The organism is Flavobacterium algoris (assembly GCF_048158525.1).
Classification (GTDB): domain Bacteria; phylum Bacteroidota; class Bacteroidia; order Flavobacteriales; family Flavobacteriaceae; genus Flavobacterium; species Flavobacterium algoris.
Window position 1 is genome coordinate 1 of record NZ_JBLNKT010000018.1, and the last position, 57671, is coordinate 57671.

Consider the following 57671-nt stretch of genomic DNA (forward strand, 5'->3'; position numbering starts at 1 on the left):
TATAATTAAAATGAGAACCTATAAAACAAAAAACAGTAGTAAACCGGAGCTTACTACTGTTTAAAAATTGTACTTTTATTTTTTATTAATCCTGTATCGTTTTTTCAGGACTAGACATTACCTTAGTTTTTCAAGCGTAATTTTCTGCTGCTCGGGAAGTGATTCCAGGTATTTGTCAATAGCAATGCTGTTAGTATCAGTGGATTTACTTATACGATTTTATTATTAATTAAAGGGAAATCACTTGGTGTAAAATTAGTATTTGCTGTTTTAATTTGGTTCCGAATGAAATTTTATTTTACCAATAGATCCTGTTGCCGTTGGGATTAATTCAAAAATAGAGGTAGGAGCAAGCATCGGTTCTATTCGATGGGAAACATATATAATGGTCATTTTAGTTTCTTGCATTAAGACATTGATGAGTTGTATTACCAAGGCTACATTTTCATCATCTAAACCTTCTACTGGCTCATCTAGAATGACTAATGGCGGGTGTTTGAGAACAGCACGAACAATCATAGCTACTCTTTGCTGACCAATAGAAAGTTGGTGGAACGTTTTCTTTTTTAGATGACTCATCTGTATTACATCAAGCCATTGGTCTACAATTTGTTTTTGTAATGTAGTTGGTTCAGTATACAATCCGATAGAATCAAAAAATCCCGATAGAATCATTTGCTCTAAACTATGATTCTTTTTAAATAGATTCGTCATTGCTGTTGAGAAAATACCAATTTGTTTTTTGATTTCCCAAATACTTTCGCCACTTCCTTTTTTTCTTCCAAAAAGGTATAATTCTTGTCCGTATCCTTTTGGATTATCTCCTGTAATCATGGATAAGAGCGTACTTTTTCCAGAGCCGTTTGGACCAATAAGTTGCCAAAATTCGCCTTGTTTGATGGTCCATGAAATAGTGTCTACAATTTTTCTTTCGTCATAACTTACGGAAACCCTATTCATTTTTATCAGGATACTTTCTTTGTAATCAAAAGATTCTAAAGGTTTTGGAATTAAAGTAGTTGAGATTTTTTTTTGATCTGTTTCAGTGGTTTTAATGTTATTTAAAACAAAAGAATTATCAATTATATGGGCTTTGTTTCGAATAAAAGGAAGTAAATCAGCAGTACGATTGACCAGTTGAATGATGCGAACCGAAGCTGATAATTTTTCCAGTGAATCGAGTAAAGTCACTCGTGAGGATTGGTCTAAATGATCAAAGGGATTGTCAAAAATGATATAATCCGGATTTTGATTGATGCAATAGCGTAAAAATTCCTTTTTTTGTTCGCCAGAGGAAAAAGTGCGTAATTTTCGGTTTGATTCTGGAGCTGCTTCAACAGTATCATATTGGTATTCTTTTTCGATGAATTTTTCAATAGCAATATCAGAAAAAAGCATTCCTTTCAGTTCATTAAAAGCAGTTAATTCTCCCTTGGCTTCTCCTGAAATCAAGGTTTCAATAAAGTCCTTTTTGTTTACCTGATTCGATAAAAGAATATCCCAATGTGTGTTTTTAAGCATTTTAAAATATGTAAATTGATGTGCTAAGCTGCATTAGCAAAATTAAACGTATACTTTTTTAAACACAAGTTTTACAGCTTTTATATAACACTAGTTTAGCATAATTCAAATCTATATGGAAGGTTTTTTTTAATTTTCCAAGAGCTAAAAATGGAATTATGGCTCATTACTATTCTTTATTTATTACAAATTGCATCAATAAGTCAGTTTGTTGTTCATTTCCTAATGTGAAAACATGTTTGTTAAATTCTACAAAACCATTTTTAGTATAGAATCTAAGCGCTCTGTGATTCTCTTCCCAGACACCAAGCCAAATGTGATCTACGCCAGTTTGTTGTGCAATTTCTTTTACTTTGTCAATCAATAATTGACCTACATTTTTTCCGTGAAAAGCTTGTGAAACATAAATACGATGCACTTCCAAAGCATTTTTATTTATCGTTTCAGTTTGGGCATCGCCAAAATTTATTTTTAAATATCCAAGGATTTCGTTGTTTGCAGTTGCGAGATAAAACTGGGAATTTGCATTGTTTAATTCAGCAGTTAATTGTTCAGAATTAAAACTATCTTTTACATAATTAGCAATATTTTCAGGGGTGTTTACAGCAGCAAAAGTTTCTATAAAAGTTTGGGTGCTTATTTTTTGTATTGCTTCAAGATCGGATAGTGTGGCTTTTCTAATTTCTATTGTATTCATAATAGTGAAAGGTCTTTTGGATTCTTTTAAAACTCAAAAATAATAAATAATTTTGGTAACAATTTTCATTTTCTATTATACTATTCAAGAAATCAATTCATAGATTCTAACTTTGTTGTTTTCAATTTGTACTTTTGAAACAATTAATAAAAGAACTTGAAAGAGTATAGTATATGAAAATTGTTATATCGCCTGCTAAATCGTTAAATTTTGAAAAAGAGTTGCCCACTCCGCTTCACACGGAACCCCATTTTTTAAAAGAATCTAGACAAGTTCATAAAGTTTTAAAAGAAAAAAAGCCTGCTCAGTTGTCTGATTTAATGAGTATTTCGGATAAACTCGCTGATTTAAACTGGAAACGAAACCAAGAATGGAAAACACCTTTTACACCCGGAAATGCCCGTCCTGCAGTTTTTACTTTTGACGGAGATGTATATACTGGATTAGATGCTTATTCGATTCCGATAGAAAAATTAGAAACGTTGCAAGATAGTTTGAGAATATTATCTGGTTTGTATGGATTATTGAAACCATTGGATTTGATACAAGCCTATCGATTAGAAATGGGAACAAAATTACCCATTGGCGAAAGCAAAAATTTATATGAATTTTGGAAAGCAACCGTTACAAAAGCATTGAATAAAGAGCTTAAAAAAGGAGAATTGTTTATCAATTTAGCCAGTACCGAATATTTTTCAGTGATTGATGTCAAAGCGTTAAAAGTTCCTGTAATCACACCAGAATTCAAAGATTATAAAAATGGAAAACTTAAAATTATCAGTTTCTTTGCCAAGAAAGCGAGAGGAATGATGGTGCGTTATATCATTGATACCAATGGAAAAACAATTGATGATTTAAAAGGATTTAATTATGAAGGCTATCAATTTGATGCTAATTTATCAAAAGGAAATCATTTGGTATTCACTCGATAATAGCACCCCAATAAAATAAAAAAATGCCGATTCCATTATGAAATCGGCATTTTTTTATTTATTATTAATGCATCGCATCTGCAGGATTAATTTTGTTTTTCCCTTTTTTAATTAAAAAGATTATAGGAATACAACATAAAAACATGATTCCGAGGTAAAGAAAAATATCCATATAAGATAAAACGGTACTTTGTTTCATAACGGAATAATCAATCACTTGATACGCTTTTTTCAGAGATTCATTACTGGTAAATCCTTTGGACATGAAACCCTTCTGCAATATCATTACACGTTGTTGCACTTCTAATCTGCTTCCGTCTAAATGCGAAACTAAATTTACTCTATGTTCCTGACTGAATCTAGTGATGAAAGTGGTGATGATAGCAATTCCAAAAGAACCTCCTAATTGTCGCATCATTCCGGTAAAAGCAGCACCTTCACCAATATTTTTCCCTTTTAGGGTTGAAAGCGATAAAGTTGTTATAGGCACAAAAAGTAATCCTAATCCAATTCCTCTTAAAATTAGTGACCAATATAAATGCTCAACTCCAGTATCCGGAGTCATGTTATTGTGCATCATCAGCGTAAAGAAAAAGAAAATTAAAAAACCTATACCCACCATATAACCTTGGGGAACACCTCGTTGAATTAATTTACCAATAATTGGCATCATAATAGCGGTGGTGATGGAACCAGGAATAAGTAATAAACCAGCGTCAGTAGCAGTCCATCCTAAAATGGATTGTGTGTAAATTGGAATAATTAAAGTGGAACCATAAAGTCCAAACCCTAAAATGAAACACATTACGGTTCCAATTCGGAGATTTCCGTCTTTTAAAACGCTCAAGTTTACAATAGGGTGTTTATAGGTTAACTCTCTCCATATAAACAAAATCAAGCCAAAAACGGATACAACGCTCAAAAATACAATTACTTTATCATTGAACCAGTCATCTTGTTGTCCATGTTCTAAAACAAATTGTAATGAACCAATGAAAGCGGTCAAAAGGAAAATTCCCAACCAATCCACCTGTTTTGCTTTTAGTTTTTCACCAAATTTAGGACTTCTTACAAAGCTAAATGCTAGAATAGTAGCAATAATACCAAGTGGGATATTGATGTAAAATATATAAGGCCAAGAAAAATTATCAACAAGATAACCTCCTAATGGCGGACCCAAAGTAGGTCCTACAATTACGCCCATTCCATAAATAGCCTGAGCCATTCCACGTTTTGCGACAGGATAACTCTCGGTTATAATAGTTTGTGCTGTAACTAATAATGCGCCCCCACCAAGTCCTTGAATAAAGCGAAAAATGATAAGTTCCCATATATTACTGGCATTACCACACAAAAAGGAGGAAACTGTAAATATAATAATAGAGACCACAAAGTAATTTCGTCTTCCAAATTGTTGGGAAAGCCAGCTCGTCATTGGTATTACAATAACATTTGCGATAGCATAAGCAGTAATAACCCAAGCAACATCATTTAATGTTGCCCCAAGACTACCTCTCATGTTCGTTAATGCTACATTGACAATTGTGGTGTCTACAATTTCAAGCAGTGCACATAGTACTGCTGTAATCGTAATCAGAACGCGCCTGTAGCCATATTCTACTAAATCATCTTCTACTCTTGCTTGTGCCATTTTAGTTTACATGTACATCAACATCAACATTCATTCCTGGTCGTAATAATTTTATTTTTTCAACATCATTAGTGGTGTTTAAACTGATTTTAACAGGTAATCTTTGAATGGTTTTTACAAAGTTACCAGTAGCATTATCCGGAGGTAGTATAGAAAAACGAGAACCGGTAGCAGGAGAAAATGAAGTTAATGTACCTTCAAAATCATAATCGGGATAAGCATCTACTTTGATAGTTACTTTTTGCCCAATAATCATTTTGTTCAATTGTGTTTCTTTGAAATTAGCAATTACCCAAGCATTAGAATTATTTATAATATAAAACAAGGACTGTCCCGGTTGAACCAATTGTCCCGGTTGAATATCAATTTTTGAAACCTGACCATCTATAGCTGCGGTTATTACAGTGTAAGATAAATTCAGATTTGCAGCATCTAGCATCGCTTTTGCTCTTTTGATATTGGCAGCAGCCACTTCAGTTTGTTTATCGGAAACTTTTGACTTAGCTACAATAACTGATTTTTGATACGAACTTGCTTTTTCTTGTTGTTGCAAAATACGAATTTGACTTTCCGCTTCTTGTTTTGCTGCTAAAGCTTGCTCATATTGTTGTTTAGTGATCGAATGATTTTTATATAAATTTTCATAACGATTGTAATCACTGGTGATTCTGCCTAATCTAATTTTTGCAGTTTCAATATTTCCTCCTGCTGATTGTACATTAGCATCAGAAACAGAAATGTTTGCCAAAGCACTTCCAATATCTGCTTTTGAAACTTCAAAATTTCCTTCTGCAGCCAGTAAGGCAGCACTTGCTTCATCGATTTTTAATTGGTAATCTCTCTTGTCGATTGTAAAAAGTGTATCCCCTTTTTTTACAAAATCATTGTCTTTAATGTATACTTTATCTACATATCCAGAAACTTTAGGGATAATTGGATTCATGTTTTTCTCGATTTGAGCATCATCAGTCTGCTCATGTGATAACGAGTGCATGTATTTATAAGTTCCATAAGTTCCGCCTAATACGATCAAAGCCACTAGGATAATAATAAATTTTTTATTTGTTTTTTTCTTTTCCATGTGATTGCTGATTATATTTTTGAAAGATTGAATGATTGTGATAATTGTCCGGTAACAGAAAGTAATTCGTAGTATTTCTGTATAATATTTGCTTTAGCTAATGCTTTATTAATTTTTGATCCCAATTGTTCTACATCAGCTTCTAATAAATCATTAGTATCCGAAAGTCCGTTGTCGTACTTGTCTTTTATGATTCTGTAATTTTCTGTAGATTGTTCTACAGCTTGAATATAAACTTCATTTTGTTTCAATGCTAATTCGTAGTCTTCTATCGCTTTTTGAACTTGCATTTTGATATAATCAGTAAGTACAGCTTGCGAATTTTGTACTTCTAATGATTTGCTCTCGGCTAGTTTTACCATAGTTCCGTTTTTAAGGATAGAGCTGATATCATAAGAAATTCCAACACCAAAATTCATTGCGTTTTGAACCGTCACTACATTTTTTAAGTCTAATGCCGTATAACCGCCAATAAGGGAAATAGCAGGATAATAGGCACTTTTTGCCATTTTGATATTAGCCTTGCTTGCTTTTTCCTGAAATCGAATCGCTTCTAAATCTTTACGATTTTGTAATGCGGGCTCATCATTAGTTGGGATGTTGTCCATTTGAAAATTAGCAAAATCACTTTCTCTAATTTCTAATTTAGTTTCAACCGGTAATTTTAAAAGGGTAACCAAATAAAAATTTACAATATTCAAATTGTTATTTTCTTCGTCTATTGACAATTGAATTTTTGAAACTTGCAATTGTGATTTTAGTAAATCATTTCTAGGAATTACACCGTTTTTTTCTAAATCGCTAAAATCAACGACACGTTGTTGTGCACTTTTTTGATTTTCTTTCAGCAGTTCAATGGTTTTTTGCGATTTGTATAAATTAGCGTAGCTATTGATAACTTTCATAGCAATTTCTTCCTTTGTTTGCGAAGCTGTTGCATTTTCAGCCTGATACAAATTCTCAGAAACTTTTATACTGTTTTGAATTTTAAAACCCGCAAAAACCGGTACGTTTGCATTTACCTGACCAATCATCAATTGATCTACAACTGGCATTGGCTCAGAGCTGCTACTTTTATTAACTTTTAGGTTTATAGAAGCTTTTGCTAATCTTTGATATTGTCCTGAAACTTTTAAATCAGGATATTGACTGTTTTTTACCGATTGTAATTCGTACTTTTTAGTAGCCACTTTGGTATTGGCTAAACTAATTTCATTACTTTTTAACCAAGCCATATGAATGGCTTCATCGAGAGTAAGACTCGTTTTTTCTTGAGCTTCTACTGAAGAAATTCCTATAAAGAAAATCCCAAAGAGCATTAATTGACTAACTTTCATATATTAGAAGGGCTTTTATAGTTTGTTGGATGTGCTTTGTCAAATTGGTTTTTATGTAATTATTATATAAGTCTTCGGTTTTCAAATTTAGTAAATTTTCAAAGAACGGTTTGTTCATGTGAAAATGAAAAAAAGTTCCCAGTATTGTAGGTGTTATTAGCGGAATTATAATGTCTTTTCTAAAAACACCCTTTGATTGCCCTTCTTTGATTATGGCTTCAAGGGATTTTAGATTTCCTTTTTTTAATTCGGTAAAGGAATCAAAATTCAAATCTCGTTTATTTGTAGCAAATTCAAAATGTAAAATTCTATAAATTCCCTTATTACAATTGATTCTATTGATATACACCTCAATTAACTTATTGATTTTTTCAATAGGCTCGAGGTTTTCCTGCATTAAGGATTCTAATTGGAATTTTAAATCGGAAGTTCTGTATAAAATTAGGGATTCGAGCAAACGTTCTTTGGATCCAAAATAATAGGAAACCATAGCAATATTTATTTTTGCTTCTTTGGAGATGTTTCTGATGGAAGTACCGTCAAAACCTTTTTCTGCAAATAGTGTTTCGGCGACCTCCAGTATTTTGATTTGTTTTTCGTTAAAATCAGTAGTCAATCCCATACTTTTTAAATATGAGGCAAAATTAAACAACTGTTTAAATTAAACGCTTGTTTAATTTATTTTTAACATAATATTAACATAATAAAATTGATTTTATTATGTTAAAAATGGGTCGAAAAAGAAATTTCAGTGAAATATGAACCTAAAAAAGTTTAAAAATATGAATATTGCCCTTCTTCCAAAATTGTGAATATCTATTTTAGGAATGATGATTTTTTTTACCTCTAAAATCTATCTTTGACATCCTTAAAAAAAAAGAGATGAGCACAATTTGGTATGAATGCAAAGTAAAATATAGAAAAACAGATGAAACTGGCGGACAAAAGATTACGACAGAACCATATTTGGTAGACGCGTTATCCTACACGGAAGCCGAAAGCAGAATCAATGAAGAAATGTCGGCGTATATCAGTGAAGAATTTAAAATCACGAATATAAAAGTGGCTAATTATGCCGAGATTCATCCTTTTGAAAATGCAGATCGCTGGTTTCGATCTAAAGTTTCATTATTGGCGTATGACGAAGAAAGTGGTAAAGAACGCAAGTCAAATATGTATTTATTAGTGCAAGCTAATGATGTAAAAGAGGCGTATGATAACACCACCAGTGTAATGAAAGGTACGATGGGCGACTATACCATACCTGCTATTTCGGAATCTCCTATTATGGATGTTTTTCCTTATTTTAGTGGGGAAGAAGGAGAATTGGAACAATTAGAACGTTTCAACGCGCTCAAAGGTTCTAAACCGGAAGCTGCAGTAGAAGTAGTGGATCACATGGAATTTGAAACGGCTCCTGAAGAAGCTGTAGTTTAAGATAAGTTATTTTAAAAAAAAATTACCGCAAATTCGCATAGTATAGAAACAGTTGCTAACTGTTTTTATCTGCGAACTTGCGTTTTTTTAATTGTAACCCTAAGTTTTTTATAATCTCAATTAGTCCTGTTTCACTAAGACTTTCTCGTATGCCTTTCTGGAACTTCCTCTAAAATATACTTCACCACAGTACGTATAACCAGACTTTTCAAAAATTTTCATCATGGCGATGTTGTCAAAATTAGTGTCTGCTTTTACGCTGTAAATGTTATTGCTTACCGCAAAATCTTCTATGTATTTGAGAATCATTTTAGCCAAGCCTTTACCCAAATACTTTTCAGAAATAGCTACTCTGTGCAATACTACAAAATCACCATTCGTTAGCCAGTTTCCTTCAATTTTTTCATAAGCAGGTTCGTCATTGATTAGTATCGCACTATAACCGATGATGGTTTCTCCTGCAACCAAAACAAATCCTTGTCCTTTTTCAATATCTTTTTGTACGATTTCTGGATTTGGATAGCCGTCTTGCCATTGGGTACTGCCGTCTTCTTTTCTTCGTTGTATAGCTTGTTGTAAAATTTCCCATATTGGAGCTATTTCAGACAGTTCCGCTTTTCTAAAGTGATAATTCATTATTGTAATTTAAGTTTTTTCGGTTAATGAGTGTGCTCTGAAAGTACAAAACAAATTTTAAATTTTGTACAATCTGTATTATAGAATGTATTTTTTTTTAGAAGAATATGTTGCTGAGTAGAAGTGTTTGTTGTTTATGCTGCTATTGCTAGCGCGAGCGTCCCGCTCGTGAACACTAACAAAAATAACTATAAATTTGTAATAGGCACGAGCGGGACGCTCGCGCTAGCGAGGGAAAATATCTATCCAATTGACAACGGTTGCCGTTATATAATGTGGTAAAGTCTGGTCCCGAATTACATAGCCTTCTTTCATTTTGACGTGTTTTTAATATAAAAATAACGATTTTAATGACTTGTTTGTGTATTTAAATTTAAGATGATGAAAGTCAGAGACTTTAGGACATTTTAGTTTTCTTATCAAGTTTATGAAATTGCGCAAAGTCAGAGACATTTGCGCAGCACTCCCCGATAACGTTATGTACTCTTCGAAGAGCTGGGGGGGGGGGGGTGAGAGTCCCGATCGTGAACACTAACTAAAAGTAAATAACTATAAATTTGTAATAGGCACGAGCGGGTGTACTCTTCGAAGAGCGGATTTAGTATTTGCAGATATAACCGTCAGCCTCTTTGCTAACCATCTCCAGATTTAAAATTTCATGGCTCGGTGAATTTTCTATATCATACACTCTATAAAGTTTATATTTCTGTTTGTCTTGACTGTAAACATTATGTTCATGAGAAGAAATGAAGAATGATCTTGAATTGATGTCGTCTATTCTTCTAGTTGTAGTTTTCACTTCAATAAAAATCTCATTGTTATTTTCGTCTAAAGATGTGATATCGTAACCATATGTTGCTGATTCTAAGGCTACATGTTTTGGATAATCAGTATGGTTTAATCCTAAAGATTTTAATTTTTCTTTTTCAGTTTCCATAATGAAAATTTCACCTTTATTTCCGATTTCGGCTAATCTTTCAGCTTGTTTTGCTCTTTGTTCTGGAGTGAGTGGTTTAATAATTGGTCTTAACTCTGTACTTTCACTTGAAAGACCTCCCATTAGGAAAATTACTTGAGAAACGACAGAATCAATTTTAGAATTCTCTATAATGTTAAAATTGTTTGGCCATATTCTTGCCATAATCTGTGAACTCCTAGCATTTTCTCTAATGAGTTTATACCATTCAGAGCTAGTCACATTTTCTCCTCCAGAGTATGCTAAAAATTCAAAATTAAAAAGTTCCATATAGTTTTCTCTAAATTTTGTATCATTTGAAATACAATTTGAGAGTGATATTCCTAGATTTCGAAGTTGACTTTCAAGCCTTATCCTTTCTTCTTTGTTTTTACTATGCCCCGAAGCTCTACCAAAATAAAAACCAACATTTAAGCAAGTTTCAATTGGATCAAAAACAAAACTTACTTGAGCTGCGTATTGCTTATTTTTCCCGCCTTTAAAAATCCCCGCCCACATTCTTTTGAATCTAGTACCACCAATTGCAATATCATTACCAGTAACGACACTTGTTTCAAAAGGACCATATGTATCTGAATACTTCTTAGAAAAATATTGAGCTAGTTCTTTGAGCTTTTTTTTGATTTCGTCTAATTGCTCTTTCTCAGTTTGGCTTGCTTTAGATAAAAGTTGATTATCTGAGTAAGTACGTTTACTTAATTCGTTTACGAGAAGTAAATCACTTTTTGTTATTTCTTTCATTTAAGTATGGTTCTGTAAAATTGCTTACAACTTGTATATGTGTATGATAAAATCATACTTAACACCCCATATTTGGGTTGCTTTGTCTGACAAACGTCATCTTTTTTGCTTTTACTAATATATAAAAATTACCTTACAAATAATTTAATGTTTTTATAAAGTATTTCAACAAAAAAACGGCGTTTAAATGAACTTTAAACGCCGTTTGATATTTATAGAAAAATAGTTGTTTATCGAATCGCTTTTATAAACTCTTCAATTTTTCCTGTTCCGTTTTCAGTTAAATGCGTAATAAAAGCACTTCCTATAATCGCTCCTTTGGCAAATTGTGTGGCTTGGTTGAAGGTTTCTGCATTGTTGATTCCAAATCCGATTACTTGAGGATTTTTTAAATTCATGTCGGCAATGCGTTTGAAATACGCTTCTTGAACGCTTCCAAAACCAGTTTGTGATCCTGTAACACTAGCAGAACTTACCATATAAATAAATCCATCGGAAACGCTGTCAATAAAATTGATTCTTTCCACGGATGTTTGTGGCGTAATTAAGAATATATTTTTCAATCCGTATTTTTCGAAAGTAGCTTTATATTCATCGGCATACACATCAACGGGAAGATCAGGAATGATTAATCCGTCGATGCCAATCTCCGCACATTTCTGACAGAAATTCTCTATTCCGTATTGCAACATCGGGTTGAAATACCCCATAATCACTAAAGGAATAGCTACCGTTTTACGAATATCTTTTAGTTGGTCAAACAACACTTGAGTGGTCATTCCGTTATGCAGCGCTTGAGTCGAACTCGCTTGAATGGTTGGTCCATCAGCCAATGGATCGCTGAACGGCAATCCGATTTCAATCATATCGATACCGCTTTTTTCTAAATCCTGAATGATTTGTACGGTATCATTTAAGTTAGGATAGCCCGCAGAGAAATAAATGGAAAGTATCTTTTTAGTTTCCTGTAATTTTTGATTTATTCTGTTCATTGTTTTATTTTTTGTCTTAACAAGTTTTTAAAAGCTGTTAGGTGTATGTTTTTATATTTACAATTATTAATTTTCCATATAAATCCATGCCACTATTCCGGATTTCAATGTTATTTGAACTCTTTTATACGCATTAGATTCGAATTGATCTGCTTTAGTCAGATCTTCACTGGAAACATTAAAAACAATACCATTTATTTCATCCGAAGGATTTTCGCTTGGTATTGCTACAAAATAATCTGCCATTCCAAATTCTTCTTCTATTTTTAGATCTTTTAGTTTATAGCCTTTGAGTTGGTCTGGTGTTCCAGTCAATAGCTTGTTAAAAACCTGTATTTGAATTTCTTTAGATTGTAATGTTCCGTAAGAGAATATCTGTTCCATAATACTATTTTTTCTCGTTAGTTATTTGCGTTAGGGATGGGAACGGCATCCTTTTTTGTGGTTTTTTCTACCACAAAAAAGATATAGTGTACAGCCCGACCCGACTTTTTTGGGAGGGTAACGCCCAAGTTATTCTTCTGTTATAATTTAAAATAATCGATATAGGTATTCAAATCTTTGTCACCGCGACCGGAAAGATTGATGACTATAATATCCTCTGGTTTGAATTTCATTTCGTCCAAAACGGCAAAGGCATGCGCACTTTCGATAGCTGGAATAAGTCCTTCCATTTGTGATAATTTTAATCCCCATTGCATGGCTTGATCATCGGTGATGGAGATGAATTGCGCTCTGCCGGTAGCAAATAAATTAGCGTGCATAGGACCAACGCCCGGATAATCCAGTCCTGCCGAAATGGAATACGGCTCGGTGATTTGTCCGTCTGTGGTTTGCATCAACAAGGTTTTACTGCCGTGAATAACACCTACTTTCCCTAATGCGGATGTTGCGGCACTTTCGCCAGAATCAACTCCTAATCCTGCGGCTTCGACTGCAATAATAGTCACGTCTTCGTTGTCCAGAAAATGATAATAAGCTCCGGCAGCATTGCTACCACCACCTACGCAAGCAATCACATAATCAGGGTTTTCACGACCTTCTTTTTCTAATAATTGTTCTTTGATTTCCTTAGAAATAACACTTTGGAAACGCGCCACCATATCCGGATACGGATGTGGACCAACGACAGATCCAATGATATAATAGGTGTCTACAGGATTGTTAATCCAGTCGCGAATGGCTTCGTTAGTGGCATCTTTTAAGGTTTTTGAACCCGAAAGCGCCGGACGCACTTCGGCACCCAACATTTTCATACGAGCCACATTTGGCGCCTGACGTTTGATGTCGATTTCACCCATATAAACAATGCATTCCAGTCCCATCAAAGCACAAACGGTAGCTGTCGCAACGCCATGCTGACCGGCACCAGTTTCGGCAATGATTCGTTTTTTACCCAAACGTTTGGCTAATAAAATTTGTCCAATCGTGTTGTTCACTTTATGCGCCCCAGTATGACATAAATCTTCTCTTTTTAAGTAGATTTTAGTGTTGTATTTTTCGGATAAGCGTTCTGCAAAATAAAGAGGCGTAGGACGACCTACATAATCTTTAAGCAAGGCGTCAAATTCAGCCTGAAATTCTGGTTCAGCTGTGATTTTTAAATAATTTTGACGTAATTCTTCTACATTTGGATATAACATTTCAGGAATGAAGGCGCCTCCAAATTCTCCGTAATAGCCTTTTTCGTTAACGTTGTATGACATAATTTTATTTTTTTATTTTGTTATCTGTAGAGACGCACTGCAGTGCGTCTCTACACAATTGTATGTTTTTTAATCCCGGTTCTATTTCAAATTTACTGTTTACATCAATGGCATAAATGGGTAAATTGGTTTTCAAAATTTCATTCACGGCGTACATTTCATTAATTCCGATTCCGCCACTCAAGAAAAAGGGTTTGCTTGACGGATACTTTTCTAATACTTTCCAATCGAATGTAGTTCCGTTTCCGCCGGGTAATTTTCCTTTGGTATCAAAAAGAAAATAATCACAAACGGCCTCAAAGGGTTTCAGGACCTCAAAATCAAAAGAATCATCAACAGAAAATACTTTTATAATTTCAATCTGAACTTGTTTTCCATTTTCATCCTTCAAAACTTGTTTCAAATCTAAACAAAATTCAACTGATTCCTGTCCATGCAATTGAATGGCTTGCAAATCGTATTTTGCTATTTTTTCAAGAATTTCTTCTTGTGATGCATTGACGAAAACCCCCACTTTCTTGATTGATTTTGGTAAATCTGGAATCACGCCATCAAAATACCGAGCGGATTTCTCCCAGAATATAAAGCCCATATAATCGGGCAGGAGCGCACCTACTTCGAGTATATTTTCGGGATATTTCATACCGCAGATTTTTATCCCCACCCCAGCCCTCCCCGAAGGGAAGGGAGCCGAAGTATCTTGATTGTTAGTATCTTTTTTCATTTCCAGTTGTTTCTTTACACTTAACCCAAACAGGGTTCTAAATCCTGTTAGGGTTAAGTGTAAGATTATAATTGACTAATAAATTCCGTTGCCGCTTTACCGGCATTATCCGTTTTCATAAAGTTTTCTCCAATTAAAAATCCTTTATATCCGTATGGCTTTAATTCATTAATCGCTTCAACGGAGGAAATTCCGCTTTCGGAAACTTTTACAAAATCATTTGGGATTTGCGCTGCCAATTGCTTGCTGAAATCCAAACTCACTTCGAATGTTTTTAGGTTTCTATTGTTCACACCAATCATATCCAATGTTGGCATAATCGATTTTTCCAGTTCTTCCTGATTGTGAACTTCCAGTAAAACTTCTAACCCAAGACTTTTAGCAAATTCAGATAAGGCTTTAATTTCGTCTCTCGTTAAAACCGCAGCGATTAGCAAAATTAAATCGGCTCCATGTGCTTTGGCTTCTAATATTTGGTATTCATCAACAATGAATTCTTTTCTCAATAATGGAATGTTGACTGTGGCTCTTGCCAAAAGTAAATCGTCTAACGAACCACCAAAATATTTTCCATCCGTCAATACCGAAATTCCACAAGCACCAGCATTTTCATACCCTTTGGTTACTTCTTCAACCGTAAAACTATAATTTATTTCGGCTTTGGAAGGCGAACGACGTTTGTGTTCAGCAATAATTCCTGAGGTGCTGTTTCTTAAATTATCGCTCAAAGAAATAGTCTTTTTTTCAAAGAAAACCGAAGCTTCCAATTGTGAAACAGGAATGATGGATTTCTTGAGAATAACTTCTCTTTTTTTGTCAACTATGATTTTATCTAAAATGTTCATTTGTTTTAATTTAAAGATTGAAAAATTTAAAGATTGAAAAATTCCAATCTGAATAAAATTAGTCTTTGATTTTAGTACTTAAGTATTTAATGAAATTGGATAAGTTTTGAGATATCTCTATACTTATTTTATAGCTTTCTTCAATTTCTGTTTGAGAACAAAAGCCAAGTTCCCGAGATAATATTAGCATACTTCTAACTTCTGCGCAACTTCCCTTTGAGATTTTCAAATATCTAATGAGTTGTTTGTTGTTGTTATATTCGGAACCTTCGGCAATATTATTGGTTATTGAAATAACTGCTCTTTTTATTTGATCTTTAAAACCAAATTCTTTTTCAAAGATTTTAGTATTTAATAATTCAAAAATCAATTTTGCTAATACAATTCCTTTTTTATAAACATCAAACTCTTCAAACGATTTTGTCATAATCTTTAAATCTTTAAATGCTTAAATCTTTCAATTTGTTCAAAGCTACAAGTCCTTTACCAGAAAATAAACTTTCTTTTGCTATTTGAAATCCTTCTAAAGGAGAACATTTTGTAACGGTCGCAATTGCCATTGCAGCATTGGCACAAACCACATTATTTTGGGCTTCGGTTCCTTTTCCTGAAATGATATTCGTAAATATTTGAGCAGATTCTTCGATGGTTTTTCCACCTTCGATTTCGCTTTGTGATAAAAGACGAACACCAAAATCTTCTGGATTTAGCATTCCTTCCATCGAACTGGTAATCGTTTTTGTAGGTCCTGTCAAGGAAACTTCGTCATAGCCGTCAAGCGAATGTAAGATGGTAAAATTAGTAGTTGTATTTTGGTACAAATAGGCATACATTCTGGCCATTTCTAAATTGAAAACACCGACCAATTGATTTTTTGGAAACGAAGGGTTTACCATTGGTCCCAACATATTGAAGAAGGTTTTAACAGCCAATTCTTTCCGAATTGGACCTACATTTTTCATTGCAGGGTGAAATAATGGTGCGTGCAAAACACAAATTCCCGCCTTGTCAATACATTTTTCCAGAAAATCAGTGTCATTACTGAACTTGATTCCCATTTTTTCCATCACATTACTGGAACCAGAAATAGAAGAAACCCCATAATTTCCGTGTTTCGCCACTTTTATTCCTGCACCTGCAGCCACAAAAGAAGCCAAGGTTGAAATATTAAAAGTGTCTTTTCCATCACCGCCTGTTCCGCATAAATCGATGGTATTGTAGGCTGTTAAATCCACACGGATACACAGTTCCAACAACGCTTCACGAAAACCGGCAAGCTCTTCTATACTAATGCTTCGCATCATATAAACGGTAAGAAAAGAAGCAATCTGACTGGTGTTATAACTTCCGTTGGAGATATTTACCAATACGTTTTTTGCTTCTTCTTGCGAAAGGATTTCGTGATTGATTAATCTGTTTAATATGTTTTTCATTTTTCCTCCCCCAGCCCCTCCGAAGGAGGGGAGCTCCTATTGGGGTAAATAGGGTTTTAATTAATTTAATCTTAAACTAAAGTGTAGTACTGACTGCTAACTAAATACTGAAAACTGTCTACTTTTTTTAATGTTCATTTCCTTTATAAATCCACATCGGTTCTGTTTGTCCAGCGCGTTCAAAACCATTCTTTTTATAGAAATCTATCGCTTTTCCATCTGCGGTTAGCATTTGCATGTGAAAGTCATTATATTTCTCTTGCATTTTATCAAAAATCATCTTGCCAATTCCTTTTCCTTGATAGTCTGGATGAACTAACAGATGTGGGTAATAAACGACTAAATATCCATCAGAAATAGCATTTCCCAGTCCAACTAATTTTTTATTTTCCCAAGCAGTAATTAAAGTATCTGAATTCAAAAGACCATTAAACAATTGTTCTGGTTTGTCCGCTGAACTCCATTCGTTTGCTTTATAAAGCGCTATTACATCTTCAATTTTTAAATCTTTTGTTTCGGAAATTATAATTGTCATTTTGTTTTTTTTATTGAAAAATACAACTGTGTACAGACGTTGCAGTGCAACGTCTCTAAGATTTTATCCAATTCTCCAAAATCTTTTTCCCGTTTGGAGTCAACACACTTTCCGGATGAAATTGTACACCGCGCACATCGTACGTTTTGTGACGTAACGACATCACCTGCCCATTTTCATCAAATGAAGTCGCTTCCAGAACATCAGGCAAATTGGTGTCCACCACCCAAGAATGATAACGTCCCACTTCAAATTCATTTCCTAATCCTTCGAATAAAAGTTCATCATCTACTACTGTTTTTACCATCGTTGCTACACCATGATATACTTTATCTAAATTCGAAAGCGTTCCTCCATAAACTTCGCCTATCGCTTGTTGTCCTAAGCATACACCAAAGATACTTTTTGTTGGGCCATATTTTTTAATGACTTCTTTCAATAATCCTGCTTCATCTGGAATACCAGGTCCGGGAGAAAGTAGAATTTTATCAAAAACTGCAATTTCATCAATATCAAATTCATCGTTTCTGTAAACGGTTACTTCGCAATCTAAATCTTCCAGATAATGCACCAAATTATAAGTGAAACTATCGTAATTGTCTATGACTAGTATTTTTTTCATTTTTCTCCCCCAACCCCTCCGAAGGAGGGGAGTACCTATTGGGGTAAATAGGGTTTTTAATTATTATTTTATTTGCAACTTCATAAGTTGCTAATTTTTTAGATTTGGCTCCCTTCCCTTCGGGGAGGGTCGGGGATTTAAATTGTTTCTGCTAAATCCAGAGCGGCATTTAATGCTCTCAATTTATTATATACTTCCTGCATTTCGCTTTCTTCATCAGAGCTGGCTATAATTCCAGCTCCGGCCTGACAATGCAATTGGTGATTTTTACTTAGGAAAGTACGAATCATAATCGCATGATTAAAATTACCTTCAAAATCCATAAAACCGATAGCGCCACCATAAAAAGTTCTATTGGTTTTCTCGTAATCTTCGATGAGTTGCATCGCTCTGTGTTTTGGCGCACCGCTTAATGTTCCTGCCGGAAAAGTATCGGCTACGACTTGCATGGTTGTTGCGCTTGGGTGCAAATGTCCTGTTACCTTAGAAACTAAGTGAATAACATGCGAGAAAAACTGTACTTCTCTATATTTTTCGACATTCACATTATGTCCATTTCGACTTAAATCATTTCTAGCCAAATCTACCAACATTACATGCTCGCTGTTTTCTTTTTTATCTACAGATAATTCTTTGGCGAGTATGGCATCTTTTTCGTCGTCACCAGTTCTTTTGAAAGTTCCTGCGATAGGATGAATTTCGGCTTTACGATCTTTTACAATAATTTGGGCTTCTGGCGAAGAGCCAAATATTTTAAAATCCCCGTAATCAAAAAAGAATAAATAAGGGGAAGGATTGATGCTTCGCAATGCTCTGTATACATTGAATTCATCACCTTTAAAGCCTTGGGTAAATCTTCTGGATAAAACTAATTGGAATACATCCCCACGGAAACAATGCTTTTTGGCCAAAGCCACATTATGCTTAAATTCGTCGTCTGTCAAATTAGAAAAACCATCTCCTTTTTTAGCGAATTTATAAGAAGCAATATTTCGGGATTGTAATAATTGTTCGATTTCTGAAATGTTATTTCTTCCGTCTAAACTGTGACAGAAAATATACGCTTCATTTTTGAAATGATTAATAGCAATAATGTTTTGGTAGACTGCATAATAAACATCAGGAATAGAAATGCTATTGTCTTTTTTAGCAATCATTACTTTTTCGAAATAACGAACTGCATCATACGAAATGTAACCAAACAAACCATTATTGATGAATTTAAAATCATTCTTCTCTGATTTGAACTGACCTGAAAACTCTTGAATTACCTGTGGAATATCGGTAGTTTTGTCAATATTAATTTTTTCAAAACTGCCGTCAGGAAAGGTTTTGTAGATAATTTCATTTTCTATTTTTATAGAAGCAATCGGATTGCAACAGATATAAGAAAAGCTGTTGTCATTTCCGTGGTAATCACTACTTTCCAGTAGTAAACTATTTGGGAATTTATCACGAATTTTGAGATACACACTTACCGGAGTAATAGTATCTGCAAGGATTTGCTTGTAATTTGTATTTAGTATAAAAGGTTTCAATTTGTATAATTTTTAGAGTTGTGTGATAGTGATAAAATTGGCACAAAAAAAAGGCCTGTCGTGATGACAAGCCTTTCATATTTATAGTTTAATAATACTATAGGAAGCTTAGTTCACGACGATTGACGTAAATTGTTCCACCACCAAATATTGTTTATTGTTGTTTTCATCATTTTTGTGTTGTGACAAATATATAAATGAATTTCGATTATTCAAAAATAAAAAACTAAAAAAAATATTAAATTTTATTCTTTTTTGTTAAATAAATTTTACCTAAAATACTAAATCAACATTTAATTCAAATTCATCGTAAATTGTTTTGTCTCCCAAATCATCAAAATAACTGCCGGAGCCGTATTTTATATCATATTTTGTTCGGTCAATTTTCAAAGTGGCAGTTGCTGTATTTCCTTTTACAATTAAATCAAATTTTACAGGATTAGTAACTCCTTTTATGGTTAAATCAGCAGTGACAGCATAAACGTTATTGCCTTTATCGCCAATAGTTTTGAAAATTAAATTTGAAGTATTATAATTGTCGATTCCAAAAAAATCATCTGATTTTAAATGGCCTTCCAGTTTTATTTTTGATTTTCCAGTTTGATCTGTATTTGATAGTGATCTCATATCTGCATTAAAATCGCCTCCAACCACTTTATTATTTTTGAAAATAATATACCCATCTTTTAGTTTTATTGTACCTTCATGCTGACCAGTTATTTTCTTTCCTACCCAATTAATGATGCTTTTAGAAACATCAATTTTATTCGTTTGTCCTTCTGCCTTTATTACGGTAAAAAGGACTAGTAAAATGAGGCCAATTTTTTTTAGATTTTTCATAATGATTTATTTAAGTTAAAACCCAATGTAGAGTAAATAAATTGTTTTAAAATTTAGTTACTTTCAAAGTTACAAAAATCATTTTCAACTTTAGAGTACTGATAGGGAATATATTAGTTGCGTATACTGTTAATTTTAGTGTTGAAAATTATTAATAAATGAATTCACACATTCCAATATCTTTTGAAATTTTACTGCTGATTATCATGAAAAATTCATTTGATTGTAAAAAGAAACCCCAACAATTACTTGTTGGGGTCTGTCATATTATTTTGAAAAAATATTAGAATTTCAAAGCAACAGTTAATTCAAATTCGTCAGAAATAGCTTTGTCTCCTAAATTGTCAAAGAAACTACCTGAACCATATTTAATATCATATTTTGTTCTGTCAATTTTCAATGCAGTTGTAGCTGAATTAGCAGTTGTAGCTAGATCAAAAGTAATAGAATTAGTTTTTCCTTTGATAGTTAAATCACCTGTTACAGTATATACATTTGCAGATTTAGCAACTACTTTTTTGAAAACTAAAGTTGAAGTTGGGAATTTTTCAGTTCCAAAGAAATCTTCTGATTTCAAGTGACCGTTTAATTTTCCAAGGTATTCTCCAGTAAGATCAGTTGAGGTTAATGATGTCATATCAACATTAAAAAGACCACCAGCTAATTTTTTTCCTTTGAAGACTAATTTACCATCTTTAAGGTTTACTGTTCCTTCATGTTGTCCAGTTACTTTTTTACCAACCCAGTGGATTGTGCTTTTTGTAGCATCAACTTTTTTAGTTTGTGCTGAAATTGATACTGTAGATAAAACTACCACTAATGCTAATGCAATTGATTTTAAATTTTTCATTTTTTTAATTTGATTTTGGATTAATATTTAATTTTGAATTAGTAATTATAATGTGATGAATAAGTCTTCTTGTGATTTTCTAACTTTTTTGTAATGCTGTGTAGCATCTTCTTCGTGTCTATAACCAAGTGTTGCAATCAATGTTGCATTCAGTCCTAATTTGTCTAAACCTAATATTTCGTTCACTTGAGCTGGAACAAAACCTTCCATAGGAGTAGCATCAATTTTTAGTTCAGCTGCGGCATTCAATAAATTCCCTAAGGCTAAATAGGTTTGTTTTGCAGTCCAAATGTTTTTAAGCTCAGTTTCTAATGTAGAAATTTTAGATTTCATAAAATCGCCATAACCAGACAAAGCCTCAATTGGAGTATTTCTTGTTTCACTAATATTTTTCAAATAACTATCAATTGTTGTGTCGTCAACGTTAGTTTGATTTGCAAAAATGATTAGGTGAGAAGCCTCAACAATTTGAGATTGTCCCCAAGCAGCTGGTTGAATTTTAGCTCTTAATTCTGGATTTTCAACGATTATTACTTTATAAGGTTGTAATCCATAAGAAGATGAACTCAAACGAATGGCTTCTTTTAAAGTATTTAAATCTTCTGTTGTTATTTTTTTGGAAGCATCAAATTTCTTTGTTGCGTATCTCCAATTTTGATTTTCTAAAAAAGTATTCATAATTTTAATGTATTTAATTTCTGTATTTTTCTAATAAATAATTTAATTGCTTTAATTCTTCGGCATTTAATTTTTTCGAAAATAATTGGTCGTGTTCTATTACTTTAGGATCTAATTCAGTTAAAATGTCTAATCCTTTTTGAGTAATTTGAACTTCAATTTTTCTTCTGTTTTCAGGACAAACATTTCGAGTAACAAAATTTTTCAATAATAATTTATCGACTAATCGAGTGGTGTTACTCGTTCGGGCTAACATACGTTCCTGTATTAAACACATATTTGCCGGATTCCCTTTTTGCCCTCTTAATATTCGTAATACATTATATTGTTCTCCGGATATATCATATGGCTTCAATACCTCATTAAAATTATCTGTGATAACATTTTGAGTATATAAAATATTCAGGGCAATTTTTTTTGAAATGTCCAATTCCACTGTACTTTTTATTTCATCTTCAATTTTCATGCCTTTTTGTATCTCATTTGTCGATACAAATGTAACACTTTTTATATTTGTATATACAAGTGTTAGTTATTTTTTTGTTAAAATAATTTTAAGTTGTTGTAAAGTATTGATTTTAAAATAATTAATGTTATAAAGTGTTTGAAAAAAAATATTGATAGTTGTTGTTATATCTTTATTTATAAGAAAATTTAAATCATCTGCTGTATTTTATGTAGTGCTATGGGCATACATTTCAATTCTTGTTGCGAAATTTTTAGTTTTTGATGGATTACTCCTTGATGCTGATTTGAAATCTTTATCCCGGATTTTATGCGAAAAAATGCGCAGTCAGTACCTAATGTCACATTTGCTAAAGTGATTGATTTTAATTGTTATTTATAAAAAGATGTAATGTAAATCGTTGTTAAATAATATATTAATTTGTTAGGGTATTTTTATTACATTTAAGAGTTGTAATAGTATTGATTAATATTTGAATTTTAAGGGAATGAAAGAAGAGAAAGCTACATATAACGATCTGCTCAATAAGTTGAAAGAAAAGGAGATAGAGGTAGATCGATTACAAAAAAAAGCAGAATCATTAGCTAGTTTTAAGTTTTTTATTGAAGAGTCTAGTGATTTAGTATGTATTGTTGGAGTTGATACTTTTTTCAAAGAGATAAATCCTGCTTTTGTTGCAATTTTGGGATATTCAAAAAAAGAATTACTTAACAATTCGTTACTCCATCTTTTGCACCCTGATGATCTTGAAAGATCATTAAAAGAGATTGAAAAACTTTCTACAGGTGTACCTTCAATAAATTATGAGAATAGATTCCTAAAAAAGAATGGTGAATTTGTTACTATTCAATGGACTGCAAATAGTATTTCTTCTGGAAATATTTATGCAATAGGAAAAGATATTTCAGAGATAAGAAATACCCAAGAAAAATTAATTAAAAGTGAAAACTTACTAAACGATGCTCAAAAAAACGCCAAAATGGGCACTTGGGAATTCAATTTTAACACTAAAGAAATATTTTGGTCTAATGAATTGTATGCTATTTTTGAAATTAAAAAAAAGAAGAATCAAGATTTATTCCAAGAATATTTAAGTAATTTCTCTAATGAAGACAAAGCGTTATTTCAAGAAAAAATAGCGCAATTAAGAATCAACAAAAAACCTTTTGAAATGGAACAAAAGGCTACTTTTTTAAACAAAAAAGTAAAGTGGTTTAACCAAACTATTTTTCCGTTATTAGATGATAATGGGAATGTATTTGGAATCAGGGGTAATACTCAAGATGTTAGTTTGAAAAAACAAATTGAGAAAACAGTTAAAGCAAAAGAGCAAGCGGAAATTGATTATAAACTAAAAGTAATAGAAGAAAAAAGTAATGCTAAGTTTAAGAATTATATAGAAAATGCGCCAGATGGGGTTTTTGTCTTGGATGAAAAAGGAAATTACCTAGATGTAAATGATGCAGCAACACTATTGACCGGTTACTCAAGGGAGGAATTATTAACAATGAAGTTTGGGGATTTATCTTATGTAGAATCTGTAGAGGATTACTTTAAGGAATTCCGAAATCTTTTGAATAATGGAATAGCAAAAAAAGAAATTAAAGCGATTCATAAAAAAGGAGAAATTAGATGGTGGTCAGTGGAAGCTGTGAAACTTTCGGAAAATAGGTTTTTAGGTTTTGCAAAAGATATTACTGAAAGTAAAAAGACACTAGACAAAATTGCCCAAAACGAAAAACGTTTTCGAGCTATGTTAGAAAATAATGAAGGTATTGTCTCTTTAATTGATGAAAATTTAAATACGATTTTCCGCAGTTCTTCGGCAGCACGAATTACCGGATGGACTCATGAAGAATTTGAGAAAATTTCTACCAGAGAATACATACATCCAGATGAAGTAGAAAATATCCAACAAATAATGAAAAAAGCTTTGGCTAATCCTGGATTTCCTTTTCCTGTTTCGCTGAGGGTAAGGCATAAAGGAGGATATTATATCTCGATGGAAGGCGTTATCAATAATATGTTTCATGATCCTGAAATAAGAGGTGTTATAACTAATTTAAGAGATGTTACTGAAAGTAAAAAAGCATCAGAATTACTGAGAGTAGAAAGAGATAAGTTTATTAAAATTGCAGCAACTTCTCCGGGTCTAATTTATTCGATGCGTCAAAATAAAGATGGGTCTTTATGCTACCCTTATGCCAGTAATGCTGTTGAAGAAATTTACGGATTTACTTATGAAGAAATTGAATATGATGCCAATACCATTTTTTCATTGATTTATCCGGATGATTTAGATTTTGTAATGCAGAGCATCGTTGAAACCAAGTCTAAGTTAGTACCTCTCAAAGGTATATACCGTTACAAGCACCCAATAAAAGGATTGGTATGGCACGAAATGAACTCTTTGCCAGTAGTTGAACCAGAAGGAACTGTGATTTGTCATGGAATAATTACTGATATCACCGAAAGGGTGGTGGCTGAACAAAAACTTATTAAAGCGAATCGGCTTTATTTATTTATTAGCCAAATAAATCAGATGATTGTTCGTACAACTGATGAACTAACTCTTTTTAAAGAGGCCTGTACTATTGCTGTTGACTTAGGAAAGTTTAGAATGGCATGGATTGGAATGATTAATGAAGATACTAAAAATATTATTCCTGTGATGATAGCCGGTGAAGATAGAGCGTATCTTTCGGTTATTAAAACGATTTCAATTAATAATAATATATCAGAAGGAAGAGGGCCCGGTGGTACAGCAATTAGAGAAGACAGATATGTAGTTTGCAATGATATTGAAAACGATTTAATGATGCTACCATGGAGAGAAGAAGCATTAGATAGGGAATATTTGTCTTTAATGGCATTGCCAATAAGAAAATTCGGAAAAGTAATTGGGATTTTTTCTTTTTATGCCAATGAGAAAAACTTTTTTGATGCAGAGGAAATAGCACTCTTAGAAGAGGCAACGGATGATGTAGCTTTTGCGCTAGAGATTTTTGAAAAGGAAGCTTTACGGAAAAAAGCAGAAGAAGCGGTTATTGAAAGTGAACAACGCTATCATACACTTACTGAAGTTTCACCAGTAGGAATTTTTCGTACGGATCTAAATGGGCTCACCACCTATGTTAATCCCCGTTGGAGTCAAATTTCAGGTTTAACCCATGAGAAAGCATTAGGCAATGGTTGGCTTGCAGCTGTCCATGATGATGATAAAAAAATATTGTTTAATGGATGGGAAAATGCAACTTATAATCAGGAAATCTCCTTGTCAGAATATCGTTTTGTTCGTTCGGACGGTTCAGTTTCTTGGGTAATGGGGCAAGCTATTCCTGAGAAAAATGTAAAAAATCAGATTGTGGGTTATATAGGCACAATTACTGATATTACAGAACGTAAAATTGCTGGAGATATAATTTTAAAAGAAAAACAACTTTCAGAAACAATAATTAATAATCTTCCGGGTGTTTTTTATCTCTATGATGAATCCGGTAAGTTTGTGAAATGGAACAAAAATTTTGAAGATGTAACGGGTTATAATAAAGAGGAGGTTGCCCAAATGAATCCACTTGATTTCTTTGATAAAGAAGAAAAAGAAAAGGTTAGAATAAGAATAAAGACTGTATTAGGAAATAAATCAAAACGATTTGAAAATAAATTGCCGGGAATTGAAATCGAATTTTACACCAAAATAAAAAATAAAATTCCTTACTATATAAATTCACTTGCCATAGAATATGAAGGTGAAAAATGCATATTAGGAATGGGCTTAGATTTAACGGACATCAAAAAAGCTGAGGAACAAATTAAAAGTACCAATGAGCGATTTGAGAGAATTGCAGTTGCTACAAATGATGCTTTAGCTGAAGTAGATTTATTGACTGGGTACAGTTGGAATAATAAAGCATTTATAGAGCTTTTTAATTTTGGTAACAGTAATGAATCAAGTACAATTAATAATAAAGCAATATGGAGATCTAGACTTCACCCGGATGATAAGGAAAGAGTTATTAATAAACTTGAAGAAACGTATGCAGGGACTGCTAATATATGGTCAGATGAATTTCGTTTTCAAAAAGGGGATGGAAGTTACGGATATTTTTATGACCGTGCAGTTATCATAAGAGATAAATCAGGAATAGCAAAACGTTTTGTTGGCTCTATGACTGAAATTACTGAATTGAGAAATATTAAAGAACAACTTGTTAATAGTGAAGAAAAATATCGCAGCCTTATAGAGCAAGCCTCAGATGCTATTTTTATTAACGATGTTTCAGGGAATTTACTCGAAGTAAATGAAAGTGCATGTATGATGCTTGGTTATACCAAAGAAGAACTTTGTACAAAAAAATTAACTGATTTATTTACCGTTGATGAACTCACCTTGAGGCCCATTATGATAAAAGAATTACTTAGTGGTCAGCAAACCCTAATTGAGCGTAATATGTTACATAAGGATAAATCGTTGATTTTTGTAGAAATTACTGCTAAAATGCTTGTTGATAAACGTATCGTAGCAATAGTGCGAAATGTAAGTGAACGCAAACAAAGCGAAGACGAGTTTAAGAAAATGCACAAAAAATTGGAGGCTGTATTAGAAGCAATTCCTGATTTACTGTTTGAAGTTGATATAGAAGGTAGAATTTATAACTATCATTCCCGTAGAGATGATTTATTAGCATTGCCGGCAGAACTGTTCCTTGGTAAAACATTTTCAGAAGTATTGCCACCGGATGCTGCAAATTTAGGGTTGTCAGCAATATGCGAAGCTGCTGAAAAAGGATTTTCTACAGGGAGACAATATTCTTTGCAATTACCGGATGGCTTACATTGGTTTGAACTTTCAATAGCACCTATGCAAGAAAGCGAAGAACATGATATACATTTCATTTGTTTATCACGTGATATTACCAGTGCCAAACAATCAGATTATGCACTCCTAAAAAGTGAAGAAAGATACCGTGGTCTAATACACAATCTTGATGCTGGAATAGTGGTTCATGCTCCGGATACATCCATTATTGTAAATAATCAAAAAGCATCAGAATTATTAGGATTGACTGATAGTCAAATGAAAGGGAAAACGGTTGTTGATTCGGCTTGGGAATTTTTGAATGAAGATAATTCTGTTATGCCAATTGAAAAATATCCGGTAAACCAAATTGTGAATAATAAACAAGCAATTAAAAATTTCAGACTTGGCGTAAATAGACCGGAAACGAATGATGTGGTATGGCTCTTAATTAATGGCTTTCCTGAAATTGATTCTAATGGTGAAATATTTGAAATTGTAATTAGTTTCATTGACGTTACAGAACAAAAAATGATGGAAATGGAGTTAGTCAAAGCTAAAGAACAGGCCGAAGCGGCTAATAAAGCCAAGACTGATTTTCTTGCGAATATGAGTCACGAGATTAGGACTCCGTTAAACGGAATAATTGGGTTTACTCATTTGTTAATGAAGTCAGATCTAAAAAAGAATCAGGCAGAGTATATGACTACAGTTAATGAATCAGCAACTTCATTAATGGAAATTGTCAATGATGTATTAGATTTTTCTAAAATAGAATCTGGGAAATTAGAGTTGGATATAGAAGAAATTAACCTTTTCAAATTAACAAATCAGGTTATTGATTTGTTTAAGTATCAAGCCAATCAAAAAAAGATTGATCTTACACTTCATATAGATGAAAAAGTCCCACAATATATTCTTGCGGATTCCGTAAGATTGAAACAAATAATAGTAAATCTATTGAGTAATGCCATAAAGTTTACCAGTTTTGGAGAAATACGTTTGGACATAGATGAAGTTTCTCCTTCTGATAAAAATTGGTCAACTATAAAGTTTTCAGTAAAAGATACAGGGATAGGTATAAAAGGAGATAATAATGAAAAAATATTTAATTCTTTTGTACAAGAAGATAATTCTACGAATCGAAAATTTGGAGGAACGGGATTAGGTTTGGCTATTTCAAATCAACTTTTGGCATTGATGGACAGTAAATTGCAATTAATTAGTAAATATGGTGACGGAAGTGATTTTTTCTTCGTCATTAAATTTAAAAAGTCAATCCATAAAAAACATATAGATTCAGTACTTTCTAATACAATTAACAAGGATTCGATTATTCTCACAGATACTTTAAGCGATAAAAAGATTTTAATTGTTGAGGATAATAAAATTAATATGCTTTTAGCAAAAACCCTAGTGAAAAGGATAGTCTCTAATTGTATTATTTTTGAGGCTAAGGATGGGAATGAGGCTATAGAACAATATATAAAAGAACAACCTGATGTTATTTTAATGGATATTCAAATGCCTAATAAAAATGGATATGAGGCAACTGAAGAAATAAGGGGACTGAAAAATTCTGAAAACATTCCAATAATTGCTATAACTGCAGGAATAATGGTAGGTGATAAAGAAAAATGCCTGGAAGCAGGGATGAATGATTATTTACCAAAGCCAATTATTCAAACTGATTTGGAAAAAATGCTGAACAAATGGTTGCATAAAAAATAATTTATTTTTTTGAAATTTTAAAAAATGATTATTAATTTAATCACTTTTTTTGTTTGTAGGCTCAGTTTGTTTTATGATTTTGAATTTAATTTATTTGTAAAAAAAGTTTTTTTTTACTAAATTTAACATTGATTATGTCTAAGTTTAGCTAAATGTCTAATTAATAGTAGTAAAAAACCCAATTTAATATAGATGAAATATTTTACTTAGTATTAGATTGATATATTTTTTTTGAAAAAGCTTAGTCAACTGTTAAATAATGCTGGTTTGGTTGAGTAAGACTAGTCGTATTTTAATGGTTTTGTTTTTATAAAAAGCTATAAAATCAGCAATAACATATTAATTTAGCCACACAAATATTTCTGAAATAAAGGGATAATAGAGGATGAAAGAAATCCGACCCAATAAATAAAAGTTGTAGCAAATTCTAATTTCGTGATGATAAACAAAAATCAAATCAGTCTGGGGGAAGACAAAGTTTTAGATTTGAAATCAAATTCAATCTTGCCTGAGGCAGATAATACTGATTTTCCAGTTATAGGTATTGGAGCTTCTGCCGGAGGTCTTGAGGCATTAGAATTGTTTTTTGAAAAAATGCCAAATAACAGTGGTATGGCATTTGTGGTTATTCAACATCTCGATCCTACACATGTTGGGATAATGCCAGAGTTGCTTCAAAGAATGACACAAATGAAGGTCTTTCAAGCAACTGATACACTTAAAGTAAAACCAAATTCAGTTTATGTAATTCCACCTAATAAAAGTTTGTCAATTCTAAAAGGGAAACTGCATTTGTTTGAACCACTTGAATCTAGAGGTTTACGATTACCGATTGATATTTTTTTCCGCTCTTTGGCTCTGGACCGAAAGGAAAAAAGTATTGGAATCATTTTTTCTGGAATGGGATCTGATGGCAGCGACGGATTGAAAGTAATTAAAGAAAATAATGGATTTGTACTTGTTCAAGAACCTGCTTCGGCAAAATTTGATAGTATGCCACGAAACGCAATTGAAGCTGTAATTCCTGATATTGTTGCTCCTGCAGAAGAATTACCAGCTAAAGTGATTGCGTTATTAAAATACTTTCCAAAGATAAATACAGATTCTGAGGTATATGTTAAAAGCAAAAGTAGCATCGATAAAATTATCATTTTGCTGCGTGAACAATCCGGACATGATTTTTCGATGTATAAAAAAAATACATTGATGCGTCGTATCGAAAGAAGAAAAGCAATTCATCAAATCGATAATATTCAAACGTATGTCCGTTTTTTACAAGAAAATCCAAAAGAGGTTGAATTACTTTTTAAAGAATTATTAATTGGTGTAACCAATTTTTTTAGAGATACGGCTGTTTGGGAAAAACTCAAAGAAGAAATTATTCCTAATCTGTTGAAAGAAATACCGAATGGATATACTATTCGAGCTTGGGTTCCAGCCTGCTCAACAGGAGAAGAAGCCTATTCTTTGGCAATAATTTTTGAAGAAGTTATAGAAAAAATTGGAAGGCATAAAAATATTAAACTCCAGATTTTTGCCACAGATTTAGATATAGTTGCTATAGAAAAAGCTAGAAAAGGGTTCTTTTTATCTGATATAGAAAAAGAGGTGTCTCCAGAGCGAATTAATAAATTTTTTTATACTGAAAAATCAGGTTACCGTGTGAATACTTTCATTAGGGAAATGATTGTATTTGCCCCTCATGATGTGATAAAAGACCCTCCTTTTACTAAATTAGACCTATTGACTTGCCGAAATATGCTGATATATATGGAGCCGCAATTGCAAAATAAATTAATAATGTTGTTTAATTATAGTCTTAATCCGGGAGGGATTATGGTGCTGGGAACAGCAGAGACTATAGGAAGCAGTATTAAAGGATTTGATATAATTGATTCCAAATTAAAAATTTTTAAGCGAACTTCAAAATCAGTAATTCCTGAATTTACTAATTTTCCAAGTTCTTTTTCCCAAATTAAAAGATTAACTACTGATATAATGAAAGAAACTAAGGTTGTTGAAAACATACAAATCCTTGCAGATCAAATTTTACTTCAGCGTTTTTCACCTGCAAGCATATTAGTTAATAATAAAGGGGATATTATTTATATTACGGGTAGAACAGGAAAATATTTAGAGCCTGTTGCTGGTAAAGCTAATTGGAATATACATGCAATGGCTCGTGAAGGATTGAGAAATGAGCTACCAGCTGCTTTTCGTAAAGCATTGCAAAGCTTTGATCCTGTAAAAATCGAAAATGTAAAAATAGTTGAAAACGGGAGTAAATATTTTGTAAATTTAACACTCCAACAAATTGAAAGTCCGGATGCTTTAAAAGGAATGATTATGTTGGTATTCAGCGATTTATCAGGATTTTTGGAGTCAAATGCCAATACTTTAAAAGAAAAAAAACAAAGTGTTTCCGGTAAACAAAAAGAATTAGAAGCTGAGCTGATACGTTGTAAAGAAGATTTGAACAGTACTCGTGAAGAGATGCAAACCTCGCAAGAAGAACTGAAATCGACTAATGAAGAATTACAGTCGACTAATGAGGAACTACAGTCAACTAATGAAGAACTAACAACATCTAAAGAAGAGTTACAAAGTTTAAATGAAGAATTGCAAACAGTTAATGCAGAACTTCAAAGTAAATTAGTTGATTTTGAACAGGCAAACAATGACATGAAAAACCTGCTCAATAGCACTGAAATAGCGACTCTTTTTTTAGATAAGGAATTAAACATACGCAGATTTACGGATCCGGTAACTAAAATTTTTAAATTAAGAGCAACGGATACGGGAAGACCTTTCACAGATTTAGTTTGTGATTTGAATTACCCGGATATGAGAAGTAACGCATTAGAAGTAATTAGAACATTATCTTCTATTCAAAAAGAAGTTGCAACTAATGATGGCCGTTATTATTACGTAAGAATAATGCCCTATCGTACTTTGGATGACAGAATTGACGGGCTTGTGATTACTTTCACAGATATTACAATAGCAAAACAAGCCGAAGAATCATTAAAAATGGAAAATCGGTACCGTCGTCTCTTTGAATCAGCAAAAGATGGAATTCTGATTCTTAATTCAGAAACGGGGATGATTATGGATGTGAATCCTTATTTGGTTGAAATGTTAGGCTATACACATGATCAGTTTATTGAAAAATCTATTTGGGAAATAGGCTCTTTGAAAGATATAGTGGCCAATAAAGATAAATTTTTAGAATTGCAAAAAAAGGAATTTGTCCGGTATGAAAATTTGCCGCTTGAAACGGCTAAGGAGAAAAAAATAAATGTTGAGTTTGTAAGTAACGTATCCTTAGTAAATAATATAAAAGTGATGCAATGTATTATTCGTGATATTTCTGATCGTGTAATAGTTCAAGACGCATTAGTCGCTTTAGAAAATAGGTTTAGGCATCTTTTTGAATCTGTAAAAGAAGGGATTTTATTTCTGGATTCTGAAACCGGAAGGATAACAGATATAAACCCATATTCTACTGATTTGTTAGGTTTATCAAAAGAAAAATGTATTGGAAAAGAAATTTGGCAAATTGAATCTTTGAAAAATATTATTCCGAATATGGAAAAATTCAAAGAATTTAATAAAAAGGAATTTATTCATTATCATGCTGTCGAAATTGAAATAGCGGATGCAAGAAAAATAAAAATTGATTTCAACAGTACAGTTTATCGTGTAGGAAGTAAAAAAGTAATTCAATGTTTTATTCATGAAATCCCAAGTTTAAACTAAAAGAGAGAAATAAAAAATATACGATTAATAGTTTTCCAATTCTATATAGTACAAATGGCAATATTTAACAATGTTGGGAATTATGAGAAAAACAGAGAATAAATCAGAAGCCATGGTAATTCTTAGGGAAAAAGCAGAGGAATTGCAAAAAAAGAAAGACTTAAAGTTAGATTCAAATCTTTCTGAGGCCGATACGTTAAAACTCATTCATGAATTTGAAGTGCATCAAATCGAACTTGAAATGCAGAATGAAGAATTGATACTTGCTAAAGAACAGGCAGAAGTTGCTATTGAAAAATATACTAATTTATATGATTTTGCACCATCGGGCTATTTTACATTAACAAAATCTGGGAAAGTGACAACACTTAACCTAACGGGATCCCAAATGTTAGGCAAAGAAAGGTCTCGATTAATAGGGAGCCAGTTTGGATTTTTTGTTTCTAATGATACAAAACCTGTTCTTAATCTTTTTTTAGAGAATGTATTTAATAGCACTGTTAAAGAATGCTGTGAAATTAAATTATTATTAGGAAGTACTTGTATCACTGATGTTTATCTAACTGGTGTAGTGACCGAAGATAGGGAACTTGCGCTTATTTCTGTTGCAGATATTACGCAACTTAAATTAGCGGAATCAGCACTTAGGGACAGTGAGGAGAGATATCGTGGATTATTAAATAATATTGATGTTGGTATTATAGTTTATGCTTTAGATACTTCTATTATTTTATCTAATCCTAAGGCATCTGAATTGATAGGTTTGAGTACCAATCAAATGAAGGGAAAAGTTGCAATTAATCCGGTATGGAGATTTATTGATGAAAATTATAATCCTTTACCAATTGAAAATTATCCTGTAAGCCAGATTATTAGACAGAAAAAATCAATCAAAAACTTTATCATGGGGATTAAAAGACCTGATAATACAAGAACAATATGGCTTTTATTAAATGGATTTCCTGTTTTTGATAATCATAGTGAAATAACGGAAGTGGTTACCAGTTTTATTGAGATTACGGAAATGAAAATGTTGGAAATTGAATTGACAAAAGCAAAAAATCAAGCTGAAGCGGCAAATAAAGCAAAGTCAAATTTCTTGATGAATATGAGTCATGAAATTAGAACACCATTGAACGGAATAATAGGTTTTACTGATTTGTTAATGAAGTCAAACCTTGACGAAAATCAGTTGGAATACATGAATACGGTAAAAGAGTCGGCAACAATATTAGCCGATATAGTAAACAATATTTTAGATTTTTCGAAAATAGAATCCGGAAAATTAGAATTAAATATAGAAGAAATTGATCTTTTTGAATTGACTCATCAAGTTATAGATCTTTTTAAATATCAGGCAACTTTGAAAAATATTGATTTAGTTTTAAATATAGACACAAATGTACCTCACTATGTATTTGCTGATTCCGTACGATTGAAACAGATATTAGTAAATTTAATTGGCAACGCATTAAAATTCACAAAAGAAGGGCAAATTCAGTTAGATATTTATGATAAATCAAATACCATAAAAAACAAAGGAGCCATAAATTTTTCTGTAAAAGATACAGGAATTGGCATAAAACATCAAAATCAAGAAAAAATATTCCAGTCTTTTGTGCAGGAGGATAATTCAATAACACGTCAATTTGGGGGAACAGGTCTTGGATTAACAATCTCAAATCAACTTTTAGGTCTAATGAATAGTAAATTAGAACTAATTAGCAATTATGGGCATGGAAGTGATTTTTTCTTTACCGTTGAGCTTGAAAAGTCAAAACACGAAATAGAATTAAGCAATATTGAAAATAATTTAAATGCAGAAAAGGAATTTTCTTCCAGTGAAATCTTGAAAATTACTAAAATATTAATTGTTGAGGATAATAATATTAACTTACTTTTAATAAAAACCCTTCTAAAAAAAATAGTTCCTAATTGTATAATATTTGAAGCTTCTAATGGAATTGAAGGAATAAAATTATTCAAAAAAGAGCAATTGGACCTTATTTTAATGGACATACAAATGCCAATAAAAAATGGATATGAAACAACTGCTGAAATCAGAAAATTAAAAAAAGCAAAAAACATTCCGATAATTGCCCTAACCGCTGGAATGTTATTAGGAGAAAAAGAAAAATGTTTAGAATCTGGAATGAATGATTATATTTCTAAACCAATAGTTAAATCAAATTTAGAATTAATTCTGCACAAGTGGTTGGATAAATAATTATTGAGCAGTGTATAAAATAGAGAAGGAAAATTTTAGTATAAATTTAATTAAGGTTTTTATTATTTTCTTCTTTCTCCAAACCACCATTTGTATTTATAAGGTTGTTTTTTTAAACCAAATTGTTTGATTGCATGTTTTTTTATGTGCGCTATTAATTCTTCAACTGAATCAGTCACAAATAAAAGTTTCATGTCCTCAGGGCTAATGCTTTCGTTTTCAGACATTATTTGGATATGATGAATCAGCTCTTCATGGTATTTTTTATCATAAATTACTATCGGGAAATTGTTGATTATTTTATTTTGAATTAACGTTAACGCTTCAAATAATTCATCCAAAGTGCCAATTCCTCCTGGCATTACAACAAACGCATAAGAGTATTTTATCAGGATTACTTTCCTAACAAAAAAGTAAGGGATATAAATCCATTTGTGGAGATAAGGATTGGGTTTTTGCTCTACAGTAAGAACAATATTACAGCCTACAGAGTAGCCGCCGGCTTCATAAGCGCCTTTATTTGCGGCTTCCATTATTCCGGGACCACCGCCAGTCATTACTGTAAATCCAAGCTTGGCCAGCTTAGCACCAATTTTTACAGCATCTTTATAATGAGTAGTTTCAGGACCAAAACGAGCAGAGCCAAAAACGGTTACGCAAGGACCAATAAAATGCATTTTACGAAATGCATTAACAAAGTTATAAAGGACTTTACATAAGAAAACTAAGTTTTTAAATCGAGATAATGGTTCTCTAACAAATAAAGATTCGGATTGTGAAAGCCTGTAGTATTGAGGAAATTTTTTCATATTGCTAAAGTTAAGTAGCAAGAAAGATATAGTCGCAATTATTTTAAAAAAAAATTGCCACAGATTAGAAGGATTAAAAAGATTTTTAAAGCTACGTAACGAATTAATCTGTGCGAATCTTTGAAATCTGTGGCAAAAAATTAAGAGCTTTATTAAAATACGACATTAAATTTTAATAATTACTTATGTAAAGGAATGAAATTTATTTATTCTTTACTCATGCATTACTTTTTTCTATAATCGTTTTAATTATTTCTTCTTTAGTCAATACACCGGATTGTCTCCATAATTGTTTTCCGTTTTGAAATAAAATCATTGTAGGAACACCTCGTACTTGGTATTGAGACGCTATTTGTTGGTTTTTGTCTACATCAATTTTAATGATTGAAACACGGTCCCCTAAACTGTCTTTTACTTCTCTTAAAATGGGACTAAGCATTTTGCATGGTCCGCACCATGTTGCAAAAAAGTCTATTAAAACTGGCTTTTCTGATTTGATAATACTGCCGAAATTACTCATCTTTACTGTATTTATTGTTTGAAATAATACAACCATTAGAACTACAACCTAAATTAAATAGTACTTGAATGAAGAAAAATAACCCAAAGGCAATAATCAGCCATTCGTGCAATATATAGGCTTGAGCAAATAAAAATAAGGCAAACGCTAGACGAACTAAGCGTATAATATGCCAATTTGTAAATAATAATTCTTTCATTTTATTTTTGAAAAAAGCGAACTTGTATGACTAACTTATTTTTTTAATTTGATACTTTTCATCATAAGAAATTGCATTTTGTAATTCTCCGACTGCAATTTCATTTTTACTTACAATTAGTACTTCCGCAAAATCACTGCTCATACTTACATTCAATATTCCGTCTATTGCAGCAAATTTTTTTGTTACAGATTCCATACAACCGCTGCAAGTAATCCCTTCAAATTCATAAAGATTAACTTTGACTTTGTTGTTCTTTTTTAATTCGAAAAATAATTCCGAATTCGCTCTTGGTGCAATCGAATTTAGACTTAAATCCATTTTCAAAAATTCAAAAGCAGCTGCGAAAAGTGCCTCATATTCTTCTTTACTTCCGCCAAAAGGAGGGCTTACTTCAAATGGTCTATTAAATAATAATCCTGCCAGTTTTCCTTCATCAGCCAAAAGTTGATGCATTTTCCAAGCGTATTTTTGACGTAGGGTAGGAGGCAAAGCACAGAAAAAAGTCTGTTCCATAATCAAATCATATTTTCCCTGATGTTCAAAAAAATCACCTAATATGATTTGGATATTGGAATTATTTTTGAACTTCTCTTTTAAATCAGCAACCGGTGTTGGCGCAATATCTATAACGGTAATGTTCGTAAAATCGTGTTCCAAAAGATATTCAGCTTCATAACTGTTCCCACAACCGGGAATCAAAATAGCGATGTTTTTATTTTCTATTGTATCTATAAAGGTTTTTAAAGGAGGGGATATTTTACCTAAATCCCAACCGGTGGCTTTGGTTTTGTACTGGGCTTCCCAGTACGCTGCGTCAAGCGGTTTTTCACACGAAACGACACAACATTTTATATCTTCCATAATTTGTTTTTTTTATAGCATTTCTTTTATTTCAAAACTTTGCTTTGGCAAACGAAATCTGTTTTTGGCAAATTTGTTTTTGCAATAGCATTAAAACCGCCTTCAATTTCAGTAAAATTTCTAAAACCGCGTGCTTCTAATATGGAAGCTGCAATCATACTGCGATAACCACCGGCACAATGCAAATAAAAATGTTCTTTTGGATTAATGTCTTTAATCCAATCATTGATAGTTGCTAATGGCTTGCTAAACGCTTCTTCAACATGTTCCGCACAATATTCACTTTCTTTACGGATATCAATTACTTTGCTTTCGCCAATTTTTACTTCTTTGGCAAATTGTTCGGCTGTAATTCTATTTACGGTGTCCATTTCTTTTCCCGCTTTTGCCCAAGCATTAAAACCACCATCCAGATGACCGATTAAGTTATCAAAACCCACGCGACTCAAGCGCGTAACGGTTTCTTCTTCTTGTCCTTCTTCGGAAACGATTAGTATTGGTTGTTTGACATCGGCAACTAAAGCGCCCACCCAAGGAGCAAAATCGCCATCAATTCCAATATTTATAGATTGAGGAATAAATCCTTTGGCAAAATCAGTGCTTTTTCGAGTGTCTAAAATTAAGGCTCCGGTTTCTTCGGCAGCGGCTTCAAATTCAGTTACCGATAAAGCGCGCATTCCCAAGTGTAATACATTTTCGAAACTTTCATATCCTTTTTTATTCATGGCTACATTCATCCCAAAATAGGCTGGAGGCGGCAATAAACCTTCGGTTACTTCCTGTACAAACTCGGCTTCGGTCATATCCGCTCTCAAAGCATAATTAGTTGCTTTTTGGTTGCCAATAGTCGATACCGTTTCTTTACTCATATTTTTACCGCAGGCACTTCCTGCACCGTGAGCCGGATATACAATAACATCGTCAGCCAAAGTCATCACTTTGTCTCTTAACGAATGAAATAATGTAGCAGCTAATTGTTCCTGAGTCATGTGTGCCGCTTTTTGGGCTAAATCCGGTCTTCCCACATCACCAATAAATAACGTGTCTCCAGAGAAAATAGCATAATCTTTACCGTTTTCATCAATCAATAAAAAGGTCGTGCTTTCCATGGTATGTCCTGGTGTGTGCAATGCTTTTATTTTGATGTTTCCAATGGCGAATTCCTGTCCATCTGTAGCAGAAACACATTCAAATTCACATTTTGCATTGGGACCATAAACAATCGGGGCGCCGGTTTCTCTGCTTAAATCAACGTGCCCGGAAACAAAATCAGCATGAAAATGGGTTTCAAAAATGTATTTCAGTTGTACCTGATCGCGTTCCAGTCGGTCTAAATAAGGTTGAATTTCACGAAGCGGATCAATTATAGCCGCTTCGCCATTTGAAGTAATGTAGTAAGCGCCTTGTGCTAAACAACCCGTATATATTTGTTCAATTTGCATGATTACAATTTTTTTTACTGTACAAAGGTACTTCTGTTTTTAAGAAAAATTGGTGACTAAAGTTACACAAGTTTTTTTAATTGTAGCAAAAAAGGAGCCAATAGTATTCGCTGTATTTCTATATTAAAATTTAATGAATTTGAGAGAATAAAGTTGGTTTCTGTAAAAGAAATGTTACTTATAAAGGGTAAATTTGCAAAACCGCTGCTAAAATATATTTGAATGGAAGAAATGCTTTTTTACGACCGAATGCAATTTGCATTTACGATTACCTTTCACTACTTGTTTCCGCAATTGACAATGGGACTTTCCTTAATTATTATTTATTTCAAATGGAAGTTTTGCGTACCCAAAACGAACAGTACAATCAGGCTACCCATTTTTGGATGAAAATCTTTGCACTTAATTTTGCGATGGGCGTGGTAACAGGAATTCCGATGGAGTTTCAGTTTGGAACCAATTGGGCCAAGTTTTCGGAGTTAACCGGAGGAATTATTGGACAAACTTTGGCCATGGAAGGCATGTTTTCGTTCTTTTTGGAATCCTCTTTTTTAGGTTTGTTTTTATTTGGAGAAAAATTACTAGGGCATAAATGGCATTTTGTTACCGGATTACTCATTTTATAGGTTCTTGGGCCAGTGGATTTTTAATCATTGCCACGCATTCCTGGATGCAATATCCAGTAGGCTATGAAATTTTAGCCAATGGTAAATTTGTCCTGAATAACTTTGCAGCGCTATTTACAAACCCTTGGTTGTGGCCTTCTTATTTTCACAACCAGGCCGCTTCACTGGTAACCAGTTCTTTTGTTGTGGCTGGGATTGGCGCTTTTTATATTTTGAGTAAAAAGAATGTGGCCTTTGGGAAATTATTTGTGAAAACGGGAGTGATTTTTGGATTGGCCTCAAGCCTTATCGTTGCGGTTCCCACCGGAGATTTATTAGCCAAGAATGTCGTAAAATACCAACCCGTTACTTTTGCGGCTATGGAAGGAATTTTTCACAGTGAAAAAGAGGGTTCCGAAATTGTTTTGATCGGTCAACCTGACGTAAAAGACAAGAAATTAGATAACAAGATCGCCGTACCTAACATTTTGAGTTTTTTGACTTATGGGAACTGGCATGAAGAAATTAAAGGGTTAGATCAATTTAAAGAAGAAAATCATCCTACTAATATTTCAGGATTGTACTATGCGTATCATATTATGGTTGGGCTCGGAACAGTTTTCATCGGATTAATGGGTTTTGCGGTTTTTCAGCTCATTCGAAAAAAATTATTTGAAACCAAATGGATTTTGTGGTCGCTGCTTTTTATGCTCCCATTTCCATACATTGCGAATACAACAGGATGGTATACTGCGGAATTAGGAAGACAGCCTTGGTTAGTATATAATTTATTGCGCACTGCCGAAGGTGCTTCTCCGACAGTTTCCTCGGGAAATACGTTGTTTACCTTGCTTGGATTTATAGGATTGTATCTCTTATTAGGCATGTTGTTTTTACTCTTGGTGGGAAAAATTATAAATAAAGGACCTCAAACAGAAAATAAATAAAGTATGGAATTCTTTTGGTATGTCGTTTTAATGGGAATTTTGGCCGTTTATATTGTGCTGGATGGTTATGATTTTGGAGCGGGAATTATTCATTTGTTTTTTGCTAAAACAGAGAAAGATAAAAAAGCAATAACCAGCGCCATTGGCCCATTTTGGGATGCAAACGAAGTATGGTTAATTGCTGCGGGCGGGGTTTTGTTTTTTGCTTTTCCTACGTTGTATGCCTCTTCATTCAGTGGATTTTATTTGCCTTTGATGATGATTTTATGGTTGCTTATCTTTAGGGCTGTAGGTTTGGAATTGCGTGGTCAAATTCATCATCCTATGTGGGAAGTTATTTGGGATAAAGCCTTTGGGATTGCGAGTTTATTATTAGCGATATTTTTTGGAGTGGCTTTGGGGAATATTGTACGCGGTGTAAATTTGGGAATGGTAGAAAATGGGGTTTCAACACAGGAAGCCCATTTTTTCTTTTTGCCTTTGTGGAATCCAACTTTTAGTCCAAAAGCAGATCAATTGGGAATTATAGATTGGTTTACCTTATTTTTAGGTGTGGTTAGTGCTGTTACGCTGACGATTCATGGTGCCAATTGGATTATTTATAAAACGAATTCTTCCTTGAATGCAAAATTGAAAGAGGTGGTTTTTAAACTCAATTTTGTGTTATTGGGATTGGTCATTATTTCATTATTAATTTGGCACCGAATCGAACCCCAACCGTTTCACAATTTTGTTGAAAATCCATTTCTTTGGATATTTCCATTGATTGCATTTATAGGTATTTTTGGTTTGTTTAAAGTAAAAACATTTAAAAAAGACGGACATGGATTTTTGTTCTCCAGTATGTTTCTCGTAGGAGGATTTGCCGCAACAACGGCTTCTATTTTCCCGAATGTACTGCCTTCGACCAATGCCGTAAATCCGTCATTGACTATTTATAATACTGCTGCTGGAGAATATGGATTATCAGTAGGCGTGTATTGGTTTGTTATCGCTTTAGCATTAGTTATTGGGTACTTTACAATTCAGTATAAAGTTTTTAGCGGTAAAATGGATGATATTGGGTATGGAGAGCATTAGCATGATATTCAAATTAAAAAATAAAAAGTATTCCAACTCGGGATACTTTTTTGTTTTTAATGAAAGAAAATCTCTTTAGTAATGATGTAAATTCCCATCACTAATACAAACCAGCCAAAGATTGGTTTTAGTTTAGCCCCATCAATTTTTTTCGAAAGTTTTGTTCCTATAATCATTCCTAAAAACGCTACGCCAGTAATCCCTAGTAAAAAAGGATAATTTATAGGTGTGCCAATATATAAATCGCCTCCAAAACCAATAGAAGAGTTGATAAAAATGATGAGCAAAGAGGTACCAACGGCTTGTTTCATTGGTAAATTAGCGAAAAATAATAAGGCTGGTATGATTAAAAATCCACCACCTGCACCTAGAAAACCAGTTACAATTCCAACTATAAATCCAATGATTCCCAGTTGTGTGTAATTTGTTTTTGGAGTGCCCGTTACCGGTTTTGTTTTGCGTATCATGGATATAGCGGCTGCCATCATCAACACTGAAAAAACAATCATAATCAGAAAACTTTTTGACACCTGATAAGATGCAATAGAGAATAGTGTTGCTGCTATTTTTGGAAAAATAACTTCCCGGATTATCAGTATTGAAAAAACCGACGGAATGGCGAAATATAGCGCTGATTTAATTTTAAGATTCCCCATTTTATAATGGCTAATACACCCGAATAAAGCGGTGACTCCCACGATGAATAACGAATAACTGGTTGCTAATTCAGGGTCTATCTTGAATAAGTAAACCAAAATAGGTATGGTTAGAATTGATCCACCACCTCCTATTAAACCCAAAGAAAGTCCTATTATAATTGATGCGAAATAACCTAAATATTCCATTTAAAAAATTTTTACTGCAAAGGTTGCCTGTAAATTTTTTACAAACAGTAACATTTATCACATTGACAACATTTTATTTCAAAAGTTCAATATTATTGCGTTGTAAATTGACCAATCCGCGTTGTTCCATTTTTTTTAGTAAACGGGAAATGACTTCTCTTGATGTATTCAATTCGGATGCGATTTCCTGATGGGAAAGTTTCAATTGGTTGCAGCCACAAGCATCAGCATGGCGTTTTAGGTAGAATTCCAAGCGCTCATCCATTGCTCTGAAAGCGATACTGTCAACAACTTCCAGTACTTCCTCAAATCGGCTGCGGTAGGTGTCAATTACAAATTCATACCAACTGCGGTGTTGCATCATCCATTTGTCCATTAGAGGCAAAGGAATCAGTATCAATTCAATATCCTCAACAACTTTGGCCATGATTTGGCTTTTTGCATTTTTGGTGGCGCAAATCATAGAAATAGCACACGCTTGACCGGGTTGTAAATAATACATAAAAAATTCACCGCCATTTTCATCTTCGCGGTAAATCTTAATCTTGCCACTGATAACCAAAACGGTGTTTTTTATATATTGCCCAGTTCGCATGATAACATCTCCCGCTTTGAAGGATTGAATAATAGCATTAGCATCAATTTCTTTGACTAATTCAGCAGAAAATAAAGGAAATAGTTTATTTATTGGATCAAGCATTTTCGTATTATTTTAATTTTTTTGTATGAGCTATACTGTAAAAGTAGTCTAAAAAGAGAAAAGATTATTGCAATTATAGGATTGAAAAAAGAGATTGATTCCTGAATTATCAGGAGTTGTGCTTTATGTATTTCCGATGGATTTAATAGACTATTTTTCGCAAAAATAAAGACCTAATTTATAGTTTATTGATAGTTAATGTTTTGCGAAAACGTTTTCTTATGAATATTATCGAATTAACAAATGGAGGGTTTATTGTTCGGTAAAATCTTCGTATTTTTACAAAAAAAGATACTATGAATTTAACACAAGAAGATTGGGTTGCTCAATTCGAAGCTGATGAAAATGCAGTAATACTTGACGTGAGAACCGAAGACGAAACGAATGATGGAATTATAGCTAATGCCATACTTATTGATATTCACAAGGGACAGGGTTTTATAGATGAAATAGAGGCTTTGGACAAAAGCAAAAACTATTATGTGTATTGCCGTTCCGGAATGAGAAGCGCTAAAGCTTGCGAAATCATGAACGAGCTAGGTTTTGAAAATACCTACAACTTAGTGGGAGGAATTATAGAATGGAATGGCGATATCGTTTAACCCTAAAACTATAAACACGACGGCCTGTTTTTATTAAATTTTAAATATAACCAACCTATAATGAGTTTTATACCAGAAGAATTTCAAATTAATACGTTACTGAATCAAGATACTTATTTAATTAATGGTGAGCTAAAAAAATGGACTGGTCAAACAACTCCAGTTTTTTCTACAATTTCATCTACTGAAAAATATGAGCCTACTCTATTGGGTTCGATTCCATGTATGGGAGAAGTGGAGGCTTTAGAAGCTGTTGAAGCGGCATCTGCAGCTTACAATAATGGACAAGGTTTATGGCCTACAATGAAAGTTGTGGATCGTATTAAATGCATGGAAAATTTTGTTGCTCAAATGAAAACGACTCGAACAGAAGTTGTTAAACTTTTGATGTGGGAGATTGGAAAATCATTGGGTGATTCTGAAAAAGAATTTGACAGAACTGTAGAGTATATCTATGATACAATTGACAGCTTAAAAGAATTAAACAGTCGCAGTGCTCATTTTTCGAAAGTGCAAGGAATAAATGCCATGGTTCGTAGAGGACCACTAGGTGTTGTATTGTGTTTAGGACCTTACAATTATCCATTGAATGAAACTTTTTCGTTGCTTATTCCTGCCTTAATTATGGGAAATCCTGTAATTTTTAAACCGGCTAAACACGGCGTTTTACTACTATCTCCTTTGTTAGAAGCTTTCAGAAGCAGTTTTCCAAAAGGAGCGATCAATATTGTGTACGGTAGGGGTCGTGAAGTGGCTTCACCAATCATGAAATCTGGAAAAGTTGATATTTTGGCTTTGATAGGAAACAGTAAATCAGCGATAGCTTTACAAGACCAACATCCAAACAAAAACAGATTACGTTTGGTATTAGGATTAGAAGCAAAAAATCCTGCAATAATCCTCCCGGATGCTGATTTAGATTTGACTATCCAAGAATGTATTGCTGGATCTTTATCTTTCAACGGGCAACGTTGTACTGCTTTGAAAGTTTTATACGTACATGAATCTATTGCTGACGAATTCAACAGACGATTTGCTGCCAAAGTTGATGCACTGACTTTTGGAAATCCTTGGGACAAATCAGTATTTCTTACTCCTTTACCAGAAAAAGAAAAACCGGCTTATATTCAAGAATTGATTGATGATGCTACCACTAAAGGAGCAAAAGTTATTAATGCAAAAGGAGGAACGCATTCTGATAATTATATCTTCCCAGCAGTTTTGTTTCCTATAAACAAGGAAATGCGTGTGTATCATGAAGAGCAATTTGGTCCAGTTGTGCCTATTATTTCTTTCAAAGACATTCAAGAACCATTGAATGATATGGCCGAGTCTAATTACGGACAACAAGTAAGTTTGTTTGGAAAAGACATCAAGACCATTGCGCCGCTTATTGATGCTTTGGTGAATCTTGTTTGTAGAGTAAACTTGAATAGTTCTTGCCAAAGAGGACCGGATGTTTTCCCATTTACAGGAAGAAAAGATTCAGCAGTGGGTACGTTGAGTATTCACGATGCATTGCGTTCGTTCTCTATCAGAACTTTTGTTGCTTCTAAAGATAATGACTATAACAATGCCATTTTGCAAGAGTTATTGAACAGTAAAGAATCCAATTTCATTAATACGGACTATATTTTGTAAGTATTAAATAGTTATAATTGAAGCCGTTTCGTTTTTTGCGAGGCGGCTTTTTTTATGGAATTCTGTTTTTTTTCTTCATCCAATTTAAACAAAGGATTATGTTTTTTAAATTAATTACAAAAAGAGTACAGGTTTACGGGAAACCGTAAGGTAAAGGAAATGCATTACCTTACATTTGGCGGAAATTGATTTTTACCGGATTACAATGATGGTAATGGTAATCGTTGACTAATTTAATACGCAATTATGAAACACCTTTACAAGATTATTTTTCTTTTTGTCTTGATAATTTCAGTTAATAATTTAAATGCTAAAAGTAATTACCCACATTTAGGCATCGGTAAAATAATAGTAGCAAGGAATGCCAATAATTTAGCATTACTAACTGCTACAATCACCACAAATGCAACTTCAGTTTGTACTAATGGAACCCAACCGATAATAACTTTTACAGGAATAGGAGGGAGTGCTCCTTATACTTTCACTTATACAATAAATGGTGGACCTAATATAACTACTTCTCAATCAACAGGGGATATTTTAACATTGAATGTGCCTACTGCATCAACTGGAAATTTTGTTTATACACTGGTAAGTGTCAAGGACTCCACTAATGCAACTCAAATGCAAACTGGAGCAATTACAATTAAGGTTAATGCTTTGCCAGTAGTGGATTTTACGTTTACCAATGATAATAGTTGTTCAGGTACTGCTGTTCAGTTTAATTCTAGTGTTTCTGGATCGGGCACTTATACTTATGCTTGGGATTTTGGGGATGGTTCCACATCTACAACCCCTAATCCCATACATATTTTCAATAATACAAATGGGAATAAAACGCAATCATTTAACGTAACATTAAATGTCACAGCTAATGGTTGTGCAAAAGCAATAACTAAATCTGTTTCCATTCAAAACCCTGGAGCTACTTTAAATTCAAGCGTAGAATCTGCTGTTTTTAATGGTTTCCCTATTTTCAAAGTTTGTACAAATGATATTTCTCAAATTGATTTTATAAATACCTCGGTTACAAGTTCAACAGATACAAATTATGTTATAAACTGGGGAGATTCAACACCTAATTTTAGTGCAACAACATTTTCAACTATATCTCATACATATTCTGTTGGACTTTGGACATTAACTTATACTGTAATAGGTCAAAATGGATGTACAATAACAAGATTATATAAAGTCTTTGTGGGCAATAATCCAGCTGTAGGTATAGGAAACCCGGGTAATACTAATATATGTATTTCAACACCACTTACTTTTCCAATTACAGGAACAGATAATAATCCACCAGGAACAACTTATACCGTTACATTTACTGATGGTTCAACCCCAATTACTTTTAATCATCCTCCCCCAGCTACTATTACTCACACATTTTTGAAGCCTTCTTGTGGAGTTACTAGTAGTGGCCAACAAAATTCTTTTTCAGCAACCATTGAGGCATCTAATCCTTGCGATGTATCCTTTGGATCAGTTGTTCCAATTCGCGTTTCAGCACCACCAATAGCTAACTTTACTTTGCCAAAAACTACAATCTGTCTAAATACTCAAACATGTTTTACAGACTCATCAACAGGAGGTGCTATTGCAACAAGTTCATCTTGTGCAAATCCCAAAATTGTTTGGATAATTTCTCCATCAGCAGGATACACATTAAATAGTGGAACACTAGGAAGCGATAATAGTAGTTCAACAAATACCAACACATGGACTGGTGGTTCAAATTCAATATGTCCAGTTTTTAATGTGCAAGGAACATATACAATTACTATGAAAACTGGAAATTCATGTGACATTGATCAAATAACAAAAACTATTTGTGTTGAAGTTCCACTAGTTCCACAATTTACGATAGGCACAAATTTAGGTTGTACACCATTAGTGGTAAATACAGCCAATACAACTAATATTGCTAATGCTTGTATCCCGCCAACCTATTTATGGGATGTTACTTATGTTGCAGCAAATTGTGGTATAATTTCATCTTACGCATATACTGGTGGAACAACAGCAACTTCTGCTAGTCCTTCATTTAATTTTATAACGCCGGGAACTTACAATATAACGCTGTCTACGACCAATTCTTGTGGTACCGTTACATCACCTTCGCAAACAGTAACTGTAAAAAAGCCACCAACAGCCATCATAAATACTATTCCAAATGCTTGTGGTACAGCAACTATTTCGCCAACTGCTGTGGTACAAGGATGCGCACCTGCTTCTAGTGTATTAACCTATGCTTGGAGTTTTCCTGGCGGTACTCCAGCAACTGCAACCACAGCTATTCCGGGAATGATTACTTATAATACTTCGGGAAATTATACGGTTTCATTAACAGTAACCAATGAATGTGGTATTTCTGCAACTGCCACCAAAACATTTTCGGTCAGTACAACACCAACTTTAACAAATACATCCTTAACCGAAACCATTTGTTCCGGTTCACAAACGACTTTAGTAAACTTAACAGCAGATACTGTTGGTACCACTTTTTCTTGGACGGCAACAGCAACTTCAGGAGTCACCGGCTTTACGGCTTCTGGAACAACGAATACAATTCTCGCCCAAACTATTTCAACAACAAATACTGCAGTTGGAACGGTCACTTATGCCATTACTCCCATATTAAACGGATGTTCAGGAGCAGTTGTAAATTATGTTGTTACAGTAAACCCCGCACCAAATATTACAACTCAGCCCGCTTCAAATACGGTTTGCCAAAATGGAACACTTAATGTATTAGCTGTTGTTTTAAATACTTCAACGGGAACACCAACGTACCAATGGTATTCAAATACAAGTAATAATGCAACTACGGGAACGCCACTTTCTGGAGAAACAAATGCTACATATGCGCCGCCAAGTACAACAATTGGAACAATTTATTATTATTGTATTATTACATTGGGTGGTTCTGGAGGCTGTTCCAGCATAACTTCTGCTATTGCAAATATTACAATTACTGCCGGTGCAACAATTATTTTACAGCCAACAGCATCGCAAAATCTCTGTGTTGGAAGCACTATAGGCTCACCATTAGCAGTAAGTTATTCTGGTGGAACAGGAATTCCGAGTTACCAATGGTTTTCAAACACAACCAATGCAAATAATGGCGGAACCCTAATTTCGAGTGCCACTAATTCAAGTTATACTCCACCGGTTTTCTCCGTTGCAGGAGTGAATTATTTCTATGCAGTTATAACATTATCAGGAAGTGGATGCGGTACAATAACAAGTAATCCCGCAGAAGTTAAAGTTGTTGCCGACCCAATTGTTACTGCACAACCTTTGCCAACCCAAACTTTATGTCAAAATGTGGTTCCAACAGATTTATCTGTGACTGCCTCTGGAGATGTTAGTGTTGGAGCATTATCTTACCAATGGTTTTCGAATGCTACAAATTCAAATTCAGGTGGAAATTCGATACTTGGAGCAACAAATACTACTTTTACGCCACCTACAACTGCAGTAGGAACAATTTATTATTACTGTGAAATTTCACAAAGTAGCTTGGGCTGTAATACCAAAAGTAATTTAGCTACCGTAATTATAAATCTTGCGTCCACAATTACTTTGCAACCCTCATCAAGTACGTTATGTTTAGGAGGAACACCAACACTTTTAAAAGTAGCTTACAGTAATGGAGTTGGTACACCACAATACCAATGGTATTCTAATGCAACTAATTCTACAATAGGAAGTACTTCAATTTCAGGAGCGACAACTGATAGTTTCAATCCGCCCGCTATAGCAGTTGGAACAACGTATTATTATTGTATTATTACGTTGTCTTCTGGAGGATGTTCTACTTTAACATCCGCTATTGCTGAGGTTAAAATCAATCAAAATCCTGTAATTGCAAATAAAAGTGCAGTACTATGCAGCGGTACCCCTTTTACGGTTGCACCTGACAATTTAAGCGGTGATATAGTGCCAATTGGTACCAGATACACTTGGGCAGCGCCTGTAATTAATCCTTCGAATGCTGTTAATGGTGCTCTTGCGGTAACGATTCCTCAAAATAATATTAGCCAAACGTTGATTAATACAACAACTAGTCCGGCAACGGTTACTTATACTGTTACTCCAACTTCGGGAACTTGCGTTGGAACTAATTTTACAATTGTTGTAACTGTCAATCCATCGATAAGTCCCAATAGTATCGTTACAAATAGTACTTGTTTCGGCATTAATAATGGTTCAATAAAAACCAATTTAACGGGAGGAATTCCTTTTACTACTGGCGTACCATACTTAGTTTCATGGACGGGACCAAACGGATTTATATCTAGTGCAACAAGTATTTCTAACCTGTCAGCGGGAGATTATACACTTTCGGTTTTAGATAATGGAGGTTGTCCATTTTCAAAAAGTTATAAAATAACGGAACCTGATGGCCTTGTTATTATTACCGATTTAGAAAAGGATATTACCTGTTTTAATGCTGCCAACGGAGTGATTACAATTACAATAACTGGAGGCACTTTAAATTATAATTATACTTGGACTAAAGATAATTTACCATTTGCAAATACCGAAGACTTATCGAATCTAAGCCCGGGAGTGTATGCTGTATCGGTTTCAGACAGTAATAATTGTGGTCCAAAAACAGCGATATTTACCATAACGGAGCCGCCTATTTTGGCTGTAAATCTGGTAAGTCAAACCAACATATTATGTTTTGGACAGCCAACGGGAGCGATAAATGTTTCCGTAACAGGAGGAACACCTCCAATCTCGGGTTATAACTTTGCTTGGACAGGACCAAACGGATTTACAAGTTCCAATAAAAATTTAAGTGCTATTTTCGCAGGAACCTATAATTTAACCGTAACAGATAATTCAGACTGTACCAAAAAGCTATCGGTTCTTGTAACACAATCTTCAGAAATCGTAATTACGGCAGCAACAACCCCAATTATTTGTTATGGAGGAAATGATGCCTCGATAACCCTTTCTATAACTGGTGGAATTGCACCTTATAAAATTGTATGGAGTACTTTAGCAAGCGGATTATTTCAAGACAACCTTTCGGCTGGAGATTATCTGATTACAGTTACGGATGCTTTGAATTGTGTTAATAAACTAAATGTCAACATACCCGAAGCGCCAATTTTTACGATCAATCCAGTAGTGAAACAAATTTCTTGTTTTGGAATGAATGATAGTAGTATAAATCTAAATTTAGTAGGAGGAATTACTCCAGTAACTCTCGTATGGAGCGATGGAAGCACGGCCGGTTTGACCAGAAATAATCTAGGTCCAGGTTCTTATACGGTTACTATTGTTGATAATAAGCCTTGTACGATTATAAGAACATTTATAATACAAGAGCCTCAAAAACTAATACTTTCAGCAAATGTTACCCATGCATTTGATTGTGATGATGCGAATAGTGGTGCTATCAATTTGCTAGTCGCCGGTGGAACGCCTCCTTTTACATACACTTGGTCAAATGGAGCAACAAGCGAAGATTTAAACAACATTCCAGCAGGAAATTATTTGGTTACAGTCACAGACAGTAGAGGCTGTTCAAAAACGGCTCAATATGTTATCAACAGACAGCCACCAATAGTAATTGGAGTGGAAACAAAAACTGATTTTAACTGTGAAACTAAATATGTAAAACAAACTTTTGTGGCGCAAGTTTCGGGCGGAGTCCCTCCTTATCAATTGACTTGGTCCAACGGAACGGTAAGCGGAGTCAACAATGAAATGATGAACACTAATCAAAACGGAACTGTCGTTTTAGGCGTTACAGATAATTTGGGATGTACAGCAAATTATACTTTCAATGTAGCTATTCCAAAATTAGGAACGCCTTCCTTTTCAACAAGTTCATATGCTTACTCAACATTTGGGACTTTTTCGATTAATGACCCCATACAATTTACGAATACCGCTACGACAGATTATATCAGTACCGCTTGGGATTTTGGTGACGGGAGTGTTTCTACTGAAGAAAACCCACTTCATTCCTATGTCAAAGAAGGAAGTTATGTAGTGACGCAAACGGTTACTTATGCTTTTGGCTGTATTTATATTCATACGATGACTTTATTGGTTGATAAAGGATATAAATTAATGGTTCCAAATGGTTTTACCCCCAATGGAGACGGAATTAATGAAACTTTCAAACCAGTTTTTGTGGGATTGAAATCACTTCAACTGGATGTGTATGATACTTGGGGAGAATTGATATTTACTGAAACTGGCGAGACGTTGCACGGATGGGATGGAAGAGTAAAAGAGAAGGAATCGGAAAATGGGAATTATTATTACAAAGTAAAGGTGACCACTTTTTACGGAACAATAGTAAATCAAAACGGTCCTTTTACATTAATCAAATAAGAACAGCAAAATGAAAATAAAAATAATAGCATTAATAATTTTGTTCGGTTTTTCATTAGCAGTTAAGGCGCAAGATCCCATCTTTACACAGTATTTCATGGTTCCAGAAACATTGAATCCAGGATTTACAGGATTTCTGGAAACGACCAATGCCGGAATATTGCACAGAACGCAATGGCCTGATTTGAATTTTAGAGTTGATTCAGATTTTGGGTTTATCAATACATGGTTAGAAAATGCCAACAGCGGAATAGGAGTAAGCGTTTTGAATCACAGAGAAAAATTCACGAATTATAATTTCACCCAAGTGAATTTTAATTATGCGTATCGGGTTCAATTAAATGACGATTGGTTTTTTAGACCTGCAGTCGAAATGGGTTTTGGAAACAAATCCTATGGTTTTCAGAATATAGTTTTAGAAGATCAAATCAATATTGGACAAGGAACCATTAATACCTCAAGTGTGGATCCCCTTTTGTTAAATGATAAAGTAACCTTCTTTGATTTTTCAGCAGGAATGTTACTTAATAATGAAAATGCTTGGTTCGGACTTTCCCTAAAGCACATCAATAAACCCAATATTTCTTTTGCTGCCAAAGGCAATGTTCCACTATCAATGTTTTTCTCTGCCAATGCGGGCTATGAATTCCTACTGGGAGATTATATTGACATTACTTATTTCCCTTATGAAACCAAAATGCTTTTAACCTCTAATTATATGCATCAAGGACAATACAGCCGATTTGATTTAGGAACCGGGCTTGTTTTCAAAAAGTTTTTCTTCGGGGTCAGCGCAGCTACAAATCCAGGTAAAAAAGCGGATAACAGTCATCTCCTGACTTCTATAAATGCTTTTGGGGGATTGCAATATGAACATTTTAAATTTGGATACTCTCATGATTTTAGTACCTCAAGAATAGGTCAGACAGGCGGAATATATGAACTTTCTGTTACCTATCAATTTGATTTGAAAGTGAAATGTTTCGGTTGTCCCAATTACTATTGATAAATCATTAATTTTTTTATTTCTAAAAGGTTTTTGTTACAAAAAGGTATCTATTGCTACTAATGTTTCATTAGTATTTATATTATTTCTAAAAACGCCTTCATGAAAAAAAAATCACTTTTACTAGTATTGTTTGTCGTCGCATTTTTTGCGCAGCATAGTTTCGCACAGGAACTTTATACACCTCGAAATATAAAAGAAGCCTATTCAAAAGGGAGTCGTTCCAAAGACGGAAAGCCAGGGAAAAATTATTGGCAAAACCATGGGAAATATGCCATGGAAATTACCGTAAATCCAGACACAAAAATGGTAAGCGGAACCGAAAGTATCGTTTACGAAAACAACAGCAAGGACACTTTGAAAACAATCGTTATTCGTTTTGTAAATAACCTCCATAAACCAACTTCTCCAAGAGGTGGTGAGGTAAGTGCTGATTTTTTATCAGAAGGGTTGACTATAACTTCGTTCAAAATTAATGGCGAAGTGTACAATGAAAATGCTAAAAATTGGGGAACAGTTGGTACCATTAAATTGAAAAATGCATTACCGCCAAATACCAAAGCTACTTTAGGAATAGACTGGAATTATCCTTTGTCTAAGGAAAGTGGACGTGAAGGTCAAATTGATAATACTACTTTTTTTGTAGCCTACAGTTATCCGAGAATTTCCGTTTATGATGATTATAATGGCTGGGACAAATTGCCTCATACGGACCGTCAGGAATTCTATAATGATTTTAACGACTATACTTTTTCGATAAAAGCGCCTAAAAATTATGTGGTTTATGCCACGGGAGATTTACTAAATCCGGATGACGTTTTACAAGCGGAATTTTCGGCGCGATTAAAAAAATCGTACACTTCAGATGCGGTTATGCATATTGCGAATGAGCAGGAAATGAAAGAAGAGAAAGTCACTTTACAGAACGATTGGAATACTTGGAAATTTGAAGCAAATTCAATTTCGGATGTGTGCTTTGGTTTAAGCAATCATTATGTATGGGATGCCGGAAGTGTCGTTGTAGACAATAAAACCAATCGTCGGGTGAGTACACAAGCGGCTTATGACGTAAAAGGCACTGATTTTATCAACTCGGTAAAAAACAATAATTATGCTTTGGCTTGGTTTTCTAATAATTGGCCGGGAGTTCCGTATCCTTTTTCTAAAATGACCGCTTTTCAAGGTTTTGCTGATATGGAATTTCCTATGATGGTGAACGATTCCCAAACAGGGGATGACGTTTTTGCACAATTGGTACAAGACCATGAAATCGCTCATACGTATTTTCCTTTTTACATGGGAATCAATGAAACCCGTTATGCTTTTATGGATGAAGGTTGGGCTACAACACTCGAATATTTAATAGGAATTGCTGAGCATGGTAAAGAGGCTGCCGATAAGTTTTACAAACAATTTAGAGTAAAAAAATATATTTACGATAATTCGACAGAAGAAGATCAGCCTATAATTTCCATGTCATCCCAATTGTCAGGCGCGGGTTACGGCAACAATTCATACGGAAAAGCATCCCTTTCTTATTTGGCTTTAAAAGATTTACTTGGGGATGATTTGTTCAAAAAAGCACTGCACACGTATATGGAGAATTGGAATGGCAAGCATCCAATTCCTTGGGATTATTTTAATTCCGTGAACAGCAGTACCGGTAAAAACCTGAATTGGTTTTTCAATAACTGGTTTTTTAGTAATAATTACATTGATCTTGCTGTTGCAAAAGTAAATTCGATAGCGTCTAAAAATTCTATTTCGATTAAGAATGAAGGTGGTTTTGCGATTCCTTTTGATGTGAATGTTGTTTATGCAGACGGAACTAAAGAAACGATGCATAAAACACCTGCCATTTGGGCAACCAACCAAAAAATGACAACGGTTACTTTGAAAGGAACCAAAAAAATAAAATCAGTAACACTTGATGGCGGGCTTTTTATGGATGCCACACCATCAGATAATAGCTGGACCAACAAATAACTATAGTATTTTATGAAATTAAAGCCGTTTCGTTTTCAATAAACGAAGCGGTTTTTTTATGGATTCAATTTTTGGGTAGTACCGTTTTTTGAATGAACGTATATTTCTCCAATGATTTTGCATTTTTTATTATAGTAGGAATATAAGTTCATTTAAACTTTAAAATGGATTTCAGTACATTCGATTTGATTAGGATGCAGTTCTTTTTATAGTATTTTGAATAATAAAAACAGAGTGTTAAAATAGTTTTGTATCGCATCATTTTTTTTAACAAATAAAAACGTAATAACCTCATTATCAGTATTTATTATTATATTTACGTTGTAAAAATAACTTAAAAAAATAATAGTATGAAAAACATTAAAAAATTTTTGACACCAGTTTTGATATTAGTTTTTACCGTTGCATTTTTATCTTGTAAAAACAATAAAACTGAGAAAGCCGAACCAGAAAAAGCAATGCCAAAAGACACAACTACCGCTGTTGCTGTATTTGAACCTTTTAAAGTAATTGTGATTAAGCACAAAGTGGTTGATTATGATAATAAATGGAGAAAGGGTTATGATGCACATGATTCCATGAGAAAAGCTTATGGTATTACACATTATATGGTAGGAAGAGGAATTGATAGTCCGAACACGATTGTGATACTAAATAAATTTAGCGATGTGCAAAAAGCAAAAGATTTCAGTATGCTTCCTAATCTTAAAGATGTAATGAAAAAAGCAGGGGTAATCAGTAAACCTGAATTCTCCTATTATGATGTAATACGGAATGACTCTACTAAAATTGACCTCAAAGACAGATTAATGATAACCCACCGTGTAAAAGATTTTGATGCCTGGCTCAAAGTATATGATGCCGAAGGAACTGCCAAAAGAATGGAAGAAGGATTCATTGACAGGGGTTTGGCTCGAAGCATAGACGATCCTAATATGGTGGCTATCGTATTTGCTATTACCGATATGAAAAAAGCCAAAGAAAACATAAACTCCGAAGCAAAGAAAAAACTAATGAAGGATGCTGGTGTGGTAGGCGCCCCAGAAATATTTTTTTATAAAATAGTGGAGTAGCCTATACATTTAAAACATATAAAGAAACCGTCTTTTTCATGGGAATAAGATGGTTTCTTTTTATGGGATTTTAAAAAAAATAGTTGGTTTACGGGAAACCGTAAAGTAATGAATATGTTAAGGTTTAGATTTGTAGGAATAAGATGGTTTGTGGTAAATTATGTATGAATTAGCAAAAGTATAAAAAAGCTTTTTATGACACAAATCCAGTAATATAATATGGATTGGAGTCTTTTTATGACTGGTATAAAATAAGTTAAACGGTAATTTTACTTCAAAAAAAATATAAAAATCATACACAGAAAACTAACATAAACAAAATATAAAATGGCAAATTGTATAGCTTGCAATAAAAGATTAGGGATGCTTAATACACCAATGTTTAGCAAAGGTCAAACTAAAGATTCTGGAACTATTTGTACTTCGTGTCATATGAGTTTAGCAATGAATAATGCTTCTCATATATCAAACAAAATGAAACAATTTACAAATCAAGAAGTTATTGAAACCCTTCAACAAATTAATTCAACAAAAGAGCAAATAAAAAGTGACAAAAAAGAAGAGTTTGAAAGAAAAGTAGAACAACATAAAAATCAAATTAGCTCAAATAATGAAAGGCTTCAAAAAATCAAATTAACTATTTCTAAATTAAACCCAACTGTTGTTAATAAAATAGAAGTTTCAGAATTACCAACAATATTGATGGAAGATGAAAATATAGAAAAAATAAATTCGGGATTTTTAGATGAAGGTAAAGGTTCAACTGGTAATGGTTTATTAGTAGGAACAAATTATAGAGTTATATTTATAGATAAACCAATGTTTGGTTTTGGAATAAAAATGGAAGATTTTCCATATGACAAAATTTCATCTGTTTCCGTAGAAACTGGGTTTTTAAAAGGTGTATTGAAAATTATTTGTTCTGGTAATACTGCCAAAATAAATTTAGTAACTGGAGCAAAAGAATTTTCAGAATTTGTTAGACAAAAAACAATGCTAAAACCAATCGTTCATCAGCAAGTAAATATTGAATCAGATATATTAGGACAAATTGAAAAACTGGCAGAACTTAAAGAAAAAGGAATTTTGACTGAAGAAGAATTTAATGAGAAAAAAGTAATTTTACTAGCAAAATTATAAAACTACCGCAAACACGTTTGTAGCAATGACTTAGTTTTTTCCTGCGAAAAAGCACAATACTAATTTTTATGTTTAAAAATTAGTATTAAAGAAATAGGCTCTTTAATGACAAATAAAATTTCTCACTAAATAAAAAATATTAAAATGAAAAACTTAATCAAAATATTGTTAGTTGCTTTGACATTAGCATCTTGTGTAAACTCTAAAAAAGAAATTATAATTGATGTTTCTAGTATTATTGGGAAAAACAAAACTGAAATCGAAAAAATATTAGGTAAACCTGATAATGTTGAAATGATAAAACCAAGCAACACGCCTTGTGTCAATGTACCTTGTGAAAAAGCGAATTACCAATCTGATAAATTTGAAATTGTATTTATAAATGATAAATCTGATTGGATCACTATAAATAAAGTTTCAGAATTTGAAATTAATAATGAAAATATTGAATTATTAGGATTAGAATTAAGAGAACCAAGCTCTAATAATCCAGGAAATGTAACTAAATGGAATAATATTGAAAATATTAAAGAGATTAGTATTTTCGATAATGGTTCTGGAAAAATAGATTATATATACATTAAAAACTTAACAGAATAAAAGACTATCTCACACAATGATTTTTTAGCGATAGATTTTTTCAGGAAAGTTTGAAGTTAGTTTTATATTTGGAAAGTTCAGTCTTTAACAGAAGTTTCAGCTTTTTTAACTATAAACAGACTATTGGAAATTATTATTTATCATACTTTATATTCTTGCACTTTTTAGAATATTTAAAAATATACTAATTACTTCATCCGAAAAGTAGAATACAAAAACAATTTAAACCTAAAACATAGAATTCAGAATTAAATATGGAAAATGGAAAACCAAGTGGTATTGATGAAAAATTAGGGTATTTTAATATTATAATTTTAGTATTAACGATTTATGTTTTAGGTGCCTTATTAGTAGAAACCGTTTTTGTATTACCAACTGAAACAGCAAAACTTCTCGATTTTATTGACAAAGCAATTTGCCTGATATTCTTCATAGATTTTACAGTTAGATTTTACAAAGCCAAAAATAAATTGAAATTTATGCGTTGGGGTTG

Annotated in this window: 44 protein-coding genes and 1 pseudogene (1 of these 45 running past the window's edge); 16 read left to right on the plus strand and 29 right to left on the minus strand. The window is 33.2% G+C overall.

Annotated features, from left to right (window positions below; all coding sequences use genetic code 11):
- Positions 1-270 precede the first annotated feature (270 nt).
- On the minus strand, positions 271-1521 hold the full coding sequence (locus ACM55I_RS10395; RefSeq protein WP_416846708.1) for an ATP-binding cassette domain-containing protein: 1251 nt from the start codon (positions 1519-1521) through the stop codon (positions 271-273).
- Between the two features lie 169 nt (positions 1522-1690).
- The gene (locus ACM55I_RS10400; RefSeq protein ID WP_416846709.1) at positions 1691-2218 is read right to left on the minus strand and encodes a GNAT family N-acetyltransferase; all 528 of its coding nucleotides are present in this window, start codon (positions 2216-2218) and stop codon (positions 1691-1693) included.
- 173 nt (positions 2219-2391) lie between these two features.
- Between ACM55I_RS10400 and yaaA the strand changes: the two genes are divergently transcribed.
- Complete coding sequence (gene yaaA / locus ACM55I_RS10405) at positions 2392-3150, plus strand: peroxide stress protein YaaA (protein ID WP_416846710.1); 759 nt, start codon at positions 2392-2394, stop codon at positions 3148-3150.
- 64 nt (positions 3151-3214) lie between these two features.
- Here the strand turns inward: yaaA and ACM55I_RS10410 are convergent, their stop codons facing one another.
- The 4 genes from ACM55I_RS10410 to ACM55I_RS10425 are packed head-to-tail and all read right to left on the minus strand — an operon-like array spanning position 3215 to position 7841.
- Positions 3215-4801, minus strand: a complete 1587-nt coding sequence (locus tag ACM55I_RS10410) for a DHA2 family efflux MFS transporter permease subunit (protein WP_416846711.1) — start codon at positions 4799-4801, stop codon at positions 3215-3217.
- A 1-nt stretch (position 4802) separates the two neighbouring features.
- Entirely contained in the window at positions 4803-5882 is a 1080-nt protein-coding gene (locus tag ACM55I_RS10415; RefSeq protein ID WP_416846712.1) for an HlyD family secretion protein, read from the minus strand.
- 11 nt (positions 5883-5893) lie between these two features.
- Positions 5894-7219, minus strand: coding sequence for a TolC family protein (locus ACM55I_RS10420; protein ID WP_416846713.1), 1326 nt, complete (start codon positions 7217-7219; stop codon positions 5894-5896).
- Entirely contained in the window at positions 7209-7841 is a 633-nt protein-coding gene (locus ACM55I_RS10425) for a TetR/AcrR family transcriptional regulator (protein WP_416846715.1), read from the minus strand. The genes ACM55I_RS10420 and ACM55I_RS10425 overlap by 11 nt, the downstream gene beginning before the upstream one ends.
- A gap of 260 nt (positions 7842-8101) precedes the next feature.
- Here ACM55I_RS10425 and ACM55I_RS10430 point away from each other — a divergent pair, with 260 nt between their 5' ends.
- Positions 8102-8656, plus strand: coding sequence for a DUF4494 domain-containing protein (locus ACM55I_RS10430; protein WP_416846716.1), 555 nt, complete (start codon positions 8102-8104; stop codon positions 8654-8656).
- A 120-nt stretch (positions 8657-8776) separates the two neighbouring features.
- On the opposite strand, the gene ACM55I_RS10435 is transcribed toward ACM55I_RS10430, so the two are convergent.
- The 16 genes from ACM55I_RS10435 to ACM55I_RS10510 form a co-directional block, all read right to left on the minus strand.
- Complete coding sequence (locus ACM55I_RS10435; protein WP_416846718.1) at positions 8777-9292, minus strand: GNAT family N-acetyltransferase; 516 nt, start codon at positions 9290-9292, stop codon at positions 8777-8779.
- A 598-nt stretch (positions 9293-9890) separates the two neighbouring features.
- Entirely contained in the window at positions 9891-11009 is a 1119-nt protein-coding gene (locus ACM55I_RS10440; RefSeq protein WP_416846719.1) for a protein NO VEIN domain-containing protein, read from the minus strand.
- Between the two features lie 230 nt (positions 11010-11239).
- Complete coding sequence (gene trpA, locus ACM55I_RS10445) at positions 11240-12001, minus strand: tryptophan synthase subunit alpha (RefSeq protein ID WP_416846720.1); 762 nt, start codon at positions 11999-12001, stop codon at positions 11240-11242.
- Between the two features lie 66 nt (positions 12002-12067).
- Positions 12068-12385 (minus strand): gamma-glutamylcyclotransferase family protein, encoded by a 318-nt coding sequence (locus ACM55I_RS10450; protein ID WP_416846722.1) that lies wholly within the window; start codon positions 12383-12385, stop codon positions 12068-12070.
- 140 nt (positions 12386-12525) lie between these two features.
- Positions 12526-13707 carry a tryptophan synthase subunit beta gene (gene trpB, locus ACM55I_RS10455; protein WP_416846723.1) on the minus strand — a complete coding sequence of 394 codons (1182 nt, stop codon included), beginning with the start codon at positions 13705-13707 and terminating at the stop codon, positions 12526-12528.
- Between the two features lie 4 nt (positions 13708-13711).
- A complete protein-coding gene (locus ACM55I_RS10460; protein WP_465245409.1) occupies positions 13712-14371 on the minus strand; it encodes a phosphoribosylanthranilate isomerase in 660 nt (219 codons plus the stop codon).
- A gap of 125 nt (positions 14372-14496) precedes the next feature.
- Positions 14497-15276 carry an indole-3-glycerol phosphate synthase TrpC gene (trpC, locus tag ACM55I_RS10465; RefSeq protein ID WP_416846724.1) on the minus strand — a complete coding sequence of 260 codons (780 nt, stop codon included), beginning with the start codon at positions 15274-15276 and terminating at the stop codon, positions 14497-14499.
- Positions 15277-15334: 58 nt separating this feature from the next.
- Positions 15335-15703 (minus strand): four helix bundle protein, encoded by a 369-nt coding sequence (locus tag ACM55I_RS10470; protein ID WP_416846725.1) that lies wholly within the window; start codon positions 15701-15703, stop codon positions 15335-15337.
- A 13-nt stretch (positions 15704-15716) separates the two neighbouring features.
- Positions 15717-16709 carry an anthranilate phosphoribosyltransferase gene (trpD, locus tag ACM55I_RS10475; RefSeq protein ID WP_416846726.1) on the minus strand — a complete coding sequence of 331 codons (993 nt, stop codon included), beginning with the start codon at positions 16707-16709 and terminating at the stop codon, positions 15717-15719.
- A gap of 127 nt (positions 16710-16836) precedes the next feature.
- On the minus strand, positions 16837-17244 hold the full coding sequence (locus ACM55I_RS10480; RefSeq protein ID WP_416846727.1) for a GNAT family N-acetyltransferase: 408 nt from the start codon (positions 17242-17244) through the stop codon (positions 16837-16839).
- A 55-nt stretch (positions 17245-17299) separates the two neighbouring features.
- The gene (locus ACM55I_RS10485) at positions 17300-17866 is read right to left on the minus strand and encodes an anthranilate synthase component II (RefSeq protein ID WP_039109680.1); all 567 of its coding nucleotides are present in this window, start codon (positions 17864-17866) and stop codon (positions 17300-17302) included.
- Positions 17867-18003: 137 nt separating this feature from the next.
- Positions 18004-19404: an anthranilate synthase component I family protein gene (locus ACM55I_RS10490; RefSeq protein ID WP_416846728.1), complete on the minus strand. Its 1401-nt coding sequence runs from the start codon at positions 19402-19404 to the stop codon at positions 18004-18006.
- Between the two features lie 273 nt (positions 19405-19677).
- A complete protein-coding gene (locus ACM55I_RS10495) occupies positions 19678-20244 on the minus strand; it encodes a YceI family protein (protein WP_416846729.1) in 567 nt (188 codons plus the stop codon).
- 283 nt (positions 20245-20527) lie between these two features.
- The gene (locus ACM55I_RS10500) at positions 20528-21094 is read right to left on the minus strand and encodes a YceI family protein (protein ID WP_416846730.1); all 567 of its coding nucleotides are present in this window, start codon (positions 21092-21094) and stop codon (positions 20528-20530) included.
- A gap of 45 nt (positions 21095-21139) precedes the next feature.
- Positions 21140-21772 (minus strand): NAD(P)H-dependent oxidoreductase, encoded by a 633-nt coding sequence (locus ACM55I_RS10505; RefSeq protein WP_416846732.1) that lies wholly within the window; start codon positions 21770-21772, stop codon positions 21140-21142.
- A 13-nt stretch (positions 21773-21785) separates the two neighbouring features.
- Positions 21786-22238: a MarR family winged helix-turn-helix transcriptional regulator gene (locus tag ACM55I_RS10510; RefSeq protein ID WP_416846733.1), complete on the minus strand. Its 453-nt coding sequence runs from the start codon at positions 22236-22238 to the stop codon at positions 21786-21788.
- A gap of 487 nt (positions 22239-22725) precedes the next feature.
- On the opposite strand from ACM55I_RS10510, the gene ACM55I_RS10515 reads away from it, so the two are divergent.
- The 3 genes from ACM55I_RS10515 to ACM55I_RS10525 all read left to right on the plus strand — a co-directional run bounded on the left by ACM55I_RS10515 (position 22726) and on the right by ACM55I_RS10525 (position 34753).
- Positions 22726-28767 (plus strand): PAS domain S-box protein, encoded by a 6042-nt coding sequence (locus ACM55I_RS10515; protein WP_416846734.1) that lies wholly within the window; start codon positions 22726-22728, stop codon positions 28765-28767.
- 438 nt (positions 28768-29205) lie between these two features.
- The gene (locus ACM55I_RS10520; RefSeq protein WP_416846735.1) at positions 29206-32526 is read left to right on the plus strand and encodes a chemotaxis protein CheB; all 3321 of its coding nucleotides are present in this window, start codon (positions 29206-29208) and stop codon (positions 32524-32526) included.
- Positions 32527-32608: 82 nt separating this feature from the next.
- Positions 32609-34753, plus strand: coding sequence for an ATP-binding protein (locus tag ACM55I_RS10525; RefSeq protein WP_416846736.1), 2145 nt, complete (start codon positions 32609-32611; stop codon positions 34751-34753).
- Between the two features lie 62 nt (positions 34754-34815).
- Here ACM55I_RS10525 and ACM55I_RS10530 read toward each other — a convergent pair whose 3' ends face one another.
- The 5 genes from ACM55I_RS10530 to ACM55I_RS10550 form a co-directional block, all read right to left on the minus strand.
- Positions 34816-35562 carry an LOG family protein gene (locus tag ACM55I_RS10530; RefSeq protein WP_416846737.1) on the minus strand — a complete coding sequence of 249 codons (747 nt, stop codon included), beginning with the start codon at positions 35560-35562 and terminating at the stop codon, positions 34816-34818.
- A gap of 217 nt (positions 35563-35779) precedes the next feature.
- Positions 35780-36082: a thioredoxin gene (gene trxA, locus ACM55I_RS10535; RefSeq protein WP_416846738.1), complete on the minus strand. Its 303-nt coding sequence runs from the start codon at positions 36080-36082 to the stop codon at positions 35780-35782.
- On the minus strand, positions 36075-36281 hold the full coding sequence (locus tag ACM55I_RS10540) for a hypothetical protein (RefSeq protein ID WP_416846739.1): 207 nt from the start codon (positions 36279-36281) through the stop codon (positions 36075-36077). Before ACM55I_RS10540 ends, trxA begins: the two co-directional genes overlap by 8 nt.
- A gap of 30 nt (positions 36282-36311) precedes the next feature.
- A complete protein-coding gene (locus ACM55I_RS10545) occupies positions 36312-37145 on the minus strand; it encodes a methyltransferase (protein WP_416846740.1) in 834 nt (277 codons plus the stop codon).
- 26 nt (positions 37146-37171) lie between these two features.
- Positions 37172-38587, minus strand: a complete 1416-nt coding sequence (locus ACM55I_RS10550) for an MBL fold metallo-hydrolase (protein ID WP_416846742.1) — start codon at positions 38585-38587, stop codon at positions 37172-37174.
- Between the two features lie 222 nt (positions 38588-38809).
- Here ACM55I_RS10550 and ACM55I_RS10555 point away from each other — a divergent pair.
- A pseudogene (locus ACM55I_RS10555) lies at positions 38810-40139 on the plus strand (cytochrome ubiquinol oxidase subunit I).
- 3 nt (positions 40140-40142) lie between these two features.
- Complete coding sequence (cydB, locus tag ACM55I_RS10560) at positions 40143-41219, plus strand: cytochrome d ubiquinol oxidase subunit II (RefSeq protein ID WP_416846743.1); 1077 nt, start codon at positions 40143-40145, stop codon at positions 41217-41219.
- A 56-nt stretch (positions 41220-41275) separates the two neighbouring features.
- On the opposite strand, the gene ACM55I_RS10565 is transcribed toward cydB, so the two are convergent.
- Positions 41276-42064, minus strand: a complete 789-nt coding sequence (locus ACM55I_RS10565; protein ID WP_416846744.1) for a sulfite exporter TauE/SafE family protein — start codon at positions 42062-42064, stop codon at positions 41276-41278.
- A 73-nt stretch (positions 42065-42137) separates the two neighbouring features.
- Positions 42138-42764: a Crp/Fnr family transcriptional regulator gene (locus ACM55I_RS10570; RefSeq protein ID WP_416846745.1), complete on the minus strand. Its 627-nt coding sequence runs from the start codon at positions 42762-42764 to the stop codon at positions 42138-42140.
- 296 nt (positions 42765-43060) lie between these two features.
- Here ACM55I_RS10570 and ACM55I_RS10575 point away from each other — a divergent pair, with 296 nt between their 5' ends.
- The 9 genes from ACM55I_RS10575 to ACM55I_RS10615 form a co-directional block, all read left to right on the plus strand.
- A complete protein-coding gene (locus ACM55I_RS10575) occupies positions 43061-43366 on the plus strand; it encodes a rhodanese-like domain-containing protein (RefSeq protein ID WP_416846746.1) in 306 nt (101 codons plus the stop codon).
- Between the two features lie 60 nt (positions 43367-43426).
- On the plus strand, positions 43427-45007 hold the full coding sequence (locus ACM55I_RS10580) for an NADP-dependent glyceraldehyde-3-phosphate dehydrogenase (RefSeq protein WP_416846747.1): 1581 nt from the start codon (positions 43427-43429) through the stop codon (positions 45005-45007).
- A gap of 246 nt (positions 45008-45253) precedes the next feature.
- Positions 45254-51373, plus strand: a complete 6120-nt coding sequence (locus ACM55I_RS10585) for a PKD domain-containing protein (protein ID WP_416846748.1) — start codon at positions 45254-45256, stop codon at positions 51371-51373.
- Positions 51374-51383: 10 nt separating this feature from the next.
- Positions 51384-52379: a PorP/SprF family type IX secretion system membrane protein gene (locus tag ACM55I_RS10590; protein WP_416846749.1), complete on the plus strand. Its 996-nt coding sequence runs from the start codon at positions 51384-51386 to the stop codon at positions 52377-52379.
- 102 nt (positions 52380-52481) lie between these two features.
- Positions 52482-54365, plus strand: coding sequence for a M1 family metallopeptidase (locus tag ACM55I_RS10595; RefSeq protein ID WP_416846750.1), 1884 nt, complete (start codon positions 52482-52484; stop codon positions 54363-54365).
- Positions 54366-54715: 350 nt separating this feature from the next.
- A complete protein-coding gene (locus ACM55I_RS10600; protein ID WP_416846751.1) occupies positions 54716-55438 on the plus strand; it encodes a hypothetical protein in 723 nt (240 codons plus the stop codon).
- Positions 55439-55765: 327 nt separating this feature from the next.
- On the plus strand, positions 55766-56578 hold the full coding sequence (locus tag ACM55I_RS10605; RefSeq protein WP_416846752.1) for a PH domain-containing protein: 813 nt from the start codon (positions 55766-55768) through the stop codon (positions 56576-56578).
- 144 nt (positions 56579-56722) lie between these two features.
- Entirely contained in the window at positions 56723-57178 is a 456-nt protein-coding gene (locus ACM55I_RS10610) for a hypothetical protein (protein ID WP_416846753.1), read from the plus strand.
- A 254-nt stretch (positions 57179-57432) separates the two neighbouring features.
- Positions 57433-57671: the beginning of a potassium channel family protein gene (locus tag ACM55I_RS10615; protein WP_416846754.1), read on the plus strand. The gene runs 430 nt beyond the window's last position; the window shows 239 of its 669 coding nt (coding positions 1-239); its start codon is at positions 57433-57435; the stop codon falls past the right edge of the window.

Coding starts and splice junctions, on each gene's coding strand:
- ACM55I_RS10420 (WP_416846713.1), bottom strand. CDS start 7,219: ATGAAAGTTAGTCAATTAATGCTCTTTGGGATTTTCTTTATAGGAATT.
- ACM55I_RS10600 (WP_416846751.1), top strand. CDS start 54,716: ATGAAAAACATTAAAAAATTTTTGACACCAGTTTTGATATTAGTTTTT.
- trpC (WP_416846724.1), bottom strand. CDS start 15,276: ATGAACATTTTAGATAAAATCATAGTTGACAAAAAAAGAGAAGTTATT.
- ACM55I_RS10515 (WP_416846734.1), top strand. CDS start 22,726: ATGAAAGAAGAGAAAGCTACATATAACGATCTGCTCAATAAGTTGAAA.
- ACM55I_RS10570 (WP_416846745.1), bottom strand. CDS start 42,764: ATGCTTGATCCAATAAATAAACTATTTCCTTTATTTTCTGCTGAATTA.
- ACM55I_RS10450 (WP_416846722.1), bottom strand. CDS start 12,385: ATGGAACAGATATTCTCTTACGGAACATTACAATCTAAAGAAATTCAA.
- ACM55I_RS10505 (WP_416846732.1), bottom strand. CDS start 21,772: ATGAATACTTTTTTAGAAAATCAAAATTGGAGATACGCAACAAAGAAA.
- ACM55I_RS10495 (WP_416846729.1), bottom strand. CDS start 20,244: ATGAAAAATCTAAAAAAAATTGGCCTCATTTTACTAGTCCTTTTTACC.
- trpA (WP_416846720.1), bottom strand. CDS start 12,001: ATGAACAGAATAAATCAAAAATTACAGGAAACTAAAAAGATACTTTCC.
- ACM55I_RS10595 (WP_416846750.1), top strand. CDS start 52,482: ATGAAAAAAAAATCACTTTTACTAGTATTGTTTGTCGTCGCATTTTTT.
- ACM55I_RS10425 (WP_416846715.1), bottom strand. CDS start 7,841: ATGGGATTGACTACTGATTTTAACGAAAAACAAATCAAAATACTGGAG.
- ACM55I_RS10550 (WP_416846742.1), bottom strand. CDS start 38,587: ATGCAAATTGAACAAATATATACGGGTTGTTTAGCACAAGGCGCTTAC.
- ACM55I_RS10510 (WP_416846733.1), bottom strand. CDS start 22,238: ATGAAAATTGAAGATGAAATAAAAAGTACAGTGGAATTGGACATTTCA.
- ACM55I_RS10435 (WP_416846718.1), bottom strand. CDS start 9,292: ATGAATTATCACTTTAGAAAAGCGGAACTGTCTGAAATAGCTCCAATA.
- ACM55I_RS10520 (WP_416846735.1), top strand. CDS start 29,206: ATGATAAACAAAAATCAAATCAGTCTGGGGGAAGACAAAGTTTTAGAT.
- ACM55I_RS10400 (WP_416846709.1), bottom strand. CDS start 2,218: ATGAATACAATAGAAATTAGAAAAGCCACACTATCCGATCTTGAAGCA.
- ACM55I_RS10395 (WP_416846708.1), bottom strand. CDS start 1,521: ATGCTTAAAAACACACATTGGGATATTCTTTTATCGAATCAGGTAAAC.
- ACM55I_RS10585 (WP_416846748.1), top strand. CDS start 45,254: ATGAAACACCTTTACAAGATTATTTTTCTTTTTGTCTTGATAATTTCA.
- ACM55I_RS10580 (WP_416846747.1), top strand. CDS start 43,427: ATGAGTTTTATACCAGAAGAATTTCAAATTAATACGTTACTGAATCAA.
- ACM55I_RS10480 (WP_416846727.1), bottom strand. CDS start 17,244: ATGACAATTATAATTTCCGAAACAAAAGATTTAAAAATTGAAGATGTA.
- ACM55I_RS10610 (WP_416846753.1), top strand. CDS start 56,723: ATGAAAAACTTAATCAAAATATTGTTAGTTGCTTTGACATTAGCATCT.
- trpD (WP_416846726.1), bottom strand. CDS start 16,709: ATGAAAAACATATTAAACAGATTAATCAATCACGAAATCCTTTCGCAA.
- ACM55I_RS10500 (WP_416846730.1), bottom strand. CDS start 21,094: ATGAAAAATTTAAAATCAATTGCATTAGCATTAGTGGTAGTTTTATCT.
- ACM55I_RS10410 (WP_416846711.1), bottom strand. CDS start 4,801: ATGGCACAAGCAAGAGTAGAAGATGATTTAGTAGAATATGGCTACAGG.
- trxA (WP_416846738.1), bottom strand. CDS start 36,082: ATGAGTAATTTCGGCAGTATTATCAAATCAGAAAAGCCAGTTTTAATA.
- ACM55I_RS10430 (WP_416846716.1), top strand. CDS start 8,102: ATGAGCACAATTTGGTATGAATGCAAAGTAAAATATAGAAAAACAGAT.
- ACM55I_RS10575 (WP_416846746.1), top strand. CDS start 43,061: ATGAATTTAACACAAGAAGATTGGGTTGCTCAATTCGAAGCTGATGAA.
- ACM55I_RS10470 (WP_416846725.1), bottom strand. CDS start 15,703: ATGACAAAATCGTTTGAAGAGTTTGATGTTTATAAAAAAGGAATTGTA.
- trpB (WP_416846723.1), bottom strand. CDS start 13,707: ATGTCATACAACGTTAACGAAAAAGGCTATTACGGAGAATTTGGAGGC.
- ACM55I_RS10565 (WP_416846744.1), bottom strand. CDS start 42,064: ATGGAATATTTAGGTTATTTCGCATCAATTATAATAGGACTTTCTTTG.
- ACM55I_RS10545 (WP_416846740.1), bottom strand. CDS start 37,145: ATGGAAGATATAAAATGTTGTGTCGTTTCGTGTGAAAAACCGCTTGAC.
- ACM55I_RS10440 (WP_416846719.1), bottom strand. CDS start 11,009: ATGAAAGAAATAACAAAAAGTGATTTACTTCTCGTAAACGAATTAAGT.
- ACM55I_RS10485 (WP_039109680.1), bottom strand. CDS start 17,866: ATGAAAAAAATACTAGTCATAGACAATTACGATAGTTTCACTTATAAT.
- ACM55I_RS10540 (WP_416846739.1), bottom strand. CDS start 36,281: ATGAAAGAATTATTATTTACAAATTGGCATATTATACGCTTAGTTCGT.
- ACM55I_RS10525 (WP_416846736.1), top strand. CDS start 32,609: ATGAGAAAAACAGAGAATAAATCAGAAGCCATGGTAATTCTTAGGGAA.
- yaaA (WP_416846710.1), top strand. CDS start 2,392: ATGAAAATTGTTATATCGCCTGCTAAATCGTTAAATTTTGAAAAAGAG.
- ACM55I_RS10590 (WP_416846749.1), top strand. CDS start 51,384: ATGAAAATAAAAATAATAGCATTAATAATTTTGTTCGGTTTTTCATTA.
- cydB (WP_416846743.1), top strand. CDS start 40,143: ATGGAATTCTTTTGGTATGTCGTTTTAATGGGAATTTTGGCCGTTTAT.
- ACM55I_RS10605 (WP_416846752.1), top strand. CDS start 55,766: ATGGCAAATTGTATAGCTTGCAATAAAAGATTAGGGATGCTTAATACA.
- ACM55I_RS10530 (WP_416846737.1), bottom strand. CDS start 35,562: ATGAAAAAATTTCCTCAATACTACAGGCTTTCACAATCCGAATCTTTA.
- ACM55I_RS10415 (WP_416846712.1), bottom strand. CDS start 5,882: ATGGAAAAGAAAAAAACAAATAAAAAATTTATTATTATCCTAGTGGCT.